The following is a 57,671-nucleotide window of genomic DNA, read 5'->3' on the forward strand; positions in this document are numbered from 1 at the left end:
ACAGGTTCCCCGCCGCGGGTGTGACGCTGCAGGTCGACCGGCTGGGGAAGTGACCCCGCTCACCTGCGATTTGGGCACCTACATCGGAGCAAACGGCGCTCCCTAGAATTGACGGGTGACCGCCAGCCGCAGCCCCGCCACCGACCTGCCCAAGTCGTGGGATCCGGGTGCCGCCGAAAGCGCGATCTACCAGAAATGGCTCGACGCGGGCTACTTCGAGGCGGACCCGACGAGCGCCAAGCCCGGGTACTCGATCGTGTTGCCGCCGCCGAACGTGACCGGCAGCCTGCACATGGGCCACGCGCTGGAACACACCATGATGGACGCCCTGACCCGTCGCAAACGGATGCAGGGATATGAGGTGTTGTGGCAGCCGGGCATGGACCACGCGGGTATCGCGACCCAGAGCGTGGTGGAAAAGCAGCTCGCTGTGGACGGCAAGACCAAAGAGGACTTCGGCCGTGAGCTGTTCGTCGAAAAGGTCTGGGACTGGAAGCGGCAGTCCGGCGGTGCCATCGGCGGTCAGATGCGCCGGCTCGGCGACGGGGTCGCGTGGAGCCGCGACCGGTTCACCATGGACGAGGGCCTGTCGCGGGCGGTCCGCACGATCTTCAAGCGGCTCTACGACGCGGGGCTGATTTATCAGGCCGAGCGGCTGGTCAACTGGTCCCCGGTGCTGCAGACGGCCATCTCCGACATCGAGGTCGTCTACGACGAGGTCGAGGGCGAGCTGGTCTCCTTCCGGTACGGCTCGCTCAACGACGACGAGCCGCACATCGTGGTGGCGACCACCCGGGTCGAGACGATGCTGGGCGACACCGCCATCGCCGTGCATCCGGACGACACGCGCTACACGCGTCTGGTCGGGACGACGCTGCCGCACCCGTTCCTCGATCGCGAGGTCGTGGTCGTCGCCGACGAGCACGTCGATCCCGAGTTCGGCACCGGAGCGGTCAAAGTCACGCCCGCGCATGATCCCAACGACTTCGAGATCGGGCTGCGGCATAACCTGCCGATGCCCAGCATCATGGACGCCAGGGCCGTTATCGCCGGCACGGGAACCGAATTCGACGGCATGGACCGGTTCGAGGCCCGCGTGGCGGTGCGCGAAGCGCTGGCGGCTCAGGGCCGCATCGTGGAGGAGAAGCGGCCCTATCTGCACAGCGTCGGGCATTCGGAGCGAAGCGGCGAGGTCATCGAGCCCCGCCTGTCGCTGCAGTGGTGGGTGAAGGTCGAGTCGCTCGCCAAGGCTGCGGGCGACGCGGTTCGCAACGGGGACACCGTGATTCATCCGGCCAGCATGGAGCCGCGGTGGTTCGGCTGGGTCGACGACATGCGCGACTGGTGCATCTCGCGGCAGCTGTGGTGGGGCCACCGGATCCCGATCTGGTACGGGCCGGGCGGCGAGCAGGTGTGCGTCGGCCCGGACGAGACGCCGCCGGAGGGCTGGGAGCAGGACCCCGACGTGCTGGACACCTGGTTCTCCTCGGCCCTTTGGCCGTTCTCCACGCTGGGCTGGCCGGACAAGACCCCGGAGCTGGAAAAGTTCTATCCAACAAGCGTTTTGGTCACCGGATACGACATCTTGTTCTTCTGGGTGGCCCGCATGATGATGTTCGGCACGTTCGTCGGCGGCGACCAGGCCATCACCCTCGACGGCCGCCGTGGACCGCAGGTGCCGTTCACCGACGTGTTCCTGCACGGCCTGATCCGCGACGAGTTCGGCCGCAAGATGAGCAAGTCCAGGGGCAATGTCGTCGACCCGCTGGACTGGATGGACAGCTTCGGGGCTGACGCCCTGCGGTTCACGCTGGCCCGCGGCGCCAACCCCGGAGGTGACCTGGCCGTCGGCGAGGACGCCGTGCGGGCATCCCGCAATTTCTGTACGAAGCTGTTCAACGCGACCCGGTACGCGTTGCTGAACGGCGCCCGCGTCGCGCCGCTGCCGGCGCAGGACGAACTCACCGACGCCGACCGGTGGATCCTGGGACGGCTGGAAGAGGTTCGCGCCGAAGTCGATTCGGCCCTCGACGACTACGAGTTCAGCCGCGCCTGCGAGGCGCTCTACCACTTCGCGTGGGACGAATTCTGCGACTGGTACGTCGAATTGGCCAAGACGCAGCTGGCCGAGGGCAATGCCCACACCACCGCGGTCCTCGCCGCGGTGCTGGACACCCTGCTGCGGTTGCTGCACCCCGTCATCCCGTTCCTCACCGAGGCGTTGTGGCAGGCCCTGACCGGCCAGGAGTCGCTGGTGATCGCAGCCTGGCCGGAGCCTTCCGGTATAGAGCTGGATCACGTTGCCGCGCAACGGATCAGCGATATGCAGCGGCTGGTAACCGAGGTCCGCCGGTTCCGCAGCGACCAGGGCCTGGCCGACCGGCAGAAGGTGCCGGCCCGGCTCGGCGGCGTGAATGCGGCGGATCTGGGCGCTCAGGTGTCCGCCGTGACGTCGCTGGCCTGGCTCACCGCGCCGGGCGACGACTTCCAGTCGTCGGTGTCGTTGGAAGTGCGACTGGGCCCCCACATGAACCACACCGTCGTCGTCGAGATCGACACCTCGGGCACCATCGACGTCGCCGCCGAACGCCGCCGCCTGGAGAAAGACCTCGCCGCGGCGCAAAAGGAACTGGCGTCGACCACCGCGAAACTGGCCAACGAGGACTTCCTGTCCAAGGCCCCGCAGAACGTCGTGGACAAGATCCGGGACCGTCAGCGCGTGGCCCAGGACGAGACCGACCGGATCACCGCGCGGCTGGTCGGGCTGCAATGAGTGCTCGATGACCGAGCCCTCCGACTGGCCCGAAAACGGCCGCGAAAGCGACGGCGCCACCGGCCTGGCTCCCACCCCGGACGAGATCGCCGCGCTGCTTCAGGTCGAGCATCTGCTCGACCAACGCTGGCCAGAGACCAAGATCGAGCCGAGCCTGACCCGGATCAGCGCCTTGATGGACCTGCTGGGCTCGCCGCAGCGGGCCTATCCCTCGATCCACATCGCCGGCACCAACGGCAAGACCTCGGTGGCGCGCATGGTCGACGCGCTGGTCACCGCCCTGCATCGGCGCACCGGGCGGACCACCAGCCCGCACCTGCAATCGGCGGTCGAGCGCATCGCGGTCGACGGCCGGCCGATCACCCCGGCCCAGTACGTGGCGACCTATCGGGAGATCGAGCCCTTCGTGCAGATGATCGACGCCCAGTCGCAGGCCGGCGGCGGGCCGGCGATGAGCAAGTTCGAGGTACTGACCGCCATGGCGTTCGCCGCGTTCGCCGACGCGCCCGTCGACGTCGCGGTCATCGAGGTCGGCATGGGCGGGCGGTGGGACGCGACCAACGTCGTCGACGCGCCGGTGGCGGTCATCACCCCGATCGGCATCGACCACGTGGAGTACCTCGGTGAGGACATCACCGCGATCGCCGGCGAAAAGGCCGGCATCATCACCAAGGCCCCTGACGGCGCGCCCGACACCGTCGCCGTGATCGCGCGGCAGGCGCCGGAGGCGATGGAGGTGCTGCTGGCCCAGGCCGTCCGCGCCGACGCCGCGGTGGCCCGCGAGGATTCGGAGTTCGCGGTGTTGGGCCGTCAGGTCGCGATCGGTGGTCAGGTGCTGCAACTGCAGGGCCTCGGCGGGGTGTATTCCGACGTCTATCTGCCGCTGCACGGGGAACACCAGGCCCATAACGCGGCGGTGGCGCTCGCGGCGGTGGAAGCCTTCTTCGGCGCCGGCGCGCAGCGGCAACTCGACGTCGAGGCGGTGCGGGCCGGATTCGCCGCCGTCACCAGCCCCGGCCGCCTGGAACGCATGCGCAGCGCGCCCACCGTGTTCATCGACGCCGCCCACAATCCGGCCGGTGCGGCCGCGCTGGCGCGGGCGCTGCGCGACGAATTCGACTTCCGATACCTGGTCGGTGTGCTCAGCGTGCTGGGCGACAAGGACGTCAACGGCATCCTCGCCGCACTCGAGCCGGTGTTCGACGCGGTCGTCGTGACCCACAACGGGTCGCCGCGGGCCCTGGACGTCGAGTCGCTGGCGCTGGCCGCGGGGGAGCGATTCGGGCCCGATCGGGTCACGACCGCCGAGAACCTGCGCGATGCGATCGACGTCGCGACCGCCCTGGTCGACGACGCGACCGTGGCCGGGGACGCCGAGGCCTTCTCCGGCACCGGGATCGTCATCACCGGCTCGGTCGTCACTGCCGGGGCGGCACGCACCCTGTTCGGTCGGGATCCGGAATGACCGACCAGAACCGGACGGACCCCTGGAAGAGCTTCGGCGCGGTGATGGCCGCGACGCTGCTCCTGGAAGCGATCGTGGTGCTGCTGGCGATTCCGGTGGTGAGCGCGGTCGGCGGTGGGCTGACGCCGGTGACGCTGGGTTACCTGATCGGCGTGGCGGCGCTGCTCATCCTGCTGGGCGGGGTGCAGCGCAAACCGTGGGCGATCTGGGTGAACCTGGGCGTGCAACTGCTCCTGCTGGCGGGCTTCGCGGTGTATCCGGGTGTCGGGTTCATCGGTGTCCTGTTCACCGGGTTGTGGGCCCTGATCGCGTACTTCCGGGCCGAGGTGCGGCGGCGCCAGGGGTAGCGCGGCCCCTGACCGCCGCTGCCCCGGCCGATTCCCGCCCGGTTCTGTACGCTGTCGGCCGTGACCGAACGGACCCTGGTACTGATCAAGCCGGACGGCGTCGAGCGGCAGCTGATAGGGGAAATCCTCAGCCGCATCGAGCGGAAAGGCCTGACCATCGCCGCGCTGGAGCTGCGGTGCGTCAGCGAGGACCTGGCCGCCCAGCATTACGCCGAGCACGAGGGCAAGCCGTTCTTCGGATCGCTGCTGGAATTCATCACGTCCGGGCCGGTGGTGGCGGCGATCGTCGAGGGACCGCGGGCGATTGCGGCGTTTCGGCAGCTCGCGGGCGGTACCGACCCGGTGGATAAGGCGACACCAGGCACGATCCGGGGCGATTTCGGGCTGGAGACCCAGTTCAACCTCGTGCACGGGTCCGATTCGACGGAGTCCGCCAAGCGTGAAATCGCACTCTGGTTTCCCGGCGCGTAGCGCCCAGCAAACGGGCCGCGCCACGCCGCTGACGGCGCGTTCGCTCGGGGGCGGCTTGGCTCGCGGAGTGATGTGGGATACTGATGGAGGGTGAACGTCGCCGGACCGGCGTCGGACACCCGAATGAAGACTTAGACAAGCGCGATCATCGCCACCCCGCGTTGGTGCGCGGCATGTCAGGCCGTCATTCAGCACGGCGCCGAGTGCGTTCTCCGCGAACCGCTCGGGGCGAGACCATCACAAGCTCGGGGAAAGTCACCCGGGCCCATAGCGAAGCCCTCGCGTGGCCGCGTCGCAAGGACGCGCCCGGGGGCTTGAGGAGAATACGTGGTAGACGGTGCACCATCCGCAGAGTCATCCGAAGAGCCGACCCGGCACGACGAACTGCCGGACCGCCTGAGAGTCCATTCGCTGGCCCGGACGCTGGGAACCACCAGTAAGCGGGTGCTGGACGCCTTGAGCGCGCTCGACGGCCGCATCCGCAGCGCGCACTCCACCGTGGACCGCGACGACGCGGTGCGGGTACGCGACCTGCTGGCCGCCCAGCCCGACCCGGGTGCCGAGGATGTGCCCGCCGCCGTCGTCGCCGGCAGCGCGGGCGACGAAGCCGCCGCCGAACCCGAATCCCGGCTGATGCTCGAGACCACGGTCGAGCGGCCGCACTACATGCCGCTCTTCGTCGCGCCGCAGCCGCTGAAGGCGGACGACGACGACCGGAATGCCGACGACGGCACCGACTCCGACGACTCCGATGATTCCGACGTCGACGACGAAGACGACGAGCAGACCGATCGGCCGGCCAACCGGCGGCGGCGTCGGGGCCGGCGCGGCCGCGGCCGCGGCCGCGGTGAGCAGGGCGGACCGGACAACCAGAACGACGACGACGACGAGCCGCAGCAGCGGCGCCAGAAGGCGGGCCGCGGCGACTCCTCCGACGCCGAGGACGGCGACGACGAAGAGGGCTCCGACTATTCGGACTCCGATGACTCCGACACCGGTGACGACGGTTCGGGGGAGGGCGCCACCCGTCGCCGCCGTAGGCGCCGGCGGCGCAAGTCGGGCTCCGGTGACGACGGCGATGAGAGCCCGTCGCCCGACGACCCGCCCAACACCGTGGTCCACGAGCGCGCGCCCCGCAGCGGCAAGAACGGCGGCGATGGCGGCAACGGCTCGTCGAACGCCGAGATCAAGGGCATCGACGGCTCCACCAGGCTGGAGGCCAAGCGGCAACGGCGCCGCGACGGGCGCGACGCCGGGCGGCGCCGGCCGCCGGTACTGACCGAGGCGGAGTTCCTGGCGCGCCGCGAGGCCGTCGAACGGATCATGGTCGTGCGCGACCGCGTCCGCACCGAGCCGCCGCACCAGGGGGCGCGGTACACCCAGATCGCGGTGCTCGAGGACGGCATCGTCGTCGAGCACTTCGTGACGTCGGCCGCATCCGCCTCGCTGGTCGGCAACATCTACCTCGGGATCGTGCAGAACGTCCTGCCCTCGATGGAGGCGGCGTTCGTCGACATCGGCCGCGGCCGCAACGGCGTGCTCTACGCCGGCGAGGTCAACTGGGAAGCCGCGGGGCTGGGCGGGTCCGACCGCAAGATCGAACAGGCGCTCAAACCGGGCGACTACGTCGTGGTCCAGGTCAGCAAGGACCCCGTCGGGCACAAGGGCGCCCGGCTGACCACCCAGGTGTCGCTGGCCGGCCGGTACCTGGTCTACGTGCCGGGCGCGTCGTCGACGGGGATCAGCCGCAAGCTGCCCGACACCGAACGGCAGCGGCTCAAGGAGATCCTGCGCGAGGTGGTTCCCTCCGATGCCGGGGTGATCATCCGCACGGCCTCCGAGGGCGTCAAAGAGGACGACATCCGCAACGACGTCACCCGGCTGCAGGAGCGCTGGAAGCAGATCGAGGCCAAGGCGACCGAGATCAGCGAGAAGGCCGCCGGTGCGGCGGTCGCGCTCTACGAAGAGCCCGACGTGCTGGTCAAGGTCATCCGCGACCTGTTCAACGAGGACTTCGCGGGCCTGATCGTCTCCGGTGACGAAGCGTGGACGACCATCACCGAATACGTGAATTCCGTTGCGCCCGATCTGGTTTCGAAGCTGAACAAGTATGAGCCGCCCAGCGGCCCGGACGGTCAGGCCGGCCCCGACGTCTTCGCGGTGCACCGCATCGACGAGCAACTGGCCAAGGCGATGGAGCGCAAGGTCTGGCTGCCGTCGGGCGGCACGCTGGTGATCGACCGGACCGAGGCCATGACCGTGGTCGACGTCAACACCGGCAAGTTCACCGGGTCCGGCGGCAACCTCGAACAGACCGTCACCAAGAACAACCTCGAGGCGGCCGAGGAGATCGTGCGCCAACTCCGGCTGCGCGACATCGGCGGCATCGTGGTCATCGACTTCATCGACATGGTCCTCGAATCCAACCGCGACCTGGTGTTGCGGCGGCTGACCGAGGCGCTGGCCCGCGACCGCACCCGCCATCAGGTGTCCGAGGTGACGTCGCTGGGCCTGGTCCAGCTGACCCGCAAGCGGCTGGGTACCGGGCTGATCGAGGCCTTCTCCACGTCGTGCACCCACTGCGGCGGCCGCGGAATCGTGCTGCACACCGACCCCGTCGACTCGGCCCCCTCGAACGGGCGCAAGGCGGAGTCCGGGGGTCGCCGTGGCAGACGCTCCAAGAAGAACCGCGCCGAGGAGCCGGTGGTGGCCAAAGTGCCCGCGCACGCTCCCGGCGAGCACCCGATGTTCAAGGCGATGGCCGCCGGCGGAACCGCGGGCCGCGACGACGACGAGGAATCCGACGAGGCCGCCGAGGAAGCGATCAGCGAGTTCGACGAGCAGAAGTCCGGGGACGCCGCCGACCTGGAGGGCGCCGACCAGGAGGACTTCGAAGAATCCGACGAGGACACCGACGACGACGCCGACGAGGACACCGACGACGACGCCGACGAGGACACCGACGACGAGTCCGACGACGATCTCGAGGACGACGACGACGAGGACCTCGACGACGAGGAAGACCTGGGCGACGACGACGAAGACCTCGAGATGGACGACGACGACGACCTGGACGTCGAGGATGACGACTCCGACGACGGGTCCGAGGCGTCCGGCGAGGCCGGGTCGGGGTTCGGGCGTCCCCGGCGCCGCCGCGCGGCGGGCCGGCCGGCGGGCCCGCCGATCCACGTGGACTGACGGGGCCCAGTTTGACCCTGTAGCCGCTGGTCAAGTACCCTAGGACAGTTGTCGCCAGGCCGTGTGGACTTTGGCCGGCGGCAGCGGGCCACCGGGCAATCGGCGTGGACCCGCAACCCAGACCCACTGAGCGCACCGCCGGTGGCTCGCGCGCGATAGAGCCGAAGAACCGGCTGAGCAGAGGAAAGAAGGCAGGAGCAACGATGGCGACCTACGCAATCGTCAAGACGGGCGGCAAGCAGTACAAGGTCGCCGTCGGGGACGTGGTCAAGGTCGAAAAGCTCGACTCCGACCCGGGCGCGAACGTGTCGCTGCCCGTCACCCTGGTCGTGGACGGCGCGAAGGTGACCACCGACGCCGCCGCGCTGGCCAAGGTGGCGGTGACGGGCGAGGTGCTCGAGCACACCAAGGGCCCCAAGATCCGTATCCACAAGTTCAGGAACAAGACCGGCTACCACAAGCGGCAGGGACACCGTCAGCAGCTGACGGTCCTGAAGGTCACCGGAATCAAGTAGCGGGAGGCGACAGAGATGGCACACAAGAAGGGCGCTTCCAGCTCGCGTAACGGCCGCGACTCCGCCGCTCAGCGGCTGGGCGTCAAGCGATTCGGCGGCCAGATCGTCAAGGCGGGCGAGATCATCGTTCGCCAGCGCGGCACCAAGTTCCACCCCGGCGTGAACGTCGGGCGTGGCGGCGACGACACGTTGTTCGCCAAGGCTGCCGGAGCCGTCGAGTTCGGCATCAAGCGCGGACGCAAAACCGTCAGCATCACGCCCCAGGTCTAGGCCTCGCGAGCCGGGGGCGCCGCGCCCCCGCGCGGGGAAACGCTGCGGCGGCTTCACGAGGTGTATGCGCCCTGGCGTGACTTTCGAAGGGCTGGTATCCGATGCCGCGATTCGTCGATCGGGTGGTCATTCACGCGCGCGCGGGTTCCGGCGGTAACGGCTGCGCGTCGGTCCACCGGGAGAAGTTCAAGCCGCTGGGTGGTCCTGACGGCGGCAACGGTGGCCGCGGCGGCAGCATCGTGTTCGTCGTCGATCCGCAGGTGCACACCCTGCTGGACTTTCACTTTCACCCGCACGTCACCGCCCCGTCGGGCAAACAGGGCATGGGCAACAACCGGGACGGGGCGGCCGGCACGGATTTAGAGGTCAAAGTCCCCGACGGCACCGTCGTATTGGACGAAAACGGCCGGCTGCTGGCCGACCTGGTGGGCGCGGGCACCCGCTTCGAAGCAGCGGCCGGCGGCCGTGGCGGCCTGGGCAATGCGGCGCTGGCGTCGCGCGCCCGCAAGGCCCCCGGCTTCGCCCTGCTCGGCGAACCGGGCGAGGCGCGAGACCTGACGCTGGAGCTCAAGACCGTCGCCGACGCCGGTCTCATCGGGTTTCCCTCGGCCGGTAAATCGTCACTGGTATCGGCGATCTCGGCGGCCAAACCGAAGATCGCGGACTACCCGTTCACCACGCTGGTGCCCAATCTCGGAGTGGTGTCGGCCGGCGAGCAGACGTTCACCGTCGCCGACGTGCCGGGCCTCATTCCCGGCGCATCGCAGGGCCGCGGGCTGGGCCTGGACTTCCTGCGGCACATCGAGCGCTGCGCCGTGCTGGTGCACGTCGTCGACTGTGCCACCGCGGAGCCTGGCCGCGACCCGATCTCCGACATCGACGCGCTGGAAGCCGAACTCGCCGCCTATACCCCCACCCTGCAGGGCGACACGACACTGGGCGATTTGGCCGAGCGGCCACGCGCGGTGGTGTTGAACAAGATCGACGTGCCCGAGGCGCGTGAGCTCGCCGAATTCGTCCGCGACGAGATCGCCGAGCGCGGCTGGCCGGTGTTCCTCGTGTCGACGGTGTCACGGGAAGGATTGCAGCCGTTGGTCTTCGGGCTCTGGCGGATGATCTCGGAATACAATGCCGCCCGGCCGCAGGCCGCGCCGCGGCGGCCGGTGATCCGCCCGGTTCCCGTCGACGACAGCGGCTTCACCGTTGAGCCGGACGGCGAGGGCGGCTTCGAGGTCAGCGGCGCCCGGCCGCAGCGGTGGGTTCGGCAGACCAACTTCGACAACGACGAAGCCGTGGGCTATCTCGCCGACCGGTTGGCCCGGCTGGGCGTCGAGGAGGAACTGCTGCGGCTGGGCGCGCAACCCGGCTGCGCCGTGACCATCGGTGACATGACATTCGACTGGGAGCCGCAAACGCCTGCGGGACAACACGTTGCGATGTCCGGCCGCGGGAGCGACGTGCGGCTGGAACGCAGCGAGCGAACCGGCGCCGCGGAGCGCAAGGCGGCCCGTCGTCAGCGCCGCGAACGCGGGGACGCGACGTGACCGTCCACCGGGAGGCCATCCGGACCGCGCGCAGCCTGGTGGTCAAGATCGGCACCAACGCGCTGACCACACCATCGGGGGTATTCGACGCCGGCCGGTTGGCCGGGCTGGCCGACGCCATCGAGTCACGCATGAAGGCGGGCACCGATGTCGTCATCGTCTCGTCGGGCGCCATCGCCGCCGGCATCGAACCGCTGGGCTTGGCCCGTCGTCCCAAGGATCTGGCGACCAAGCAGGCCGCCGCCAGCGTCGGGCAGGTCGCGCTGGTGAACGCGTGGAGCGCGGCGTTCGCGCGGTACGGCCGCACGGTCGGCCAGGTGCTGCTGACCGCGCACGACATCTCCATGCGGGCCCAGCACACGAACGCGCAGCGCACCCTGGACCGGCTGCGCGCGCTGCACGCGGTGGCGATCGTCAATGAGAACGACACGGTGGCCACCAACGAGATCCGGTTCGGCGACAACGACCGCCTGTCGGCGCTGGTGGCTCACCTGGTCGGTGCCGAAGCCCTGGTGTTGCTCTCCGACATCGACGGCCTGTACGACGCCGATCCGCGAAAGACGAAGGGCGCCAAGTTCATTGCCGAGGTATCCGGCGCGGCCGACCTGGCCGGTGTGGTCGCCGGCCCCGGCAGCGACCTGGGGACCGGTGGAATGGTGTCGAAGATGTCCTCGGCGTTACTGGCCGCCGACGCCGGGGTGCCGGTCCTGCTCGCCGCCGCGGGCGACGCCGGGACCGCGCTGAGCGACGCCTCGGTCGGCACGGTGTTCGCCGCACGGCCGCAACGGATGTCGGCGCGGCGGTTCTGGGTGCGCTATGCCGCCGAGGCGGCCGGCGCGCTGTCCCTGGACGAGGGCGCGGTGCGCGCGGTGCTGGGCCAGCGGCGCTCGCTGCTGCCCGCCGGTATCACCGGGGTGTCGGGCCGGTTCTATGCCGGAGACGTCGTCGAATTGCACGGCCCGGACGCGGCCATGGTGGCCCGCGGCGTGGTGGCCTACGACGCCACCGAACTGGCGAAGATGATCGGGCGGTCGACTTCCGAGCTGCCCGGTGAGTTGCGCCGGCCCGCGGTGCATGCCGACGACCTGGTGGCGGTCTGAGCCGGCTAGCTGAACGGGTTGCTGTTGTCCTGCCACGCCGCCGATTCCGGGCGCGGCCCGAAACGGCGGGCGTAGTCCTCGTGCATCTTCGCCTGCTTCTTGTTCTTGATCACGTCGACCAGGTTCGGGTCCAGGCCGTGCTGCGCCAGCCGGTGTCGACGCCAAACCTTGTTCAACGCCAGCGAGATCAGCAGGGCCCAGATGTAGAGCGGCACCGTCATCTCGGTATGCACGTACAACGACGCGGGCAGCAGCCAGAAGGGCGCGAGAACGAACAGCGGTGGTATGGCCCACCGGATCATGTGCCGGCGCACGGCTCCCTTGCCCGCCAGGTCGTTGGCGACCCATTCGCGCATCGAGCTGGGCAGGCATCGACCGTAGGAGTAGGCGATGTGTTGCCAAATGTTGGGTTTGGTCCTGGTGGTGGTCATGGCGGCTCCTAGGAGGGGGTTCCGGACTGCAATGCGCCCGCTGCCAAGGCGGCCGCGTTGACGCGGGTCAGCACCTCGTGCAGGTGCTGAAGTTCATCGATATCGACGCCCAGACGCGCGACCACGGCCGGCGGAATCTTGGTCGCACGCCGGCGTAAGGCGGTGCCGCTGTCGGTGAGTTTCACCTCGATGGAGCGTTCATCGACGGCACTTCGCGCGCGGGTGATCAGGCCGAGGCCCTCCAGGCGCTTGAGCATGGGCGACAGGGTGGCGGAATCCAGCTGCAACGTGGTCGCGATCTCCTTGACCGACAGCGGTTTCCGTTGTCCCGAGGCTGATTTCTGATGGTCCCAGAGCGTCAGCATCACCAGATACTGGGGGTGGGTCAGCCCCAACGGCTCCAAGAGTGGCCGGTAGACCGCCAACACGGCGCGGTTGGTCAGGCTCAACGCGAAACAGACCTGCTGTTCCAGGGAAAGCGGGTCGACCTCGGGCGCGGCAGGTGATGCCATATTCGCATAGTACGCTAATAGATAGCACCCTAACTATGTCGTTCTGGTCACAGCGGCAGTGAAGCCTCCGGGCGACCGTCGCATCAGCGGGCCGAAGCGGGTTTGAGATAGAGGGCTCCCCAGACGATTTCCGCCAGTGTGGCGGCCAGTTCCGGGTCGTAGGCGGGCGGATTGCCCGGGAGGTTCTGCTGGCACGCGCGCTCAACCATCCACGTCAGCGCGCTGGCCGTGGTGGCCGCCGCCAGGCCGGGGCGGATGGACCCGTCGGCCTGGCCTTCTTCGATGACCCGGGTCAGCCGCCCGCTGATCGCCGTCAGCAGGTTGTGGTAGGTCGCGGTCACCAGCGGGTCGTAGCCGGCCATCTCGTTGAGCGCGACCAGCACCGGTTGATGGCGCCGATAGCTGGCGATGATCCCCTCCATCGCGGCGCGGACGTCGTCGGGATCGTGCCGCGACGACACGCTCCACCAGCGATCCGCGCTGTCGGCGAGGTCGGCGAACACCTGATTGGCCAGGCGGCGCAGCAGGTGGCCCTTGTCCTCGAAGTAGATGTAGAAGCTCGCGCGGGAAATGCCGGCCTCGGTCGACAGCCGGTCGACACTGAGCTCGGTGAAACTGGTGCCCCCGCGCATCAACCGCTCGGTGGCGTCGAGTAGCCGCCGCTCGATCTGCTCTCGCCGCTGCTGACGCCCCTGCTCGCGGTTGGCCTGCGGCTTCCGGGTGACCGATGGCATTCACCCAGCATAGAACCATTTTTGACAGCTTGACTAGACACTCTGTCTAGGAATAGTGTCGCTGACGTCCTGTGACCGAGGTCATACACACTGGAGGTGGGTCCCATGACCCTGACGACCAAGACGTCCGGCGCCCAGCAGCCCGGCCGGGCCTACGACCCGATCGACCTGTCCTCGCGTGCGTTTTGGTCCACGACCGCGGCCGATCGGGAACGTTCGTTCGCGGTGCTGCGGGCCGAGCGGCCGGTGAGCTGGCACCCGCCGGTGGAGGACGCCCTGATGTCCGACCCCGACGATCCGGGCTACTGGGCGATCACGCGTCGCGCCGACATCGTCTCGGTCAGCCGCAACAACGAGGCGTTCCTGTCCGGCCAGGGCGTGATGTTCGAGAACATCCCGGTCGAGTTGCTCGAAGCGTCCCAGTCGTTCCTGGCGATGGACCCGCCGCGACACACCAAGCTGCGCAAGCTCGTCAGCGCCGCGTTCACCCCCAGGCAGATCCGCCGCATCGAGGACTCGATCAGGGCGAACGCCAAGGCCATCGTCGAAGAGCTGCGCGCGGCCGGAAGTGGGGCCGACTTCGTCGACCACTGCGCCAAGCAACTGCCGATCCGCACCCTGTCGGACATGGTGGGGATCCCGGAGTCGGAGCGTGAGCGCGTGGCGCGCGCCGCCGACGCGCTGGTGTCCTGGGCCGACCCCGTCTACCTCGACGGTCGCAACGCGCTGGAGGTCCTGGTCGAAAACCAGGTGTATCTGCACCAGATCGCCGGCACGCTGGCCGCCGAGCGTCGCGAGCGTCCCGGCGACGACCTGTTCAGCGGGCTGGTCAACGCCGAGGTCGACGGCGACCGGCTGACCGACGCGGAGGTGGCCGCCTTCTTCGTGCTGCTTTCCGTGGCCGCCAACGACACCACCCGTCAGACCACCAGCCACGCGATGAAGGCGCTCACCGACTTCGCAGACCAACGTGCCTGGCTGCTGGAGGATTTCGACACCCGGATCGGAACGGCCGTCGAGGAGTTCGTCCGCTGGGCCAGTCCGGTGATGAGCTTCCGCCGCACGGTGGCAACGGATTTCGAGCTCGGCGGCCAGACGATCCGGGCGGGCGAGAAGGTCGTCATGTTCTATCCGTCCGGCAACTGGGACACCGAGGCGTTCGACCACCCGGAGCGCTTCGACCTGAGCCGCAGCCCCAATCCGCACGTCGGCTTCGGCGGCGGCGGGGTGCACTTCTGCCTGGGCGCCCACGTGGCCCGGGCGCAGCTGCGCGCCATCTTCGGCGAGTTGTTGCGCCAGCTGCCCGACATCCAGGCCGGTGACCCGACATACGTGGCGGGCAACTTCATTCACGCCGTCCGCAGCATGCCGTGCACCTTCTAACGGGCGATAACGCCTGTCGCCCAAGGCTTGTCGGCAGCACGCCCCACCACCATCGGACTCAGCACATGAGGATGCAGAGGTGTCGGGCCCGCAATGGTCTCCCGTCGCGGCCGTCTGCCGGCGGCGCTACGACGCGCCATATCGCCGATGCTGTCACCCGACGTAGTCGGTCGATAGCGTGGTCTGCCTCCAAGCCTGCAAGTCGGTGTTGAGCAGATCGAACTTCTTTTCCAGCCGGGAGAAGCAGTCGGACCCGAGGGCCAGCCGCACGGGCGGGACGTCCAGGTGAGCGACGTCGACGATGACCGCCGCGGCTTTGATCGGGTCACCCACCTGCGCGTGGTTGGTCTGGATCGACCAGGTTCGGGTGTTGGCGACTGTTTCGTAATCCTCGATTACCGCCGACGCGGTGAGCAGGCTGCTGGAGTCGAGGAAGTCCGTCCGAAAGGTACCCGGCTCGACTGCAGTCGAATAGATCCCCAGCGGGCCAAGCTCGGCACGCAGTGATTCGTTGAGGGCTTCGACAGCGTGCTTTGTCGCGGCGTAGACACCCCATCCGGGACTTCCGGTCTGACCTGCCACCGAGCTCAGGTGAATTACCCGTCCCTCACGCTGCGCCCGCATGATCGGCAACACGGCCCGCGTTACCGCCATCAGCCCGAAGACATTGACATCGAATACACGTCGAGCGTCGGTGTCGCAGACCTCTTCGACGGCGCCGACGATGCCATGGCCGGCGTTGTTCAGCAGGACGTCGATATGGCCGAACCTGTCGGTGGCTGCCGCGACCGCGCGGGAGATACTCGTCTCGTCGGTCACATCCAGCGAGGTGACGAGCAGTCGATCATCCTCGGGCAGCTGATCGGCGATCGTTTCGGGTTTGCGACCGGTGGCGACCACCTGATCGCCTCGCCTGAGCGCCTCCCCGGCGACGTGCATGCCCAATCCGCGGGATGCGCCAGTGATCAACCAGGTCTTCATGAGTGCTCTCTCCTCTCGATTCGCTCTTGATTGCTACCCAGATCGTGCTGCCTTCCCGTTCCGCGGTCACCGTGTTGTGTGGTTCTGGTAGGCCCAGTCACTGCACTGACATGAGACCGTGCGGGCGACATACTGGGCTCATGGAGGCGAACAGGCAGCTTCACGATTTCCTGCGTGCCAGGAGAGAGGCGCTCACCCCGCCGGATGTCGGTTTGCCGTGGCAGGTTCAAGGCCGACGGGTCCAAGGCCTGCGCCGGGAAGAAGTGGCCCGGTTGGCCGGTGTCAGTGTCGACTACTACACCCGCCTGGAGCAGGGGCGCGCGCGCAACGCATCTCGTCAGGTCCTCGATGCGGTCGCGGATGCATTACGCCTTGAGCCCCTGGAGCGCAGCCATTTGCACATGGTGGCCCGTCATCGGGCCATCGGACAGGCGGCGCTGCCTAAGCGTCGCCGTGTACGCCCATCCGTGCAGATCGCGCTTGACGCCCTGGAATCCACGCCGGCCTGTGTTCGCGACATCCGGATGAATGTGTTGGGTTCGAACGCGATGTGGAGGAATCTCTATCCCGACCTGAATTCGAGCGGGCGGCCGCCGAACATCGCGCGCTGGACCGTCCTGGACCCCCATGCGCGCGAGGTGTATCCCGAATGGGAACACGTTGCGCGCGAGATCGTCGAAACATTGCAGGCCACCGCGGCGAAGTTCCCCGGCGATGCCGACCTCGAACAGCTCATCGGCGAACTCAACATCGGCTCGACGGACTTTGCGCGGTGGTGGTCCGATCGTCGCGTATTCCAACGGTCGACCGGTACAAAGCGTCTGCGCAACAACATCATCGGCGAGATCACGCTCAGCTACGATGCATTCGGCAGTGTCGCCGATCCCGAACAAGTCCTGGTCATCTATACCGCACCGACTGGCTCGCAGGCCGACGAAGCGCTGCGCCTCCTGGCAAGCTGGAATGCAGCCGTGCACGCGGCGGGCAACACGTCGGCAGCCGAGCGGCCTTAGATACGTCGTTTGCGCGCACCGGCCATCTCGCCACGCGTCACGCCCAGGCGAGTCGATGCCATTTGACTGGGAATCACTTCTGAGACAACACTTCTCGATGCTCGACAAGCGGCAGCGCCAGCTCGTCCGCAAGCAGCGCCAGCAGCTCGGAACAGCCGCCGTCGACCTTGACGGTCGCCAGGTCGTCCCCGCGGGTCCTTCCCCGGTTGATGATGGCGATCGGCATGCCCAGCGCGGCGGCGTGACGCACGAATCGGTAGCCGGAGAACACCGTCAGCGACGAGCCGGCCACCAGCAGCGCGTCGGCTTCGGACACCAGTGAATATGCCCGGTCGACAACATGTTTGGCGACGTTTTCGCCGAAGTAGACGATGTCCGGCTTGAGGATCCCACCGCAGCGCGGGCAGTCGAGATACCGGAACGACGTGGTATCGGCGACGACGGCGTCGGCGTCGGGCGCCACCGCGAGCCCGCCGACCGCTTCGGCGCGCTCGATGAATCCGGGGTTGAGCTCTTCAAGCCGTTCGGCCAGAGCGGCGCGGCTCATGGTGTACCCGCAGCTCAGGCAGACCACTTGGGCGTAGGTGCCGTGCAGATCGACGACGTTGCGGCTGCCGGCCTTGGTGTGCAGCAGGTCGACGTTTTGCGTGATCAGCCCCGTCACCACCGAGGCGTGTTCCAGCGCGGCCAGCGCCCGGTGGCCGGCGTTGGGCAGCGTGTCGTCCATGTGCCGCCAACCGACGTGGTTGCGCGCCCAGTAGCGCTGCCTGAAGACGGCGTCCGAGGTGAACTGGCGGATCGTCATGGGATTGCTGGGCGGTGAATCGGGTCCGCGGTAATCGGGGATGCCGGAGTCGGTGGACAGGCCCGCGCCCGTCAGCACCGCGATCCGGCGACCGGCCAGCAGCGCGACCAGCTCCGGCGATTCTGCGCAGTGGGCGGTCACCTCTTCGAGAGTACGGGCGCGAAGGCCCACCGAGGACGTGCTGCGTACCCGCGCGGCGATGTCGCTAACCGAGGCACTCAGCGGCCGTGGTGAGCTCGGCCGACATGTTCTGCTCCATCATCTTCAGCGCCGCCGCGCCGAGGTCGGGGTCGATGTGGGCGACGGCGTCGGTGGCGATCACGACGGGGAAGTGGCGCACATAGGCGTCGAGCGCGGTGTAGAGGATGCACTGCTCGGTGACCTGCCCGGTGATGATCAGCCGCTTGGTCTCGAGCCGGTTGAGCAGATACGCCAGCGCGGTCGCGTAGAAGGCGCTGTGTCGCACTTTGGTCATCACGCGGCAGTCCCCGGCCGGAACGATCGGTTTGACCAGATCGGGCCGCGCCCCGTCGAGCGCTGATCCGACGATGTCGGAGAACTGGGCGGCGAAGTCGCCGTAGTTGTCGTTGACGTACACCAGGTCGACGTCGGCGGATTCGCGTGCGCGCCCGACCAGATCGGTCAGCGGGTCGATGATCTTGGCGACATTGGGTATTAGTTCCTCAGCATCGGGATGCTGGTAGGTGTTCATCATGTCGACCACGACCACGGCGGTATCGCTCATGAGAAAGGGGATACCCGGCGGCCACGGGTTGACACCGGGCAGGCGACAATGGAAGGGCGATGGACTTTTACAACGCTTACAGCCAGGGGTTTGTCCGGGTCGCCGCGTGCACGCACCACACCGCGATCGCCGACCCGGCGGCCAACGCGGAGTCGGTCTTGCGGTTGGCGCGCGCCTGCCATGACGACGGCGTCGCGGTGGCCGTGTTTCCCGAGCTGACGTTGTCCGGATACTCCATCGAGGACATCGTCATGCAGGACCTGTTGCTCGACGACGTCAGCAGCGCCGTCGAGAGTATCGTCGCCGCCTCGACCGATCTGCTGCCGGTCCTGGTTGTCGGTGCGCCGCTGCGGTATCGGCAGCGCATCTACAACACCGCCGTCGTGATCCACCGCGGCGCGGTGCTCGGGGTGGCGCCGAAGTCGTACCTGCCCACGTACCGGGAGTTCTACGAACGCCGCCAGATCGCGGCCGGAGACGACGAGCGCGGCACCATCCGGATCTGTGACACCGACGTCCCGTTCGGTCCCGATCTGCTGTTCGCCGCGGCGGATATCCCCGACTTCGTGCTGCACGTCGAAATTTGCGAGGACATGTTCGTGCCGATCCCGCCCAGCGCGGAGGCCGCGCTGGCGGGCGCGACGGTGCTGGCCAACCTGTCCGGCAGCCCCATCACGATCGGCCGTGCCGAGGACCGCTGCCTGTTGGCGCGCTCGGCGTCGGCGCGGTGTCTGGCCGCCTACGTCTACGCCGCCGCCGGGGAGGGCGAGTCGACCACCGATCTGGCCTGGGACGGCCAGACGATGGTATGGGAGAACGGCGAACTGCTGGCCTCCTCGGAGCGCTTCCCGAAGGGGGAGCGGCGCAGCGTCGCCGACGTCGACATCGATCTGCTGCGCTCAGAACGGCTGCGGATGGGCACATTCGACGACAACCGGCGCCACCACCGCGGGTCGGCCGAGTCGTTCCGGCGTATCGGGTTCCGGCTGGACCCGCCGGGCGGCGACATCGGGTTGCGCCGCGACATCGAGCGATTCCCGTTCGTCCCCGCGAACCGCGAACGGTTGGAACAGGATTGCTACGAGGCCTACAACATCCAGGTGTCCGGGCTCGAGCAGCGGCTGCGCGCGCTGGACTACCCGAAGATCGTCATCGGCATCTCCGGTGGCCTGGACTCGACGCACGCGCTGATCGTTGCGGCACGGGCGATGGACCGCGAAGAGCGGCCGCGCAGCGACATTCTGGCGTTCACGCTGCCCGGCTTCGCGACCGGGGACCGCACCAAGCGCAATGCCATCGAGCTGTGCCGCGCATTGGGCGTCACCTTCTCCGAGATCGACATCACCGAGACCGCGATGGTGATGTTCAAGGGCATCGACCACCCGTTCGGGCGCGGGGAGAAGGTCTACGACGTCACCTTCGAGAACGTGCAGGCGGGGCTGCGCACCGACTACCTGTTCCGGCTGGCCAACCAGCGCGGCGGCATCGTGCTCGGCACCGGCGATCTATCCGAGATCGGGCTGGGCTGGTCGACGTACGGGGTCGGCGACCAGATGTCGCACTACAACGTCAACGGCGGTGTTCCGAAGACGCTGATCCAGCACCTGATCCGCTGGGTCATCTCGTCCGGGCAGTTCGAGTCCGACGTCACCGACGTGCTGCAGTCGGTGCTCGACACCGAGATCTCCCCGGAACTCGTCCCGAAGGGCGAAGAGGAAGAGCTGCAGAGCAGCGAGGACAAGGTCGGACCGTATGCGCTGCAAGACTTTTCGCTCTTCCACGTGCTGCGCTACGGATTCCGGCCGTCGAAGATCGCGTTTCTGGCCTGGCATGCGTGGAGCGACCCGGATCGGGGTAACTGGCCACCGGGATTCCCCGAGGACAAGCGACCGACATATTCGTTGAAGGAGATCCGGCACTGGCTGGGGGTGTTCGTGCAGCGGTTCTACTCGTTCAGTCAGTTCAAACGCTCGGCCTTGCCCAACGGGCCCAAGGTGTCGCACGGCGGCGCGCTGTCGCCGCGCGGTGATTGGCGGGCCCCGTCGGACATGTCGGCACGCATCTGGCTCGACGAGATCGAGCGGCAGATCCCCGAGGAGTAGCGCGGCGACGGACCCGCCCGGTGATCGCCGGGCGGGCCCGCGAGCGTCCGGTTCACGCCCTCGCGCGGCGCCAGCCCTGGTACTGCAGTTCGGCGAACACCAGCGTGTAGGCGCCGGCCGCCAGGTTCAACGCGACGCCGGCCGTGGTCAGCGGGAAGACGTCTTCGAGCACCAGCACCACGGCGGCCACCGTGTATGCCAGGTTGGCGATGATGACACCCATGCCCGCGCGCCGCACCGAGGGCAGGGCGGCGAGGCCGAACACGACCACGCCGTAGCCGATCAAGAGCGCGGCCATGGCGTACTCGAACGTTGTCGTGGTCCCCGAAAGCTCGGCGAGCCGGCCGGCCAGCGGGATACCCGCCAGCCCGACCACGCCGCTGATGACGGCGTCGGCGCGCATGGCCAGTCGCAGCAGGCCGTCCCGGGTGCCGGTGCGGTCGATCGTGGTCGCGGACATGATGTTCCTTTCGTCGATGGCTGATCGCCACCGACGGTGCCCGCGAACCACTGCCAGGTCGACGCCAGACGCTGCCACCTACTGCCAGCCGCAGGTCAGGCGCGTGATTCGAGCGCCGCGTCGATCGCTTCGGCGTCCGGGGCGCAGTTGCCGGCGCCTGGCGTCAGGGTCGCCAGCGCTCCCGCCGCGCAGGCGCGCCGCAACGCGCGCAGTCGCTGGGCGGGAGAACCGGGGTTGCGTGGCCAGCTTCCGGCCAGCACCCCGGCGAACACGTCCCCCGCCCCGGTGGTGTCCACCGCGGCCACCGTGGGAGCGGGCACCACGAAGTCCCCGTCGGCGCCCACGTACCGCGCGCCGCGCGCGCCCAATGTGGTCACCAGGTGGGTGGGGCGCCACGGCCACTGTTCGGCCTCGGCTTCGTTGGCGATCACGACGTCGGCCTGCGCCGCCAGCTCGGCCAGCGAGTCTTCGTCCCGCCCGGCCGGTGAGGCGTTGACAATGACGACCGCCCCGGCCGAACGGGCATGCCGTGCCGCCGCCACCGCTGCCCCCACTGGAATTTCCAGCTGCGTCAATAATACGTCGCAGCCGGCGATGACGCTTTTCGCGGCGGGGGTGTCCAGGGTCAGCCGCTCGTTGGCGCCCGGGGCGACCACAATGGTGTTCTCGGCGTCGGCATCGACGACCACGATCGCCGTGCCGCTCGGTCCGGGCGTTTCGGCGATCGCGTCCAACCCGACGCCGTTGGCCAGCAGGTGGGCGCGTAACTGTCCGGCGGCCGGGTCGTCGCCGACCGCGCCGACGAATTGCACCCGTGCCCCCGCCCGCGCCGCCGCCACCGCTTGATTGCCGCCCTTCCCACCTGGTCCGTGGGTGAACGACGAAGCCAGCACCGTATCGCCGGGGTGGGGAAGGGTATCGACGCGCAGCGACATGTCCATGTTCACGCTGCCGACCACACATACTTGCGCCATACCCTGACGTTAGCCGGTTGCCGACCCCCGCGTACAGCGCCGTCAAGCATCATGAAAAGCCTTGCTCCTTAGGGATTTTCGCGTCTGAATTCAGCATCCGCACTCGTGGCCGCGCGACGCGGCGAAGCCCTCTCGCACGGCAACCGCGGCGATGGCCTGCCCGACTGTCGTGTCCGCCCATCAGCCTTGCGGTCACCCGGCGCTCGGGAGGTCTCCGACAGCGTGCGTGCATTCTTCACCGCCAACGCTTTGCGGCAATCGCCCATATCTCGAGACGCGCGCGCTAGTGTGCTGCGTGAGCGATGCTGCGTGTCCGAGGAAGGGCGTAGTCGAGTGACATCGAGCGAGCTACGAGACGCTGAGCCGGCTTCCCAGACGGCACCGGCAGCCGCCCCGGCGGAAACGGCTGCGGCGCACCGAGCTGAGTTCCGCAAGGGCCATAAGTCTCGTCGTCGTCGGTTTTTCCGGATCGGCCTGCAATCGAAGCTGCTGCTGACGCTGCTGCTCTGCAGCATCCTGTCGATCGGGGTGATCGGGTTCATCGGGGCGTCGTCGGGCCGCAACGCCCTGCGCCAGGTCGAATCCGAGCGGCTCATCGAACTGCGCGAGTCGCAGGCGCAGCAGGTGCGGTCCCTTTTCAAAGAGGTGACGAATTCGCTGCTCGTGTACAGCGGCGGCTTCAGCATCGTCGAGGCGACGACGGCGTTCACCGACGGCTTCGCACAGTTATCCAACGCGACCATCACGCCGCCCCAGCAGCAGGCGCTCGTCAATTACTACAACGACAACATGATCAAGCCGATCAAGCGGATCACCGGTGAGGAGCTCGATCTCAACGCGATCTTCCCGAGTTCCAACGCGCAGAAGTACCTTCAGGCCAATTACACGGCGCCGTACCCGTCGATCTCCGACGCGCGGAAGGTTCAGGATGCCGGCGACGGCAGCGCGTGGTCGGCGGCCAGCGCCCGCTACGGTTTCTACTTGCACGACATCGTCACCCGTTTCGAATACCCTGACGCGCTGTTGCTGGACATGCAGGGCAATGTCGTCTTTTCGGTGAACAAAGGCCCGGACCTGGGCACCAACATCCTCACCGGCCCTTACCGGGAATCCAATCTGCGGGACGCATACCAGAAAGCCTTGCGCTCCAACGACATCAACTTTCTCTGGATCACCGACTTCCAGCCGTACCAGCCGCAGCTCGATACCCCCACGGCGTGGGCGGTGTCGCCGGTGGGCATCAACGGCAAATTCGACGGCGTCATGGCGCTGCCGCTGCCGATCTCGAAGATCAACCGGATCATGACCGCCGACAAACACTGGGAGGCCGCCGGGATGGGGCCGGCGACCGAGACCTATCTGGCCGGGCCCGACAACCTGATGCGTTCTGATTCAAGACTTTTCCTGCAGGATCCGGCTGAGTACAAGCGCGAGGCCGTGGCCTCGGGTACCCCACCGGACGTGGTGGAGGAAGCGATCAGGCTCGGCGGCACGACCCTGGTGCAGCCGGTCCCGACCGCGGGTCTTCGCGCCGCCCAGCGCGGACAGTCCGGAGTCATCAGCGCCACCGACTACCTGGGCAACAAGGAGCTCGAGGCCTTCGCCCCGCTGTCGTTGCCCAACTCCGATCTGCACTGGTCGATCCTGGCGACGCGGGACAACTCCGACGCCTTCGCGCGCCTGGGCCGATTCAGCAGGACTGTCGTGCTGACGGTGTCGATCATGATCTTCGCCATCTGCGTGGCGTCGATGGTGCTGGCTCAGCTGATGTTGCGACCGATTCGTCGGCTGCAGACGGGCACGCAGAAGATCAGCTCGGGCGATTACCAGGTCAACATCCCGGTAACCACGCGCGACGAAATCGGCGACCTGACCGCGGCTTTCAACGAGATGAGCCGAAGCCTCGCGATCAAGGAGGAGTTGCTCAACGAACAGCGCCGGGAGAACGACCGGCTCTTGCTGGCGCTGATGCCCGAGTCGGTGGTCCAGCGGTACCGCGAGGGACAGGAGACCATCGCGCTGGAACACCAGGGCGTGGCCGTGGTCTTCGCCGAAATCGTCGGACTCGACGAGGTTTCGGTGGACGTCAGCGGCGACGAGCTGGTGGGGATCGTCGACGAGCTGTTCCGGCAGTTCGATTCGGCGGCCGAGTCTTTGGGCGTCGAGCGGATCCGCACCTTCCACAACGGCTATCTCGCCAGCTGCGGGGTGGTCACACCGCGGCTGGACAGCATCCACCGCAGTGTCGACTTCGCGGTGGAAATGCGCCACATCATCGATCGGTTCAACGGCCAAGCGGGTCACGAGTTGCGGCTGCGGGTGGGCATCAGCACCGGCGACGTCATCAGCGGACTGGTCGGCCGCTCCGGACTGGTCTACGACATGTGGGGCGCGGCGGTGAGTCTGGCTTACCGGATGCAAGGCGGCGCAGATGAATCGGGCATCTACGTCACCTCGCAGGTGTACGAGGCGATGCGTGACGTGCGGCATTTCACGCCGGCCGGCACCATCTCGGTCGGCGGGACCGACCAGGCGATCTACCGGTTGTCGGAGCGATCATGAACTTGTTCCAATCATCCTGGTTCTACTGGGCGATCGGTGTCGCGGTCGGATTCCCGGTCACTTTGATCCTGCTCACCGAACTGCACCGCATGCTGGTCCGCCGAAACAGCCAGCTCGCCAGGCAGGTAAGCCTGCTGCGCAACTACCTGCTGCCGCTGGGCGCGCTGTTGCTGTTGCTCGTCAAGGCTTCGCAGGTGCCGGCCGGGGACGAGCCGGTGCGGATCCTCACGACGGTGTTCGGCCTGCTGGTGCTGGTGCTGGTGTTGTCCGCCCTGAACGCCACGGTGTTCGAGGGCGCGCCCGACGACAGCTGGCGCAAACGACTGCCCACCATCTTCGTCGACGTCGCCCGCTTTGGCGTCATCGGCGTCGGCCTGGCGGTGATGCTGTCGATGATCTGGGGTGTCCGGATCGGCGGTTTGTTCACCGCGCTGGGCATCACATCGGTGGTCATCGGCCTGATGCTGCAGAACTCCGTCGGCCAGGTGGTGTCGGGCTTGTTCATGCTGTTCGAGCAGCCCTTCCGGATCGACGAGTGGCTGGACACCGGGACCGCGCGGGGCCGCGTCGTCGAAGTGAACTGGCGATCCGTGCACATCGACACCGGCAGCGGAATCCGGATCATGCCGAACTCGATGCTGGCCAGCACCTCCTTCACGAATCTCAGTCGCCCGTCCCGCGCATACGACTGTGCGATCACAACGAAATTCGCGGCGGGCGACTCGCCCGACAAGGTGTGCGCGATGTTGACGCGGGTGGCCGGGGCGCTGCCGGCCCGAAGGCCCGAAATCCCGCCCACCACCGTCGCCCTGGGCGGCGCCCAGTACCGCACGACCGTCCGGTTGTTGTCGCCCGCCGACGCCGAGGCCACGGAAGCGACGTTCCTGCGCTGGGTTTGGTACGCCGCGCGGCGGGCGCGCCTGCGGCTCGACGGCGCTGACGACAACTACTCGACCAAACAACGCGTGGAGAAGGCGTTGCGCACGGTGGTCGCCCCGGCGTTGCGGCTGAGCCACACCGACCAGCAATCGCTGGTGCCGTACGCCAAGATCGTCCGCTACGGTGCCGACGAAATCCTCGAGTCCGCCGGTGAGGTGTCTCGCGGGGTGACCTTCCTGGTCGCCGGCCGGGTGCGCTTGACCGCGACGACCGACGAGGGGTCCATGGTCCCCGTCACCACCCTGGACGAGGGATCGTTCCTCGGCCTGACCGCGCTCACCCGCCAACCCAACCTCGCCGGTGCATACGCACTGGACGAGGTGACCGCGCTACAGATCGACCGTGAGCACCTCGAGGATCTGGTGATGCGGAAGCCCTTGCTGCTCCAAGACCTGGGCCGGTTGATCGACGAGCGGCAAACCAAGGTGCGGCAGGCAACTCACCATGAGCGGACGGGTCCCGCCCGCCGCGAGGCGCCGACGCCGGCGCAGCGGCTCCGCTGACCCACCCGCGAACGGAATCCTGGTTGCCGGCGCGTCACGCGGTGGCTCGTGCCGCAATAGCCGGGCCGCCTCACCCGGCCGGTGAAGGCCCGCTACCCTGGTTCAATGAGTCTGCAAGCACCTTCGCTGCCTGACTTGCGCCGAGAGGTCCACAACGCCGCTCGCCGCGCCCGGGTCGCCTCCCGCGTCCTGGCGCTTCTGCCGACCGTCGCCAAGGATCAGGCGCTGCGGTCCGCGGCCGACGCGATAGCGGCCCACACCGAGTTGATCCTGTCGGCCAACGCCGAAGATCTCAGCGCCGCCGAAGCCGTCGGCACACCGCCCGCGATGCTCGACCGATTGGCGCTGGACGCCAAACGGGTCGAGGGAATCGCCGCCGGGCTGCGCCAGGTGGCCGGGCTGCCCGACCCGGTCGGGGAGGTGCTGCGCGGCTACACGTTGCCCAACGGGCTGCACTTGCGGCAGCAGCGCGTGCCGCTCGGCGTCGTCGGCATGATCTACGAAGGCCGGCCCAACGTCACCGTCGACGCCTTCGGTCTGGCGCTCAAGTCGGGCAACGCCGTGTTGTTGCGCGGGAGTTCCTCGGCGGCGCGGTCCAACCAGGCCCTGGTGCAGGTGCTGCGCGCTTCGCTGGTCAGCGAGGACCTGCCCGCCGATGCCGTGCAACTGCTTTCGGCCGCCGATCGGGCCACGGTGACGCACCTGATCCAGGCCCGCGGCCTGGTCGACGTGGTGATACCGCGCGGGGGAGCGAGCCTGATCAACGCGGTGGTCCGCGACGCGCAGGTGCCCACCATCGAGACCGGTGTCGGCAACTGCCACGTCTACGTGCACGAAGGGGCCGACCTCGATGTCGCGGAACGGATCCTGTTGAACTCCAAGACGCGCCGGCCGAGTGTCTGCAACGCCGCCGAGACGCTATTGGTCGACGCCGCGATCGCCGACAAGGCCCTGCCCCGGTTGGTGGCCGCCCTCGAGAATGCCGGTGTGACGGTGCACGGCGGGCTTTCGGCGGACGCGGGGGAGGACGACCTGCGCCGCGAATACCTGTCGATGGACATCGCAGTCGCGGTGGTCGACGGCATCGACGCCGCGATCGCGCACATCAACGAGTACGGCACCGGCCACACCGAGGCCATCGTCACCAGCAATATGGCTGCGGCGCAACGGTTTAGTGACGGTGTCGACGCCGCAGCGGTGATGATCAACGCGTCGACGGCGTTCACCGACGGTGAGCAGTTCGGTTTCGGCGCCGAAATCGGCATCTCCACGCAGAAGTTGCATGCCCGCGGTCCGATGGGGCTGCCGGAGCTGACCTCGACCAAATGGATTGCCTGGGGCGACGGGCAAGTCCGTCCCGCCTGAGACCCGCGACGAAAAGTGTTTGAGGAGAACTGAGATAGTGAGCCTGCCCGCCCGGCCCAAGCCGTTGTTCGCCGACATCGATGACGTCTCCCGACGGTTGGCCGAGACCGGTTATCTTCCCGACACCGCGACCGCGACCGCGGTGTTCCTGGCCGACCGGCTGGGCAAGCCGCTGCTGGTGGAGGGCCCCGCCGGCGTCGGTAAGACCGAGCTCGCGCGCGCCGTCGCCGAGGCGACGGGCTCGGGACTGGTCCGGCTGCAGTGCTACGAAGGGGTGGACGAGGCCCGCGCGCTCTACGAGTGGAATCACGCCAAGCAGATCCTGCGCATCCAGGCCGGCTCCGGGGACTGGGATCAAACCAAAGACGACGTGTTCAGCGAGGAATTCCTGCTGCAACGCCCGCTGCTGACCGCCATCCGGCGCACCGAGCCCACGGTGCTGCTGATCGACGAGACCGACAAGGCCGACATCGAAATCGAGGGACTGCTGCTCGAGGTGCTGTCCGACTTCGCGGTGACCGTCCCGGAACTGGGCACGATCACCGCCGAGCGGACACCGTTCGTGGTCTTGACCTCCAACGCCACCCGGGAACTGTCCGAGGCCCTCAAACGTCGATGCCTGTTCTTACACATCGACTTTCCCAGTCCCGAGCTGGAGCGCCGCATCCTGTTGTCGCGGGTGCCCGAATTGCCCCAGCACCTCGCCGAGGAGCTGGTACGCATCATCGGCGTGCTGCGCGGCATGCAGCTCAAGAAGGTGCCGTCCATCGCCGAGACCATCGACTGGGGCCGCACGCTGCTCGCGCTGGGCCTCGACACCATCGACGACTCCGTCGTCGCCGCCACGCTGGGTGTGGTGCTCAAGCACCAATCCGACCAGCAGCGCGCGAGCGGCGAGCTCCGGTTGAACTAGGAATCACCGATGGCCCCACGTCGCATCCGGCCCGCCCGGCCGCTCGCCCGGCACGGACTGCCCGGTCACCTGGTCGGCTTCGTGGAAGCGCTTCGCGGAGTGGGTATTTCGGTGGGTCCGTCGGAGACCGTGGACGCCGGCCGGGTGATGGCCACCCTGGGTCTGGGCGACCGCGATGTGCTGCGGGAGGGCATCGCGTGCGCCGTGCTGCGCAGTCCGGAACACCGCGAGACCTACGACGCCATGTTCGACCTGTGGTTCCCCGCCGCGTTGGGCGCTCGCGCCGTCGTCACCGACGAGGACGCCGACGGGGCGCGAGATGACTCGCTGCCGCCCGACGACGTCGAGGCGATGCGCCAGATGCTGGTCGACCTGCTCACCGAGAATCCCGACCTCGCCGACATGGATGAGCGGCTCGTCGCGATGATCGCACGCATCGTGGAGGCCTACGGCAAGTACAGCTCCAGCCGCGGGCCGTCCTTCTCCTCGTACCAGGCGCTCAAGGCGATGGCGCTGGACGAACTGGAGGGGAAGTTGCTGGCGGGGCTCCTCGCCCCCTACGGTGACGAGCCGACACCCACCCAGGAGCAGATCGCCAAAGCGCTTGCCGCGCAGCGCATCACCCAGTTGCGCAAGATGGTCGACGCCGAGACCAAGCGGCGCACCGCCGAACAACTCGGGCGTGACCACGTCCAGATGTACGGCATCCCCCAGCTTTCCGAGAACGTCGAGTTCCTGCGCGCCTCCGGGGACCAGCTGCGCCAGATGCAGCGGGTGGTGGCCCCGCTGGCCCGGACGCTGGCCACCCGGTTGGCGGCCCGGCGGCGACGCAGCCGCGCCGGGGTGATCGACCTTCGCAAGACACTGCGCAAGTCGATGTCCACCGGCGGCGTGCCGATCGACGTGGTGCTGGCCAAACCCCGCCCGGCACGCCCGGAACTGGTGGTGCTGTGCGACGTGTCCGGTTCGGTCGCCGGGTTCAGCCATTTCACCCTGCTGTTGGTACACGCTCTGCGCCAACAGTTCTCGCGGGTCAGGGTGTTCGCTTTCATCGACACCACCGACGAGGTGACCCACATGTTCGGCCCGGAAGCCGATCTGGCCGTGGCGATCCAGCGGATCACCCGGGAGGCCGGGGTGTACAGCCGCGACGGGCATTCCGACTACGGCAACGCCTTCGCGTCCTTCGTGCAGGCGTTCCCCAACGTGCTGTCACCGCGCAGCTCGCTGCTGGTGCTCGGCGACGGCCGCACCAACTACCGCAATCCCGAGACCGGTCTGCTGGCCCACATGGTGACCGCCAGCCGGCACGCGCACTGGCTGAACCCCGAGCCCAGGCATCTGTGGGGCAGCGGCGACTCGGCGGTGCCGCGCTATCAGGAGATCATCACGATGCACGAATGCCGGTCGGCCAAGCAGCTCGCCACGGTGATCGACCAGCTGTTGCCCGTCTGAATTCTGCCCAGCCTGCGTGGGCTGGGGAATCGGGCGACAACGCCGCCTCAAGTAAGCTGGCAAATCGTGCAAAAGCAGCTGCGCAGGCTGGGCGTGATGGGTGGGACGTTCGATCCCATCCATTACGGGCACCTGGTTGCCGCCAGTGAGGTCGCCGACCTGTTCGACCTCGACGAAGTGGTGTTCGTGCCCAGCGGTCAGCCCTGGCAGAAGGACCGGCACGTGTCCGCCGCCGAGGACCGGTACCTGATGACGGTGATCGCGACCGCGTCCAACCCGCGCTTTTCGGTGAGCCGCGTCGACATCGACCGCGGCGGGCCCACCTATACCAAGGACACCCTGCGGGATCTGCACGCCGTCAACCCCGATTCGCAGCTGTACTTCATCACCGGCGCCGACGCGCTGGCCTCCATCCTGTCGTGGCAGGGCTGGGAGGAGATGTTTCAGCTCGCGCGGTTCGTCGGCGTCAGCCGGCCCGGATACGAGCTGCGGCGTGAACACATCACCGGCGTCCTGGGCGAGCTGGACGACGATGTGCTGACGCTCGTCGAGATCCCGGCGCTGGCGATCTCGTCGACCGATTGCCGTCTGCGCGCCCAGCAGCGCCGGCCCCTGTGGTACCTGATGCCCGACGGCGTGGTGCAGTACGTCTCCAAGCGCCGGCTGTATCGCGGCGGCGAAAAACCGAAGGACACCGTGAGCCGTTCAACCCTGCCCGCCGGGAACAACACGTGACCGCCACCCAGGAGGCCATCGACATGGCGACCGTGGCGGCCGGCGCGGCCGCCTCCAAACTGGCCGACGACGTCGTCGTGATCGACGTCTCAGGCCAGCTGGTCATCACGGACTGCTTCGTCATCGCGTCGGCGTCCAACGAGCGGCAGGTCAACGCTATCGTCGACGAGGTCGAGGAGAAGATGCGCCGGGCCGGCTACAAGCCCGCGCGCCGGGAGGGCACCCGGGAGGGCCGCTGGACGCTGCTGGACTACCGCGACATCGTCGTGCACATCCAGCACCAGGACGACCGCGACTTCTATGCCCTGGACCGGTTGTGGGGTGACTGCCCGGTGGTGCCGGTGGACCTGGCGGACCTCCCCGAAGATCCAGCGGGCACGCAATGACCATTCGCCGCCTGATCATGTTGCGGCACGGGCAAACCGAGTTCAACGCCGGTAGCCGGATGCAGGGCCAGCTGGATTCCCAACTCAGTGAACTCGGGCGGGCACAAGCCGTCGCCGCCGCCGAGGTGCTGGGCAAGCTGCAGCCGTTGCTGATCGTCTCGTCGGACCTGCATCGCGCCTACGACACGGCGATCCGACTGGGGGAGCGCACCGGCCTGCCCATCCGGGTGGACCCGCGGTTGCGGGAAACCCATCTCGGCGAGTGGCAGGGGCTGACGCACACCGAGGTCGACGCGCAGGCCCCCGGCGCCCGGCTGGCCTGGCGCGAAGACGCCACCTGGGCACCGCACGGCGGAGAGAGCCGGGTCGACGTCGCCGCCCGCAGCGTGCCGTTGGTCGCCGAACTGGTGTCCGGCGAGCCGGAGTGGGGCGGCCTCCAGCATGCCGATCGCCCGGTGGTGCTGGTGGCCCACGGCGGCCTGATCGCCGCGCTGTCGGCCGCGCTGCTGAAGCTTCCGGTGGCCAACTGGCCGATGTTGGGCGGCATGGGCAATGCCAGCTGGGTGCAGCTTTCGGGCCATTCGGACGAGGACGCGGGCGTGGCCGCCATCCGCTGGCGCCTCGACGTCTGGAACGCTTCGGCGCAGGTGTCCAACGATGTCCTGTGAGGCCCGGCCCACGCTGCTGATATTCGCCGACTCGCTGGCCTATTACGGGCCGACCGGCGGCCTGCCCGCCGACGATCCCCGCATCTGGCCCAACATCGTTGCCGCCCAATTGGGTTGGGATGTCGAGCTGATCGGCCGCATCGGTTGGACTTGCCGCGACATCTGGTGGGCCGCGACCCAGGACCCGCGCGCCTGGGCGGCGCTGCCGAGGGCGGGCGCGGTCATCTTCGCCACCGGCGGCATGGATTCGCTGCCGTCGGTGCTGCCGACGGCGCTGCGCGAGCTGATCCGCTACGTGCGGCCGCCCCGCCTGCGGCGTTGGGTGCGCGACGGCTACGGCTGGCTGCAGCCCAGGCTGTCGCCGGTGGCGCGCTCCGCGTTGCCTGCGCACCTGAGCGTCGATTACCTCGAACAGACCCGCGGCGCAATCGATTTCAACCGCCCCGGCATCCCCATCGTGGCGTCGCTGCCGTCGGTGCACATCGCCGAAACCTACGGCAGGGCGCATCACGGCCGCCCCGCCACCGCGGCGGCCATCACCGAGTGGGCGCAAAGCCACGATGTTCCCCTGGTGGATCTCAAAGCGGCCGTTGCCGAACACGTCATGAGCGGACGGGGGAATCCCGACGGGATCCACTGGAACTTCGAAGCCCACCAGGCGGTAGCCGAGCTGATGCTCAAGGCGCTGGCCGAGGCCGTGGAGAAGGCTCAAGCGCCGACCGACGAGCCGCGCGGATAGCGTCATGCCTGTCGTGGTGGTGACCGACGCGTCGGCGCGCTTGCCGGCGGAGCTGCTGGACAAGTGGGCGATCCGCGTTGTGCCGCTGCACATCCTGCTCGACGGTGTCGATCTGCGCGACGGCGTGGACGAGATCCCCGAGGACGTCTACCAGCGCCACGCCACCACCGCGGCGGCCACCCCGGCCGAACTGGCCGACGCCTACCAGCAGGCGCTGGCCGACAGCGGCGGGGACGGCGTGGTGGCGGTGCATCTCTCGTCGGCGCTGTCGGGAACCTGCGGCGCGGCCGAACGGACCGCCGCGGACCTGGACCCCCATGTCCGGGTCGTCGACTCGAGGTCGACCGCGATGGGCACGGGCTTCATCGCGCTGGCCGCCGCGCGGGCCGCGGCCGCCGGGGGCGACCTCGACGCCGTTGCCGACGCGGCGAAACTGGCTGTGCGGCACAGCCATGCGTTCATGGTCGTGCACCGACTGGACAACCTGCGCCGCAGTGGACGGATCGGCGGAGCCAAGGCCTGGCTGGGGACCGCGCTGGCGCTCAAGCCGCTGCTGCGCATCGACGACGGCAAACTCGTTCTGGCGCAACGGGTGCGCACCGTCACCCACGCGACCGAGACGATGGTCGACCGGGTCTGCGAGGTGGTGGGCGAGGGTCCGGCCGCGCTCGCGGTCCACCACGTCGCCAATCCGGACGGCGCCAAGGAGGTGGCGGCGACGCTGGCGCGGCGGTTACCCGCGTGCGAGCCGGCGATCATCACCCCGTTGGGGCCGGTGCTGGCGTTACACGTCGGCGCCGGCGCGGTCGCCGTCTGCGTGCAGCTGCCGACCTAGGCCGGCGCCGCGCGCAGGGCGTTGTCGCCGCGCGGATGCACCACCTGCGGCCACCAGAACCACCGCCCCAGCAGCGTCGCGATCGACGGCATCAACAGGGTGCGCACGATCAGGGTGTCGAGCAGCAGACCGATGCAGACCGTCGACCCGAACTGGCCGAGCACCCGTAGGTCGCTGCCGAGCATCGATGCCATGGTGAAGGCGAACACCAGGCCCGCCGCGGTCACCACGCCACCGGTACCGGCCATCGACCGGATGATCCCCGTCTTGAGCCCGGCATGGATCTCCTCTTTGAACCGGGAGACCAGCAGCAGGTTGTAGTCGGACCCGACGGCCAACAGGATGATGACCGAGAGCGCCATCACGATCCAGTGGATCCTGATGCCGAACAAATCCTGCCAAATGAGCACGGACAACCCGAACGACGCCGCGATCGAGCTGGCGGCGGTGCCGACGATCACCAACGCGGCCACCACACTCCTGGTGAGCAGCAGCATGATCATGAAGATCAGCGTCAGCGCCGACACCACGGCGATCATCAGGTCGTACTTCTCGCCGTCGGCCATGTCCCGGAACGTCGGGGCGGTCCCCCCGAGGTAGATCCGCGCATCCGACAGCGACGACTGCTTCAGCGCCTCCTGGGCGGCGGTGCGTTCGGCGTCGACTCGCGAAATGCCTTCCGGTGTCATCGGATCGCTCTGATGGGTGATGAAGAACCGCGCCGACTTGCCGTCCGGTGACAAGAACATGCGCAGCCCCGTCTGGAAGTCGGGGTTCTGGAACGCCTCCGGTGGCAGGTAGAAGAAGTCGTCGTTCTTCGACGCGTCGAAGCTCTGACCCATGACGATCGCGGTGTTGCTCATCGCCTCCATCTGGTCGATCATCGCCTTGAACGTCTGGTACAGCGTCAGCGTGATGCCCCTGGTGGTCTTCAGCGTCGTGATCAGCGTGGGAAACAGCGCGTTGAGGTCGTGGGTGGCTTTGGCGGTGTGCTGGATATCGGCCGTGAGGTAGTGGAACTGTTCGGCCAGCTGGTCGAAGCCGTCGAACGTGTCGAAGAGGGACCGCAACCCGATGCACACCGGGATGTCGTAGCAGTGCCTCTCCCAGTAGAAGTAGGAGCGGATCGGCCGGAAGGTGTCGTCGAAATCGGCGATGTGGTCGCGCAGGGTGTCGGTGATCTGCGACGTCACCGCCGTGGTCTTCGCGCTGTCGTCCGCGGCGTTGGCCAGGTCCAGCGACACCTCGTATTGCCGTTGCGTGGTGTCGATCTGGGTCTGCAGGTCGTCGGCCATCCTGAGGATGTCGGCGATGCGCTCCTTGAGGAAGCCCATGTTCTGCATCGTGGTCTGACTTTGGATGCTGTTCTGGAACGGTATCGAGCTGTGCTGAATCGGAATGCCCAGCGGCCTGGTGATGTCCTGCACCATCGCGATCCCGAGCGTGCGCATCTCGTTCTTGGCCACTCGGTCCAACACCAGCATGTCGGCGGGGTTTCGCATGTCATGGTCGGACTCCACCATCAACATGTCGGGGTTCATCCGGGCCTGCGAGAAATGGCGGTCGGCGGCCGCTTGCCCGAGATTGGACGGGGCGGAGGCCGGTAGGTAGTACCGGTCGTTGTAGCTCGTCTTGTAGCTCGGCAGGGCGATCATGCCGACCAGGACGACCGCGGCGCTGACGGCCAGAACCGGTGCCGGCCAGCGCACGACCGCGGTGCCGACCCGCCGCCAGAGCCGTCCGCCCTTGGCCGCCCGCTTGGACTCGAAGAAGTGAAAACGGCTGCCCACGAAGACAACAGCGGGACCCAGCGTGAGTCCGGCCAGAACCACCACCAGCATGCCGATCGCGACGGGTGCGCCCATGGTGTTGAACCAGGGCAGCCGCGTGAAGCTCAGGCAGTAGGTGGCGCCGGCGATGGTCAGGCCCGACCCCAGCACAACGGGCGCGACCCCTTTGAAGGTGGTGTAGTAGGCGGTTTCTCGGTCCTCGCCGGCGCGCAGCGCTTCCTGGTAGCGGCCAACGAGAAAGATGCCGTAGTCGGTTCCGGCCGCGATCGCCAGCATGGTGAGGATGTTGGCGGCGAAGGTGGTGAGCCCGAAGGCGTTGTGGTACGCCAGGACCGCGACGACGCCCCGCGAACAGGCCAGTGCCACAAAGGTCATGAACAGCTGCACCAGGGTGGTGACGACGGACCGGTAGACCAGCAGCAACATGATCGCGATGGCGCCCAAGGTGAACAGCGTGATCTTGGCCAGGCTGGCGTTACCGATGATGTGCATGTCGTCGGACAGCGCCGCCGGACCGGTGACGTAGGCCTTCACGCCCGGCGGCGCCTTGTTCTCGTCGATGACCTTGCGCACGGCGTCCACGGATTCGTTGGCCAGCGTGGTGCCCTGATTGCCGGCCAGGTTGATCATCACGTAGGCGCCCTTGGAGTCGGCGCTCTGCGCGCCCGCGGCGGTGAGCCGGTCACCCCAGAAGTCCTGGATGTGCTGGATGTGCTGGGGATCCTTGCGGAGGTCCCGAATCAGCTTGTCGTAGTACTGGTGCGCGTCCTGACCGAGGGGCTGCTGGCCCTCGAGGACGATCATGACCGTGCTGTTGGAGTCGAATTCGCGGAAGTTGTGGCCCAGGCGCATCATCGCCTTCATCGACGGCGCGTCCAGCGGTGTCATCGGCGCCGAGTGGGCCTCGCCGACTTTTTCCAGCGTGGGGACGATGACGTTCACCAGCACGGTGACGAACAGCCAGCCCAGGATGATCGGGACCGCGAAAATGCGGATCGCGTGGGGAAGGTAGGGCCGGTGACCGCGCTCGGCCTTGGCTTGAGCCGGTGTCTTGATCGGACCGGTGTCCTCGGTGTCCGCGGTGTCGACCTGGCCCCTGTTGTCGGCGTCGCTCATGCGGACTTCACCAAGCAGAAGGTCTGGGCATTGTGGCCGCTGGAGTGCTGCTGTTCGCGGACGACGCCGTCCACGGTGATCTTGCAGCTGATCTCACTGCTGTCGCTCTGCGCCATGATGTTGGCGCTCACCGACGGCAGGGTCGTAGAGATGGTGGCCGACCACGGCAATGGCGCCGCGTTGACCTGGTGGGTGTTGGCGTTCTCGTCCCAGTAGTTGATGTTGGCCGTGGCCCCGGGCGGCCCGGTGATGTCGTAGACCACGACCTTCGGGTTGAACTGCACGATTTCGATCCCCTTGCCCGCGTTCGCGTTGAGATCCTGTGAGCCGAAAATCTTGTGGAGCCGCGACACGATCAACGCCGAAACGGCCAGGACCACCACCAGAACGAGCGGTATCCACGCCCGTTTGAGCAAACGGGATACGGTGCCGGCTCGTGGACCCGAATCTGGACTAGCCACGCCTGAACCGCCTTCCGCTAACCGCCACCCCGGCGCCGCCGCAAAGCTGACCTACCTCGCCGGCGACACCGGTGTCGCCCGACGCTTTGCTCAGCTAAGCACTCTAAACCTTAGTGCACGCAAGCGTTCCTCCGGGGGCCTCGGTGTGCTGAACGGCACATGGCTGCGGCCGCCTAACGGGCCACCCGGCCGGTCACCGGCGGCAGTTCGGCCAGCGTCACGATCCCGGGTTCGGCGGCGACGACGGCCGGGACGGCATTGGTGACCGGCATCGCGGTGTAGATCATTCCCAGGCCCATGAATCCGGGCTCGGTCCAGTCCTTCGGCGGCAGGCAGTGCAGGACGGTGCGCATGTTGGGCAGCCCGAACACCTGGATGACGTGGCCGTGCTCCAGCGGTTTGGGCGGCACCACGTGATTGCCCATGGTCCAGTTGAAGCCCACGCTGACCACGTTGCGGTCGCCCTCCCAGCCGCGGTGGTAGCCATAGACGCCGCCCACCGTTCCCGCGGGGATCCGCATGAACCCCAGATCGGAATCGCCGGTGGCGGCGGTGAACGTCACGTCGAAGGTCATCCGGTCCAGCTTCGCCCCGATCGCGTCGGCCATCATGGCGGCGGATTCGGCGAAGACCTCGCTTTCGCGCCGCACGCTTTCGGCCAGCCCCGGCGTATCGGGATCCTGCGAGAAGCCCATCGCCGTCTGGGTTTCCGCCGATTCGTAGGTCGAGCAGTCCACCGACTCGGTGATGCGGATCTCGTCGACGCGTTCGCAGGCGCCGGACAGCACCATGCCGACCATGTTGGTCATGCCGGGGTGCGCGCCGCTGCCGAAGATCGTGGAACCGCCTCGTTTGCACGCGTCGGCGATGCGTTCGCGGTCCTCCGGCGTCTGCTTGCCCCCGGTGATCCAGGCCGCGCTGGAGCAGACGTTGACGCCCGCTTCCAGTAACCGCACCAATTCATCGACGTTCGGCCACAACGGGTTATAGCAACACGCGTCGGCGCCCAGGGCGAGCAGCGCGTCGATGTCGTTCGTCGCGCGCACTCCGGTCGGTTCGGACCAGCCGGCCAGTTCGGCGGCGTCCACGCCCACCTTGTCCGCCCCGTGCGCATACACCCCGACCAGGTCCATGTCCGGTCTGCCGATGATGGCGTGCAGCGAACGGCGCCCGATGTTTCCGGTCGTCCACTGGATCACCCGCAGCGGGCGTTCGGCCGCAGTTCTGCTCATCGCGTCTCCTTTGACGTGGCGAATGTGAGCCATTATCGCCGACGCTGTCGCGGCGTACCGGGGCCCGCCTCTTCGGTCAGCGGTTGCCCTGACCGAACGCGGCCATGGAGCTGGACAATATCTGCGAAAACGGGTCGGCACCGCCACCGAAGGTGGCCTGACTGGCCGGTGCGATCACGGCCGCCGGGTCGAAGCCCCGCACCGGATCGACTTGGATCGGAGCGGTCAGTGGGTCGTCGTTTCGCGAATATCCCGCGTTCACCATGGGCGTCAGCTCGGCGTCGAGCTGATTGAGCAGGTCTTCCGGCACCCCGAGGTAGCCCAGGGGCAGCACCAGCGGGAGGTGCTTCTCGGGAATCAGATACGTCGTTGTGGTCGCTCCCCGGGAGTTCACGGTGGTTCTGATGTTCTGCGGCGGCACCATGCTCGGGTCGGTGAACGCGACCGCCGTATGCCCGGTCGCCTCGCCCACCAGGGTGTTGGCGAGGGCCAACAGGTTGTCCGGCCGGTCCGGGAAGTCGGCGATCATGTCGTACGCCGCGACGAACGCCTTGGTGTCGTACTGGCTTTCCACGGGGGGCGGTATGCGGTAGTCCATTGCGGGAACGACGGCGCCGACCGGGAAAACGGAGGTCAGGAAGCTCTGGCCGAAGGCGTGACGCCCAACCGGATTGCCAAAGGTGCTGAAGACCAATTGATTCGGCGGGGGAGCGGCCGGATCGTTCGCCAGCCGGGCCTGCTCGGCGTCAACCACGAGCGAACCCTCGGACAGGCCGATCGCGGCGCCGGGTCCACCCCGGCGGATGGCCGCGTCCAGGTTGTCCTCGCCGACGGCCACCGACTCGCCGATGCTGGGCCCGTCCACTCCCAGGCCCGGGAAGGCTTCGTTCAGCCGGCCGATGCCCGGAAAGAGCCGCTCGAGCACGTGGCCCTGCACCTGCCCCGCCGGGTAGTTGACGATTTCCCGCTGGAGCCCCGGAAACCATCCGGCCCCCAGGCGCCGGCCGTACTCGTCGTAGGGGATGCCCGGGACGTGCGCGCCGCCCAGGGCGTACGCCATTCCGCCGGTGGACGTCCCGTCGCCCGGCGCATCGTCGGCCGTGGCGATTCCGAGGCCGAAACATCCTGTGGCGCTTAGGGTTACCAGAGCGGTAACTCCTGCGAGTAGTTTCTGCATCGCCACTTCCCGCCTGCTCGATTCCGCCTCGTAGTGTCGCATACCCCGCCGGCCGGGCGGGCGTCTACGGCGCATTCCGGGCCGCCGATCCCGCGGGCGGCCGCCGCGATCCCACTCGTGAGGGCCACCAGCTCGCCCGCCCGACCAGCGTAGCCAGGGCGGGCACCGTTATGGTGCGCACCACGAAGGTGTCGAGCAGGATGCCGATCCCGATCACCACACCGCCCTGGACCACGGTGCTGATGCTGGAGAACACGAGACCCCACATGGAAGCCGCGAAGATCAAGCCCGCCGCGGTGATCACCCCTCCGGTCGAACCCAGCGTGCGGATGATGCCGTAACGCATGCTGTGCGGGGACTCGTCACGCATTCGCGAGATCAGCAGCATGTTGTAGTCAGCCCCGACCGCGACCAAGACCACGAACGCCAAGGGCGGCACGCTCCAATGCAATTGCTGGCCGAGGACGAATTGGAACGTCAGCACACCGATGCCGACCGCTGACAAGTACGAGATGACGACGGACGCCACCAGATACAGCGGTGCGACGACCGCTCGCAGCAGCGCGATCAAGGTCAACAGCACGACGATGAGGGTGACCGCGATGATGAATCTGATGTCGTGCTCGTAGTAGTCGCGCGTGTCACGCAGGGTGACGGGATAGCCCGCCATCGATATCGAGGCGTCCGCCAATACGGTATTCGGTTGGGCTGCCCGGGCGGTGTCGGCGATCGCATTTACCTGGTCCATCGCCTCGGCGCTGAACGGGTTCAGTTTGGTTTGAACCAGATAACGCACCGAATGGCCGTCCGGCGAGACGAACGCCTTCGCCGCCTTCTTGAACTCCTCCATGTGCAGGAGCTGCGCCGGGACGTTGAACCCCGCCATCGACGGCTCGGCGGCGTCGCGTTTCAGCGTCAGGAGAAACGCCGACGCCTCACCGAGCCCGGCGCCCATCTGTTTGATCTGGTCGACCAGTTGGTCTACTCCGTCGGCGACCTGCCGGCTTCCACCCGCGAACTCCGCGGCGCCCTGCTGGAGATGGTTCAGGTCCGCCTGTAGGCCACCCGGTTGGTCCAACCCCATGGCATGCAGCGCCTTGACGAAGCCGGCCAGCGCAGCACGCAGATGATCGACCGATGCGTTGAGGCTCTGCCGGTCTTGGAACGCCTGCAGTTGTGCGGCCAGGTCGTTGATCTGGTCGAGGCTTCCGTCACCGCGCGCGTTGACCACGCGCTCGAATTGGACCCGGGTGGCGCTGCAGGAGGGGTCGGCATCGCAGACCTGATTGCCTTCCAGTGCGGTCAGCACCGGGGCCACCCAGGCGAACAGATCCTTGACCGCCGCGAAGTTCACGCCGATGGTATGGCCGAGCGAGTTGATGCTGTTGACCAGTTTGGCCGCCACGACGACTTCTTTGACCAGCTTGTCGCCGCCGTATTGGCTCCTGATCGAGGTGAAGGCATCCGTCAGGCCCCGCATCCCGGCCACCATCTGGTTGACTTGCCCGCGCACCTCGCCGAGGTTGTCGGCCAGCGTGTTCGCCCCGGCGGCCAAGCGGTTCAGATCGTCGGTGTGGTCGCCGATCAGCGCGGAACCGGCGCCCAGGCGAGCGCCGATCGCGCCCGCCTGATACGTCGCTCGGAATTGTTCCGGCACGGCTCCGGCGGGGCGGGTCACGCCGCTGACCTGAGCGATGTTCGGCAGTTGGCTGACCCGGCTGGCCATCTGCTCCAGATCCGCCAGGGCCCGCGGTGTGCGCAGGTCGTGCGGTGACTGGACGAGGATGTATTCGGGGATGGACTGGTTGACCGGGAAGTGGCGATCCAGCGCGGCATACCCGAGCGAGCTCGGGGCCGAGGCCCGCAGCGCCTTGCGGTCGTCGTAGTTGTAGCGCACCAAGCCCGCGCAGCTGGCGAGCATGATCAACACCAGCACGCTGGCGACCAGATGACGTCTCGGCCGGCGCACGATGCGTATCCCGGACCGCCGCCAAAACCGGGCGGTCAGTTCGCGCGACGGTTTGACCCATCCGCGTGGCCCGGCCAGCACCAGTACGGCGGGCAGCAACGTCATTGCCGCGAGGAACGCGACACCGATGCCGATGGCCGAGGACACCCCCACCGTGGAGAACACGCCCATCCGGGCAAAACTCATGCCGAGGAAGGTGATCCCCACCGTGGCCGCGGACGCGGCGATCACTTTTCCGATCGAGAGCAACGCCCGCCGTACCGCTTCGTCGTTGTCGGCGCCGAGCCGCAGATAGTCGTGATACCGGCTGATCAGAAAGACCGCATAATCGGTTCCCGCGCCGGCGACCATTGCGCTCAAGAAGACGATGGACTGGTTCGACACGCCCAACCCGCTGGCCCGCGAGATGCCGGCCACGACGGCCTGCGCGATTACCATCGACGTCCCGATCGCGATCAGCGGCAGCAGCATGGTGAGCGGGTTGCGGTAAACGACGAGCAGGACGATGAGCACCAGCGCGGCGATTGCAAGTTCGATCGGAACGCGGTCCCGCTCGCCGGCGACGGTGAGGTCGCTGACGGTGGCCGCGGGTCCGGCGAGGTTCGCCGTCAGCGGAGTTCCGGCGACGCTGCGGTGGACGACGTCGGCGACCCGGGTGTAGGCGGCGTAGGCCTTCGGGGTGCCCAATTCGCCGGCGATGCCGACCGGCAGCACCCAGGACTTGTGGTCTTTGCTGGTCAAACCCGCGCGCAGCGCCGGCGTGCTGAGGAAATCCTGCAACATCAGCACGTCGCGGGTGTCGTCGTGCAGGGCGGTCACCACTTTGCGGTAGGCGGCCTCGTCGGCCGGCCCGAGCCCCTTCTCATCCGTGAGGACCACCAGCAGCAGGTCCTCGGCGCCCGATTCGTGAAACGCCTCGGTCATCTTCCGGGCGGCGACGCTCGACGGCGCGCCGCTGGGCAGTATCGCGAGCGGATGCTTCTGCGCCATCTCGTTCAGGGTCGGCAACGTCAGCGGCAGGGCGACCGCGACCACGGCCCAGAGCCCGATCACCACCCCGGGCCACCGCATCACAAAATTGGCTAGCCGTCGCACATCGAACTCCCGGCCGGCCGGAGATGGCTCATCCAGAGGAAAACAGCAGCCATCGCCTACTCCTTGCTATGCAACGCGCCCCCAGTGCCCGGTATCGGCGACCCGCATGCACACGGACTTCATCGCTGCGACATACCGGGAAACCGATTTCTGGGCAACCGCGTTCGCGGGGTACATGACCGCCATCGCGGTGCCCTCTTCGTACCGGAAGATATAGATCGTGAGTTGGTAGGAATACCTTCCGTCGGAATAGATTCCGATGTTGTTTGCGTAGCCCATTTCGGCTGCCGCCAGCACGGCGTTCATGGGGGCGGCGTCGCTGTGCAAGAAATTCGTCACGGGGAAGTTCGGACGGGGCCTGCTCAGCCACGGCGCCAATTCCAGCACGCGGTAATACGGCACCTTGGCCATGTCCAGGCTTGAATCAAAAGATGTCTGCGCCGCCCACGCGGCTTCGCTGAAGGACACCGCTGCAATCGGGATGGTGATCGGAACCAGCCCGGTGAACCAGCCCTGGGTCATGAAGTTGTCCGACGTCCTGCGGGTATCTCTGGGAGTGAGCCCGTAATACGTTGCCGCGCCGGTGAATTCGTGTTCCACCTGGGCGAGGCAGGCGAACAGCCCGCCGACGAAGCGAGCGCCCGCCGCCGAGCTGGCCGATTCGAACCTCGCGGTCTGCGCCGCGTCCATCAACGTGTCCGTGATCATGTCACTCTTGGTGGGCTCCAGTGGATTGCCCAATGGCAACGGGAACTCCGGCAGGCTGCCATTGTTGTTCTCCGCGAATTCGATCCACGCGCGTACCGGAGGCGAATCCACGGTCAAAGCCGACGTGTGCTGGCGCTCTTGGAGACAGAAATCGTCAAAGCTTCCGGCGGCGGGCAGGGCGAGGGGCCCGGCGCCGCTTGTCAACGCCGAATACCTGGCATGGGACTCCACCATCGTGATGCCGATCAGCGCGGCGTCGCCGTGGACGTGATCGATACTCGCGTAGAAGGTGAAGTGGTCGTCGTTTTGAACGATCCCGAAGCTGAAGCACTCCCAATGAAACGGGTCGGGTGTGGCGACTACATGATTGTGCAAGTCCTCGATGGCCAATTCGCCGTGGACCGTCGGCGTGAATTCGATATCGTCGGGATCATCGATGGTATGCCGGAGAATCTCTCCGGTTTCGGTGTATTCGAACCAACTGCGGTACGTGTCGTGGCGACGCAGGTACGCGTTGAGCGCCTCGTTCATGGCGGAGATGTCGCACTGGCCGGAAATTTGGCACGTCGCGATGATCTGCCGTGAATAGTCGAGGCCCGAGGTCGTTTGCCGGTGATAGCCCTGAAGATGTTGCCCCTGCATGTAGCTGACCGGGACGGGACTGACCGGCGCTTGCCGGGCCTTCTCCCGGGCGGCGGGCGTCGGGTGCCAGGAGACGACCACGCCTGGGCTCAGCGTCCACTCAGCGATTGAGCCGATCGTAATCTTCCCGATGCGCAAGATCTTCTCCTCGGTCTGCCGGGCGGCGGTTCCGGGCCCCGCTGGTGGCCAGATCAACATAACTTCTTCGGCGACTTCCGACCCCGACATGCCGGGCCACAGCTGTTCCCCGACGGGTGCGGGGGTGGTTAGGGTAAGACCGGCCCGACGTGGGGACGCGGTCCGGCATCCGGCGAACACTACTCGCCGCTGGGGGATCATTCTGCTGCGCCTAGGGTCGACATGTGGTGCAGTGAGCGGGGTCAAAAGCTGGGTCCGTAAAAAGTCACGGGCCTATCGCCGGAGGCTGGTCCCCGGGGGATCGCCTTCGTCGTCCGAGGTGAGAGGACAGATGCATGGCAACCGCCGAGGCTCGGACGGAGCGAGCATCCGGGTTCGCAATAGTCGGCTACGCAGTGCGTGTTCCGGGTGCCGCCGACGCTTCCGAATTCTGGGACGTGTTGCGGCAAGGGCGCGATGCGGTGTCGGAGGTGCCCCCAGACCGGTGGAATGTCGACGAATTCTTCGACCCAGACCCTGATGCGGCCGGGAAGATCGTCAGCCGCCGGGCGGGCTTCGTCGACGACGTAGTGGGCTTCGACGCGCCGTTCTTCGGGGTGTCGGCGCGTGAGGTCATGTTGATGGACCCGCAGCACCGGCTGTTGCTGGAGACGGCATGGCAGGCGGTCGAGCACTCCGGTACGGCGCCAACGGCTTTGGCGAACAGCAAGACCGGGGTGTTCGTCGGCCTGTCCACCCACGACTACCTGGCGATGGTCTCGGACGAGTTGAAGTACGACGCGATCGACGCGTACATGGCGATCGGGACGGCGGGCGCCGCGGCAGCGGGCCGGATCAGCTACCGGCTGGGGCTGCAGGGCCCGGCCGTCACCGTCGACACGGCCTGCAGCTCGTCGTTGGTGGCGGTCCATCAGGCGTGCCAGGCGCTGCGGCTGGGGGAGTGCGACCTCGCGCTGGCCGGCGGTGCCAACGTCCTGCTCAGCCCGGCGACCATGATGACCTTCTCGCGGGCGCACATGCTCGCGCCGGACGGGCGCTGCAAGACGTTCGACGCCTCCGCGGATGGCTACGTGCGCGGCGAGGGTTGCGGCGTCATCGTCGTCAAGCGGCTCGACGATGCGATCCGCGACGGTGACCGCATTCGCGCGGTGATCCGGGGCAGCGCGGTCAACCAGGACGGCGCGTCGGGCGGTTTGACGGTCCCCAACGGTGTCGCGCAGCAGCGGGTCGTCGCCGAAGCGCTGGAGCGCGCCGGGGTCTCTGCCCGCGACGTCGGATACCTGGAAGCGCACGGCACCGGGACGTCGCTGGGCGACCCGATCGAGGTCCAGGCCGCGGCGGCCGTACTCGGTGAGGGTCGCGACGCGGACCGGCCGCTGTTGATCGGGTCGGTGAAGACGAATATCGGGCATCTGGAAGCGGCGGCCGGAATCGCCGGGATCATCAAGGTGGTGCTGTCGCTCGAGCACCAGCTCTTGCCGAAACACCTCAACTTCTCCACCCCGTCGCCCCACATTCCGTGGGACCGGCTTCCGGTGCGCGTCGTGGACGAGGCGACCCGCTGGGAACGCAACGGGCGGGCCCGCGTCGCGGGTGTCAGTTCGTTCGGGTTCTCCGGGACCAACGCGCACGTCATCCTCGAGGAAGCACCCGCGGAAATCGGTCGGCACGCGGCGCCGGGTCCCGTCGAGCAGCCCGAGGACCGGCGGTTCAGCGTCCTGCCGCTTTCGGCGCGCACCCCGGCGGCCCTGGCGCAGCTCGCCGATCGCTACCGCGGTTGGTTGACCGCGCACCCGGAGACCGACCTGTCCGAGCTGTGCTTCACCGCCGGCGTGGGCCGGGCCCACTTCGAGCATCGGGCCGCGCTGGTGGTCAATTCGACGGAATCGGCCGCCGAGTTGCTCGGCGCCCTCGCCGACGACCGTCCCGCACCGGGTTTGCTGCGGGGGGAATGCGACGACAGGCCGAAGACGGCGTGGCTGTTCCCGGGTCAAGGCAGCCAGTTCGCCGGCATGGCCCGGGAGCTGTTCGAAACCGAGCCGGTGTTCGCCGAGACGATGACCCGGTGCGCCGCGGTGGTCGATGCCGTGCTCGAAAAGCCCATGCTGGACGTCATTTTCGATGTCGACAACCCCGACACCCTGCGGCAGACCAGCTACGCCCAGCCCGCCCTGTTCGCCGTCGAGATGGGGTTGGCCAGGCTCTGGCAGTCGTGGGGCCTCGAGCCCGACGTGGTGCTGGGCCACAGCGTGGGCCAGTACGCCGCCGCCTGTGTCGCCGGTGTGCTCAGCCTCGAGGATGGCGCGCTCCTGCTCGCCGAACGCGGCCGCCTTTTCGGCAATCTGCCCGCGGGCGGGCGGATGGTCGCGATCTTCGCCGCGGCGGAGCGCGTGGAAAGCTGTACCGACGAGTTCCCGCGGCTGTCGGTGGCCGCCTACAACGGTGCCAACACCGTGCTCGCGGGCCCCGCCGAGGATCTGGACCGGGTGGTGGGCGGCTTGACCGCCGACGGCGTTCGCTGCGACTGGCTGGACACCAGCCACGCATTCCATTCGGCGCTGCTGGACCCGGCACTCGATGAATTCGAGTCGTACGCAAGCCGGTTCGGTTTCAGCTCGCCACAACGGACCCTGGTGTGCAACCGCACCGGCGCCGCCCTGGGGCGCAGCGCAGAGCTGGACGCTTCCTACTGGCGCCGCCACGCGCGCCAGCCGATCGAGTTCGCCAAGAGCGTGGCCACGTTGGCCGATCTCAACTGCGCGGTGCTCCTCGAGGTCGGCGCCCAACCCGTGCTCACCGCCGCCGCTCTGCGGGCGTGGCCCGATCCGGCGACCGCGCCGCGGGCGATCGCGTCGCTGCGTCGAAACGGCGCCGACCACCGCCAGATCATCGAAGCCCTTGGCAGCGCATACGTCTGCGGCCACCTGCCCGCCTTCGCTGCTCTGCAACAGGGACCGACGCGCAAGCTCGACCTGCCCACCTATCCGTTCCAGCACCGCCACTACTGGTTTCGCGACAAGGACGTCGCGTCCACCCCTGCCGTCGCCGAAGCCGCCGTCGCGCGCAGCGAAGCGGTCCGGCTTCTCGAGGACGGCCGGATCGAGGAACTCGCCACCCTCCTCGACGGGCCGAACGCCGACCGGCGGACCACCGACGTGCTGGCCCGGCTTGCGGCGCAACACAACCAGGAACGTGGGAACCAGTCCATCGCGGACGCTCGTTACGAGATCCGCTGGGAGAAAAGCGCGGCCGCGCGCGCGGACGCCGGCGCGGGATCTGACTGGCTGCTGATCGCCGATGACACCCAGGCGGTCGCGCCGTTGGTCGACGCGCTGACCGCCCAGGGGCAGCCGTTCCGGATCGCCGGGCTGCCGGTGTCCGACGCCGACGAGGAATGGCTCGAAGCGGAGCTGCGCGCCGCGGCGGCGGGCGAATCGACGCTGCGTATCCTGCACTGCGCGGCCCTCGAAGGGGACGCGGCGCCATCGATGCGCTCGCTGCTGCGGATGCAACACCGCGTCCTGAGCGGAACGCGCCGGCTCTTCCGCGCCGCGGCCGCCGCCGAGCTACGCGCCCCCATCTGGCTGATAACCCGAGGCGCGCAACGCGTCACCGACGCCGACGGCGTGTCGCCGGCGCAATCCTGTCTATGGGGATTCGGGCGTGCCGCATCCCTGGAGCACCCGCAGCTGTGGGGCGGGCTGGCGGACCTGTCCGAAGGCAGCGCCGACGAGTGGGGCCTGCTGATCGGTCAGGTTGCGGCGGGCCCGCGGGGCGAAGACCAGATCGCGTTGCGGGACCACGGTGTCTATGTTCCGCGGCTGGCCCGAAGCGCGGGGCGGCCGATCGCGCCGCCACTCGTATTGCGCGGCGACGCAACCTATCTGGTGACCGGCGGCCTGGGCGGCGTCGGCTTGGAGATCGCCGGGTATCTGGCCGACCACGGTGCGCGCCACCTGGTGCTGACCAGCCGACGGGCGCCCAGTGCTGCGGCGCAGCAGCGCGTCGATGCCATCCGGGAAGGGTCGGATTGTGAAATCCGGGTCATCGCGGCCGATGTCGCCAATCCGCACGACGTCGCCCGACTGCTGGCCACGGTTGAGGCCCAACTGCCGCCGCTGGCGGGCATCGTCCACGCCGCGGGCGAGATCGGCACCACGCCGCTGCGGGCCTTGGATGACGCCGAAGTGGACCGGGTGTTCGCGGGAAAGGTCTGGGGCGCCTGGAATTTGAGCGAGGCGATCGCGGAGCTGCCACTGGACTTCTTCCTGAGCACCTCCTCGATCGCCTCGGTGTGGGGCAGCTTCGGCCAGACCGCCTACGGCGCGGCCAACGCCTTCCTGGACGGATTGTCCTGGCGGCTGCGTGAGCAGGGCGTGGCGGGGGTCAGCGTCAACTTCGGTCCATGGTCGGCGGGGATGGCCGACGAGGAGGCCCGGGCGCGCCTGGAGCAGCGCGGGGTCCGCACGCTGCCACCCGCCGACGCGCTGGCCGGAATGGCCGAACTCGTCGCGACTTCCGCGACCCACGGTGTGGTCGCCCGGATCGACTGGGCCCGCTTCCTGCCGCTCTATCAGCAGGCGGGCCGGCGGGCATTCCTGGACGAGCTGGGCCGAGAGCTGCCCGAGTCGGCGCCGGTGCCGACACCGTCGGGGAACACCCGACTGGTCGAACAGCTCACCCAGGCGCCGGTGCAGCAGCGCAAGAAGCTGCTGGTCGACTACCTGCGCGACGTCGTCGCCGAGGTGACGCGGATCGACGCGGCGGAGATCCGCGAGGAGGCCGGATTCTTCGACCTCGGCATGGATTCGCTGATGGCCGTCGAGTTGCGGCGCCGAGTCGAGCATGCGGTGGGCAGGGAACTGCCGGCCACCCTCGCAATGGACTACCCGCGCGTGGGCGACGTGGCGCTGTACCTGCTGAACGACGTTCTCGGTCTCAACTCACAGGCGGGCGCCAAGGCGGATGCCCGGCCGGTGCCGGTGCCGACCGGGCCCGCCGACGAGCCGATCGCCATCGTCGCGGTGGCCTGCCGCTTTCCGGCCTCGCCCGATCCCGAAACTTATTGGGACGTGCTGTCCGGCGGTGTGGACGCGATCCGGGAGATCCCGGATGACCGCTTCGAGATCGACGAGTACTACGACCCGGATCCGGCGACGCCGGGCAAGATCTACAGCCGCAGCGGCGGATTCCTGGACGGGATCGACGGATTCGACCCCGAGTTCTTCGGGATCTCCCCACGGGAGGCCGTGTGGATAGATCCGCAGCAGCGGCTGATGCTCGAGATCGCGTGGGAGGGCCTGGAACGCGCCGGATATTCCCCGGCCGCGTTGCGGGGCAGCCGAAGCGGCATCTTCGTGGGCGTGGCCGCCAACGAGTATTCGCACCTGTTGTCGCGAGACTCGGTGGAAAGCATCGAAGCGCACTTCATCACCGGCAATGCGCTGAATGCCATCGCGGGTCGGGTCGCGTTCGCGCTGGGGCTGGAAGGGCCGGCGGTGGCGGTCGACACCGCGTGCAGCTCGTCGCTGGTCGCCGTCCATCAGGCCTGCCAGGCGCTGCACTCCGGCGACTGCGATCTGGCGCTGGCGGGCGGGGTGAACGTGCTGCTGAGCCCGGCGTCCATCGTCGCCGCCTCGCGCGCGCGGATGCTGTCGCCCGACGGACGGTGCAAGACCTTCGACGCCGCCGCCGACGGCTATGTGCGCAGTGAAGGATGCGGGATTCTGGTGCTCAAGCGGCTGAGCGATGCGCAGCGCAGCGGCGACCGCATCTGCGCGGTCATCCGGGGTAGCGCCGTCAATCAGGACGGCGCCTCCAGCGGGCTGACCGTGCCCAATGGTGGTGCGCAGCAACGGCTTATCTCCGCGGCACTGGCCCGAGCCGGGGTAACCGGGGGAGAAGTCGACTACCTGGAGGCGCACGGCACCGGCACCTCACTCGGTGACCCGATCGAGGTGCAGGCCGCCGCGGCCGTCTACGGCGAAGACCGGGATCCGCACCGGCCCCTGCTGATCGGCTCGGCGAAGACCAATCTCGGCCACCTCGAGTCGGCCGCGGGAGTCGCGGGTTTGATCAAGGTCGTGCTGTCTTTGCAGCACGAGGTGCTGCCGCAGAACCTGCACTTCAAGAACCCATCGCCGCATATTCCGTGGGATTCCCTGCCGGTGCGGGTCGTCGACCGGGCGACGCCCTGGCAGGCCAACGGCCGGCCGCGCCGGGCCGGGGTGAGCTCGTTCGGGTTCACCGGAACGAACGCCCATGTGCTGATCGAGGAGGCGCCGCCGGAATCGGTGGCCGGCGACTCGGCGGACGGCCTTGCGCTGACACCGGCGTCGGACGCCGCGGACGAACGCATCAACGTGTTGCCCTTGTCGGCGCGCTCACCGCAGGCTCTGGTCGCGCTGGCGCAGCGATACGGGTCCTGGCTCGACTCGCACCCCGACGTCGACATCGCCGACGTCTGCTTCACGGCCGGGGTCGGCCGTTCGCACTTCGAGCACCGCGCCGCGCTGGTCGTGGATTCGGCGCAGGGTGCCCGCGAGATGCTGGCCGAATTGGCCGAGAACCGGCTGCGGCCGGGGGCGGTCCGCGGCGAGTGCGCCGACCCGCCGAAGACGGCGTGGTTGTTCACCGGGCAGGGCAGCCAGTATCCGGGGATGGCCCGCGAGTTGTTCGACTCCGAGCCGGTGTTCGCCGAGACGGTGACGCGGTGCGCGGAAGCGGTCGACGGCATGCTGCCGCGCCCGCTGCTGGAGGTGCTGTTCGACGCCGACAGGAACATCGGCGCCGGGGCCGCAGAAACGTTGCAGCACACGTCGTTTGCTCAACCGGCGCTCTTCGCCATCGAGATGGGCCTGGCCCGGTTGTGGCAGTCATGGGGCATCGAGCCCGACGTCGTCCTGGGCCACAGCGTCGGCCAGTACGCGGCGGCGTGCGTGGCCGAAGTGTTCAGCCTCGAGGACGGGGCACGGTTGATGGCCGAACGCGGCCGGCTGTTCGGCAGCCTGCCCGAGGGTGGCCGGATGGTGGCGGTGTTCGCCGACCCCGAGAACGTGGAGGACGCCGCCAAGCAGTTCTCCCGGGTTTCGGTCGCCGCCTATAACGGCCGCAACACGGTCTTGTCGGGCCCGGGCGCCGATCTGGAACGCATCGTCGCGGCCTTCAGCGATGACGGGATCCGCTGCACCTGGCTGGACACCAGCCACGCCTTCCACTCCGAGCTGCTGGAGCCCGTGCTCGACGAATTCGAGTCGTACGCGGCCAAGCTGGCGTTCGCCACCCCGACCCGGCCGCTGGTCTGCAACCGCACCGGCGCGGTGCTCACCGCGGAAACCCCGCTGGACGCGCAATATTGGCGGCGGCATTCCCGCCAGCCGGTGCAGTTCACCGAAAGCGTGCGCACGGTGGCCGCGCTGGGCTGCTCGGTGCTGATGGAGATCGGCCCGCAACCGATCTTGACCGCGGCCGCGGTGCCGGCCTGGCCGGAACACGCGGCGGCGCCCCGCGCCATCGCCTCCCTGCGCAAGGGCACCGGCGCGCGGCGTCAGATCGCCGAAGCGCTGGCGGCGGCCTACGCCGCAGGGCACCGGCCCGAGTTCGCCACGGTGTACCGGCGACCCGGCCGCAGGCTCGATCTGCCCACCTACCCGTTCCAGCGCCGCCACTTCTGGCCCAAGACGTCCGGTGTCGCAAGCGCCGACGGCCGGGGTGCCGCCGCGTCCGGAATCCTGGGCAGCGAAAAGGATCTGGCCTCCGGCGATATCGTCTACACCAGCCGGCTGTCCGTCAAATCGCAGCCGTGGCTGTCCCATCACGTCATCTACGGCACCGTTGTCGTTCCGGGGGCGACCTACGCGGCGATGGCCCTTGCCGCGGTCGGGACGCCGGCTCAGGTGCAGAACGTGTTCTTCTACGAACCGATCATCCTGCCGGACAAGAGTTCTCGCGAGGTGCAGCTGACCCTGCATCCGGCCGAGGACCGGGGTGGCTGGACCTTCCAGGTGCACAGCCGCCCATACGGCGTCCGCGACGCGCAATGGTCGTTGAACGCCGACGGCACCGTCATCACCGGAAGCGCCGACGCAAAAGACGAGCCGGCGGATTCCGTTGACGCCGCGGTCGAACGGTTGAACCGCACCCGTCCCCAGCAGCTGTTCGACACGTTCGCCGACATGGAGCTGGCCTGGGGCCCCACCTGGTCCACCTCCCTGAAATCACTGTGGGTGGGCGAAGGCGAGGCGGTCGGCGACGTCGTCGTCGGTGAAGAACTCGCCGAGCAGTTGGGCAACGAGCCGGTCCACCCGGTACTGCTCGACCTGTGCACCGGCGTCGCGTTCCCGGCCTTTCCGGCGCTTCTCGCGGCGACCGAGCAGGGAGCAATCCCCGACCTGTTTTTGCCGCTGCGCTACGGGCAGGTGATGATCCGTGAGCGGATGCCACGGCGGTTCTACTGCCGGGCCAAGTGGCGCGCCGGCGGTATGGAGAGCGAAACACAGGTCTTCGACCTCGATTTCGTGGATCGCGACGGCCACCACCTGGGGGGCATACGCGAGTTCACCGTCAAACGCGCGCCCCGGGAAGCGTTGCTGCGTGGGCTCGGGGGCGACGTTGGCCGGCTGCTGTACACCCTCGGCTGGCATGAGGTGCCGGCACCGGCCTCGAGCGCCGATACCGGGCAAGGCGAGAACACCCACGGCACTTGGTTGGTTGCCGGCTTCGACGCGCTCGCAGCCGAGGTGCCCGGTTGCGTCCCGTCCAGCGGGGCCATGGGGCCGCGGGACTGGCGACAGTTGTTCGCCCACGCGCGGGAGAGCGGCGCACCGATCACCGGCATCGTCTGGCGCGGCACCCGTCGACCGGGCGAGGAGGAGTCGAGCGACGAGTTCGCCGCCCGGCTCGAGACAGACATCGGCAACCTGCTGGGCGCCGTGCACACCATGCTGGCCGAAGAATCGCTGAAACTGCCAGGCGGACTGTGGATCATCACCGAACGGGCGGTGGCGACCGAATCCGGCGAGCGGGTCGACCCGGTGCAGGCGGCGCTGTGGGGGCTGGGACGAACCATCATCGCCGAGCAGCCGACGCTGCGCTGCAGGCTGACCGACCACGACGGGTCCGAAGAGGCCGTGCACTCGCTGGCCAGGCTGCTCGGCGCGGCCGACACGTCTGTCTTAGAGCCCGAACTCGCGCTGCGCCAAGGGAAGTTCCTGGCCTCCAGGCTACTGCCCTGGGCGCGCAGCGGTCAGCTCTCCGTACCGCGCACCGGCGACTACGTGCTGGCGCCGACCGAACGCGGCGCGATCGACAACCTGCGTCTCGCCGAGACCGAAGTCCCGCCGCCGGATGCCGGCCAGGTGCAGATCCGGGTGGAGGCCGCCGGTCTCAACTTCCGGGATGTGCTCAACGTGCTGGGCCTCTACCCGGGCGATCCGGGCCTGATCGGCGGCGACTTCTCCGGCATCGTCACCGAAATCGGAGCCGGCGTGACCGGATTCGAGATCGGCGAGCGCGTCTTCGGCTTCATGCAGGGAGCGTTTGCCAGCCAGATCAACGTGCCCGCCCAACTGCTGGCGCCGGTACCGCACGAGCTGGGTGCGGTGGCGGCGGCCACCATTCCGGCTGCCGCGCTCACGGCGCGGCTCGCGTTCGACTGGGCGCAACTCAAGCCCGGCGACCGCGTGCTCATCCACGCCGCAAGCGGTGGCGTGGGACTCGCCGCCATCCAGATGGCGCAGCAGCAGGGCGCGATCGTCTTCGCCACCGCCAGCACCTACAAACGGGCGACGCTGCGCAAACTGGGCGTGGAGCACGTCTACGATTCGCGCACAACCGATTTCGCCGACCAGATCCTCGCCGACACCGACGGGGCCGGCGTCGACGTGGTGCTCAACAGCCTGACCAACGAGGGCTTTGTGGAAGCGACCGTGCGGGCCACCGCCCGCAATGGCCGTTTCGCCGAGATCGCCAAGCGGGACATCTGGACGCGTGAGCAGATGGCGGCGGCCCGACCCGACATCGCCTACGAGGTCGTCGCGTTGGACGGGACGATCGTGCAAGACCCGGAGCGCATCCGGCGATTGCTGGCCGAGGTCTCCGACGGCCTGGGCGGCGGCGAGTGGGCACCACTGCCCGCCGAGATCTACCCGCTGACCGAGGCGAAGACCGCGTTTCGCCGCATGCAGCAGGCGCGGCACATCGGCAAGATCGTGCTGCAGATGCCGAATCCGCTGCAGCCGCAGGGTGATCGGAGCTACCTGATCACCGGCGGCCTCGGCGCGCTCGGCCTGCACACCGCGTCCTACCTGGCCCAACTCGGTGCCGGTGACATCGTGCTCACCAGCCGCCGCGCGCCCGATGCGGACGCGCAACAGGCGATCGCCACCATCACCGAGCGCTACCGGTGCCGGATCCACACCTTTGCGGCCGACATCGGCGACGAGTCCCAGGTCGAGGAGTTGCTGGAGCGGATCCGCGCGGAGATGCCGCCGCTGGCGGGCGTGGTGCACCTGGCGGGCGTACTCGACGACGCGCTGCTGCCCGAGCAGAGCGTCGAACGCTTCCGGACGACCCTGCTGCCGAAAGCGCTGGGGTCCTGGCACTTGCACCGACTGACCAGAAAAGACGAACTCGACTTCTTCATCGTCTACTCGTCGATCTCCAGCGTGCTCGGTTCACCCGGCCAGTCCAACTACGCGACGGCCAATGCGCTGCTCGACGGGCTGGTGGCCGAGCGCAGGGCGCAAGGCCTGCCCGCCACGAGTGTCAACTTCGGTCCCTGGGCGCAGGGCGGCATGGCCGCCTCGGAGGCGGCGCGCGCCAATCTCGGTGCGCAGGGACTGGTTTCGCTGGAGCCCTCCGCGGCCCTCAACGCCCTCGGTGAGATCGTCGCGCACGGCACGGGCCAGGCGACCGTCATCAAGGCCAACTGGCAGCGCACCGCGAAGATGCTCGGCGGTTCCCGCCCGCCGATTCTCGACCACGTGTTGCCGAGCGACGCCGCGACCGCGACCGGCGACAGCGAGTTGCTCAAGAAGCTGCACGAGGTGCCGGACGCGGAGCGAGTCGGTTTCCTGACCGAGTTCCTGCAGCAGGAAGTGCAGCAGTTCCTGCGGCTCGCGCAACCGCCCGCCGCGACGAGCCGGTTCCTGGACCTGGGTACCGACTCGCTGATGGCGGTCGAACTCCGTAACCGGTTGTACGGTCAGTTCGGGGGCGCGTTCACGATCAGCGCCACAGCGGTTTTCGACTATCCGACGATCAGCGCGCTCGCCGAGTACCTGGCCGGTCAGGTGCCGGAGGTGGTCCCGGCGTCGGACTAGGGGTCAGTCGCTGATATCGAATCCGGCGATGACCTTGGTCGGGCGCAGGCGCACCACCAGTTCGCCGGGGACGGAGTTGCGGCGGCCGAACTCCTCGGCGCGGTCGGCGCCCATGTACCGTGCGCCGGTGCGGGTGGCGATGTCGAGCACCTCGGCCGGGTCCTCGCTCACCGTCGCCACCCCCTGTACCTGAACGAACGAATACGGCGGATGAGGATCGTCGACGCACATCACCACTCGCGGATCGCGATGCAGGGCACGGCCTTTCGACGTGTCACGGCCGGTGTTGAACGCCAGCTCCCCCTCGTCCACGACGAACCACACCGGCGCGACCAGTGGTCGGCCGTCGGCGGCCACGTAACCGAGCATGCCGGTGCGGGTGCCGGCTGACAGGAACTCGACAACCCTTTCCGAGAGCGCGGCGGGCCCGGCCATGCGCTAGAGACGGGCCAGGTCGTAGTCGCCGATGTGGTCGATCAGGTTGTGCAGGTGGTCGCCCGAGGTGCCCAACATGTGCTCGATCGCGGTGAGCCGGGCCGCGTAGTGGGCGACCGGGTATTCCGCCGTCACCCCGATGCCGCCGTGCAGCTGGATCGACTCCTGGGCGATGTGCCGGCCCGAGCGGCCGATCTGCAGCTTGGCCCGCGAGGCGATCACCGGATCGAGGTTGCCGTCCGCGATGGACATCGACGCGTACAAGCTCATGCTGTGCGCCAGTTCGAGCGACACGTACATGTCGGCCGCCCGCTGGGTGAGTGCCTGGAACTTGTTGAGCGTGACGCCGAACTGCTTGCGGGTCTTGAGGTAGTCGGTGGTCAGCCGCAGCGCTTCCTCCATCGCCCCGACCGCCTCGGCGCACAGCGCCGCCTGGATGCGGATGACGGCGTCGCGGATGGTCTGCGACGCGTCCGCCGCTTCGCCCAGGGGCTCGGCGGGCGTGGCGTCCAGGTCGATCTGCGCGCCGCGCTGTCCATCGAAGGTCCGGTAGGGGTGACGCGTGACCGTGTTCGCGTCCACCAGGAACAGGCCCGTCCCGCCGTCCGGCAGGGCGGCGCTGACCACCAGCGTGTCGGCGCAGTCCCCGGCGAGCACCGGGTTCTTGCGCCCGCTCAATGCCCATGAATCGCCTTGCCGCGCGGCCTTGGTGCTCGCGTCCGCGGTCGGTGTGCGGTGCCCCGGTTCCAGGTGGGCGAAGGCCAGCAGCCGTTGGCCGGCCGCGACGTCGTCGAGCTGTTCCTTCTGCGCGTCGGTGCCCAGCTCGGCGATCAGCGCGCCCGGCGCGAGCGCGGCGTGCAGGATCGGTTCCGGGGCCAGCCGGCGGCCCGCCTCGGCGAGCACGACCATGATCTCGATCTGGCCCGCCTCCTCCGGGTCGAAGCCGAGGCCCAGGATCCCGGTGTCGGCGAGCTGGCTCCATACCTCGCGGCTCCAGCCCAGGTCCGAGCCGATGACCTTGTTGCGGCTCTCCGGGTCGTAGCTGCGCGACAGCAGGTCGCGGGTCGTGTCGCGGAGCAGTGTCTGCTCGTCGGTCAACTGAAAGTCCATGGCTGCCTCACAATCCCAGAATGGTGGACGCGATGATGTTGCGCTGCACCTCGTTGCTGCCGCCATAGATCGACGTCTTGCGGTAGTTGAGGTAGTGCGGCGCACTGTGTTGCGCCCAGTCCGGAGACGCGATGTCCTCCCCGTCGGCGGGCAACGCGTCGGGACCGGCCACCTCGACCAGCAGCTCGGTGGCCACCTGCTGCAGTTGGCTGCCGCGGAGTTTGAGCACGGACGATGCCGGATTGGGCTGTCCGTTCGCCGAGTCCGTGACCACCCGCGACTGCGTGAGTTCCAATGCCAGCAACTCGTTTTCGGCCTCGGCAAGCCGGGCCGCGAACAGCGGGTCCTTGAGCAGGCCGACCTCGGCGGCGTGCTTCTTCACCTCGGCCAGGCGCACCTTGGTCCGCCCGACGCCGGCGATGCCGGTCCGTTCGTTGCCCAGCAGGAATTTCGCGTACGTCCAGCCCTTGTTCTCTTCCCCCACAAGCTGATTCGCGGGTACGCGGACGTCTTCGAAAAAGATCTCGTTGACCTCGTGGCCGCCGTCGATCGTCTTGATGGGCCGCAGGGTGATCCCCGGGCTCTTCATGTCGAACAGCAGGAACGAGATGCCGGCCTGACGCTTGGGCGCCTGCGGGTCGGTGCGCACCAGGCAGAAGATCCAGTCCGCGTACTGGCCGAGCGTGGTCCAGGTCTTCTGGCCGTTGACGACGTAGCTGTCGCCGTCCCGGACCGCGGTGGTGCGCAGCGACGCCAGGTCCGAGCCGGCCTCGGGCTCGGAAAACCCCTGGCACCACCAGATGTCGAGGCTCGCGGTCGGCGGCAGGAAGCGTTGTTTGACCTCCTCCGAACCGAATTCGGCGATCACCGGACCCACCATCTTGGTGTTGAAGTTCAGCGGCTCCGGGACGCACGCCAGCTGCATTTCGTCGGCCCAGATCTGGTGTTGGGTGGCCGTCCAGTCCTTGCCGCCCCACTCGACCGGCCAGTTCGGCACCGCCAGGCCGTGCTCGTGCAGGATCTTGTGGCTGGTGACGATGTCCTCATGGTTCACTTCCGCCGAGCCCCGGCGCACCCGCTCGCGCAGCTCTTCCGGGATCTTGGTGGTGTAGATCGTGTGGAGTTCGTCGCGGAACGCGGCTTCCTCCGGTGTGAGCGCCAGTTGCACGGCGGCCTCCTGTCATCTGGGGGTGAACGTGGCCACCAGCGTCGGAGGGGCCCGGTTCTGGCGATGCGTTCTCGGTTCCATATTGACCCATGCCTCACAGCGGTTGTGCACAGCCTCGGTTTAGTCCACAGACGCCGGCCGGGCAGGCGCCGGTCGGGGCCGGGTCGGCGGTCGGCGCGCCTACGGTCGGCGCATGCGAACAGAACTTCCCGCCGAGCGCTTGCAGCGCCGACTCGGCGCCGAACCGGACGCAGAGCCCGACGCCGCGGAGCCGGCGGCAGCCGGGCCGGCGGCCGACGAGGACCAGAATTCGCTGCTGCCGCGATGGCTGCCCGCCGCGTCCCCGGAGCGCGGCTGGCTGGCCACCCTGCGCGCCGACCCGGGGC

Annotated in this window: 42 protein-coding genes (2 of these 42 cut by a window edge); 25 read left to right on the plus strand and 17 right to left on the minus strand. The window is 68.2% G+C overall.

The genetic code is table 11. From position 1 onward, the window contains the following. The 10 genes from U8D42_RS05205 to proB all read left to right on the plus strand — a co-directional run. On the plus strand, positions 1-53 hold the 3' portion of the coding sequence (locus U8D42_RS05205; RefSeq protein ID WP_322858996.1) for a saccharopine dehydrogenase family protein. The gene continues 1,207 nt to the left of window position 1, outside the view; only the last 53 of its 1,260 coding nucleotides appear in the window; its start codon lies off the left edge, out of view; the stop codon is at positions 51-53. Positions 54-115: 62 nt separating this feature from the next. Then, complete coding sequence (locus U8D42_RS05210; protein ID WP_085240234.1) at positions 116-2,773, plus strand: valine--tRNA ligase; 2,658 nt, start codon at positions 116-118, stop codon at positions 2,771-2,773. Between the two features lie 7 nt (positions 2,774-2,780). After that, positions 2,781-4,238 (plus strand): bifunctional tetrahydrofolate synthase/dihydrofolate synthase, encoded by a 1,458-nt coding sequence (folC, locus tag U8D42_RS05215; RefSeq protein WP_322858995.1) that lies wholly within the window; start codon positions 2,781-2,783, stop codon positions 4,236-4,238. Then, positions 4,235-4,585 carry a DUF4233 domain-containing protein gene (locus U8D42_RS05220; RefSeq protein ID WP_085240236.1) on the plus strand — a complete coding sequence of 117 codons (351 nt, stop codon included), beginning with the start codon at positions 4,235-4,237 and terminating at the stop codon, positions 4,583-4,585. Before folC ends, U8D42_RS05220 begins: the two co-directional genes overlap by 4 nt. Before the next feature lie 60 nt (positions 4,586-4,645). Next, a complete protein-coding gene (gene ndk, locus U8D42_RS05225; RefSeq protein WP_085240237.1) occupies positions 4,646-5,056 on the plus strand; it encodes a nucleoside-diphosphate kinase in 411 nt (136 codons plus the stop codon). Between the two features lie 327 nt (positions 5,057-5,383). Further along, complete coding sequence (locus tag U8D42_RS05230; RefSeq protein ID WP_322858994.1) at positions 5,384-8,254, plus strand: Rne/Rng family ribonuclease; 2,871 nt, start codon at positions 5,384-5,386, stop codon at positions 8,252-8,254. 203 nt (positions 8,255-8,457) lie between these two features. Then, positions 8,458-8,769, plus strand: a complete 312-nt coding sequence (gene rplU, locus U8D42_RS05235) for a 50S ribosomal protein L21 (protein ID WP_007169506.1) — start codon at positions 8,458-8,460, stop codon at positions 8,767-8,769. A 15-nt stretch (positions 8,770-8,784) separates the two neighbouring features. Next, positions 8,785-9,039 (plus strand): 50S ribosomal protein L27, encoded by a 255-nt coding sequence (gene rpmA, locus U8D42_RS05240; protein WP_085240239.1) that lies wholly within the window; start codon positions 8,785-8,787, stop codon positions 9,037-9,039. Positions 9,040-9,140: 101 nt separating this feature from the next. Then, positions 9,141-10,583, plus strand: coding sequence for a GTPase ObgE (gene obgE / locus U8D42_RS05245; RefSeq protein WP_322858993.1), 1,443 nt, complete (start codon positions 9,141-9,143; stop codon positions 10,581-10,583). Then, positions 10,580-11,683: a glutamate 5-kinase gene (proB, locus tag U8D42_RS05250; RefSeq protein ID WP_322858992.1), complete on the plus strand. Its 1,104-nt coding sequence runs from the start codon at positions 10,580-10,582 to the stop codon at positions 11,681-11,683. Before obgE ends, proB begins: the two co-directional genes overlap by 4 nt. A gap of 5 nt (positions 11,684-11,688) precedes the next feature. Here the strand turns inward: proB and U8D42_RS05255 are convergent, their stop codons facing one another. The 3 genes from U8D42_RS05255 to U8D42_RS05265 form a co-directional block, all read right to left on the minus strand. Then, complete coding sequence (locus U8D42_RS05255) at positions 11,689-12,114, minus strand: DUF5313 domain-containing protein (RefSeq protein WP_085240242.1); 426 nt, start codon at positions 12,112-12,114, stop codon at positions 11,689-11,691. A gap of 8 nt (positions 12,115-12,122) precedes the next feature. After that, on the minus strand, positions 12,123-12,626 hold the full coding sequence (locus tag U8D42_RS05260) for a MarR family winged helix-turn-helix transcriptional regulator (RefSeq protein ID WP_322858991.1): 504 nt from the start codon (positions 12,624-12,626) through the stop codon (positions 12,123-12,125). An 83-nt stretch (positions 12,627-12,709) separates the two neighbouring features. Beyond that, entirely contained in the window at positions 12,710-13,360 is a 651-nt protein-coding gene (locus U8D42_RS05265) for a TetR/AcrR family transcriptional regulator (protein ID WP_322858990.1), read from the minus strand. Between the two features lie 105 nt (positions 13,361-13,465). Between U8D42_RS05265 and U8D42_RS05270 the strand changes: the two genes are divergently transcribed. Beyond that, positions 13,466-14,743 (plus strand): cytochrome P450, encoded by a 1,278-nt coding sequence (locus U8D42_RS05270; protein ID WP_322858989.1) that lies wholly within the window; start codon positions 13,466-13,468, stop codon positions 14,741-14,743. Positions 14,744-14,896: 153 nt separating this feature from the next. Here U8D42_RS05270 and U8D42_RS05275 read toward each other — a convergent pair whose 3' ends face one another. Next, positions 14,897-15,724, minus strand: a complete 828-nt coding sequence (locus U8D42_RS05275; protein ID WP_322858988.1) for an oxidoreductase — start codon at positions 15,722-15,724, stop codon at positions 14,897-14,899. A gap of 140 nt (positions 15,725-15,864) precedes the next feature. Here U8D42_RS05275 and U8D42_RS05280 point away from each other — a divergent pair, with 140 nt between their 5' ends. Beyond that, on the plus strand, positions 15,865-16,737 hold the full coding sequence (locus U8D42_RS05280; protein WP_322858987.1) for a helix-turn-helix transcriptional regulator: 873 nt from the start codon (positions 15,865-15,867) through the stop codon (positions 16,735-16,737). A gap of 73 nt (positions 16,738-16,810) precedes the next feature. Here the strand turns inward: U8D42_RS05280 and U8D42_RS05285 are convergent, their stop codons facing one another. Next, positions 16,811-17,683 (minus strand): NAD-dependent protein deacetylase, encoded by an 873-nt coding sequence (locus tag U8D42_RS05285; protein ID WP_322858986.1) that lies wholly within the window; start codon positions 17,681-17,683, stop codon positions 16,811-16,813. A gap of 64 nt (positions 17,684-17,747) precedes the next feature. Beyond that, complete coding sequence (locus U8D42_RS05290; RefSeq protein ID WP_085240247.1) at positions 17,748-18,287, minus strand: cysteine hydrolase family protein; 540 nt, start codon at positions 18,285-18,287, stop codon at positions 17,748-17,750. A 59-nt stretch (positions 18,288-18,346) separates the two neighbouring features. Between U8D42_RS05290 and U8D42_RS05295 the strand changes: the two genes are divergently transcribed. Beyond that, complete coding sequence (locus U8D42_RS05295) at positions 18,347-20,389, plus strand: NAD(+) synthase (protein WP_322858985.1); 2,043 nt, start codon at positions 18,347-18,349, stop codon at positions 20,387-20,389. 52 nt (positions 20,390-20,441) lie between these two features. Here U8D42_RS05295 and U8D42_RS05300 read toward each other — a convergent pair whose 3' ends face one another. Both U8D42_RS05300 and U8D42_RS05305 read right to left on the minus strand, forming a co-directional pair. Continuing rightward, positions 20,442-20,849, minus strand: coding sequence for a hypothetical protein (locus U8D42_RS05300; protein WP_085240249.1), 408 nt, complete (start codon positions 20,847-20,849; stop codon positions 20,442-20,444). 95 nt (positions 20,850-20,944) lie between these two features. Then, positions 20,945-21,823 carry a ribokinase gene (locus U8D42_RS05305; RefSeq protein ID WP_322858984.1) on the minus strand — a complete coding sequence of 293 codons (879 nt, stop codon included), beginning with the start codon at positions 21,821-21,823 and terminating at the stop codon, positions 20,945-20,947. A gap of 333 nt (positions 21,824-22,156) precedes the next feature. Between U8D42_RS05305 and U8D42_RS05310 the strand changes: the two genes are divergently transcribed. The 10 genes from U8D42_RS05310 (at position 22,157) to U8D42_RS05355 (ending at position 32,923) form a co-directional block, all read left to right on the plus strand. Next, the gene (locus tag U8D42_RS05310; protein WP_322858983.1) at positions 22,157-24,385 is read left to right on the plus strand and encodes an adenylate/guanylate cyclase domain-containing protein; all 2,229 of its coding nucleotides are present in this window, start codon (positions 22,157-22,159) and stop codon (positions 24,383-24,385) included. Then, complete coding sequence (locus tag U8D42_RS05315) at positions 24,382-25,827, plus strand: mechanosensitive ion channel family protein (RefSeq protein ID WP_322858982.1); 1,446 nt, start codon at positions 24,382-24,384, stop codon at positions 25,825-25,827. The genes U8D42_RS05310 and U8D42_RS05315 overlap by 4 nt, the downstream gene beginning before the upstream one ends. Before the next feature lie 105 nt (positions 25,828-25,932). After that, positions 25,933-27,192 carry a glutamate-5-semialdehyde dehydrogenase gene (locus U8D42_RS05320; RefSeq protein WP_085240253.1) on the plus strand — a complete coding sequence of 420 codons (1,260 nt, stop codon included), beginning with the start codon at positions 25,933-25,935 and terminating at the stop codon, positions 27,190-27,192. A gap of 37 nt (positions 27,193-27,229) precedes the next feature. Then, positions 27,230-28,105: an AAA family ATPase gene (locus tag U8D42_RS05325; protein ID WP_085240254.1), complete on the plus strand. Its 876-nt coding sequence runs from the start codon at positions 27,230-27,232 to the stop codon at positions 28,103-28,105. 9 nt (positions 28,106-28,114) lie between these two features. Next, entirely contained in the window at positions 28,115-29,560 is a 1,446-nt protein-coding gene (locus U8D42_RS05330; RefSeq protein ID WP_322858981.1) for a vWA domain-containing protein, read from the plus strand. Between the two features lie 96 nt (positions 29,561-29,656). After that, positions 29,657-30,295 (plus strand): nicotinate-nucleotide adenylyltransferase, encoded by a 639-nt coding sequence (gene nadD / locus U8D42_RS05335; protein WP_244275262.1) that lies wholly within the window; start codon positions 29,657-29,659, stop codon positions 30,293-30,295. Continuing rightward, positions 30,292-30,681: a ribosome silencing factor gene (rsfS, locus tag U8D42_RS05340; protein WP_085240257.1), complete on the plus strand. Its 390-nt coding sequence runs from the start codon at positions 30,292-30,294 to the stop codon at positions 30,679-30,681. The genes nadD and rsfS overlap by 4 nt, the downstream gene beginning before the upstream one ends. Beyond that, entirely contained in the window at positions 30,678-31,349 is a 672-nt protein-coding gene (gpgP, locus tag U8D42_RS05345; protein WP_085240258.1) for a glucosyl-3-phosphoglycerate phosphatase, read from the plus strand. Before rsfS ends, gpgP begins: the two co-directional genes overlap by 4 nt. Beyond that, a complete protein-coding gene (gene octT / locus U8D42_RS05350) occupies positions 31,339-32,088 on the plus strand; it encodes a diglucosylglycerate octanoyltransferase (protein ID WP_322858980.1) in 750 nt (249 codons plus the stop codon). Before gpgP ends, octT begins: the two co-directional genes overlap by 11 nt. 4 nt (positions 32,089-32,092) lie before the next feature. Continuing rightward, a complete protein-coding gene (locus U8D42_RS05355) occupies positions 32,093-32,923 on the plus strand; it encodes a DegV family protein (protein WP_085240260.1) in 831 nt (276 codons plus the stop codon). Here U8D42_RS05355 and U8D42_RS05360 read toward each other — a convergent pair. From U8D42_RS05360 to U8D42_RS05385, 6 genes are all read right to left on the minus strand, one after another. Further along, positions 32,920-35,829 (minus strand): RND family transporter, encoded by a 2,910-nt coding sequence (locus tag U8D42_RS05360; RefSeq protein WP_090420697.1) that lies wholly within the window; start codon positions 35,827-35,829, stop codon positions 32,920-32,922. The two genes, U8D42_RS05355 and U8D42_RS05360, sit on opposite strands and share 4 nt — an antisense overlap. After that, entirely contained in the window at positions 35,826-36,245 is a 420-nt protein-coding gene (locus tag U8D42_RS05365) for an MmpS family transport accessory protein (protein ID WP_085240262.1), read from the minus strand. Before U8D42_RS05365 ends, U8D42_RS05360 begins: the two co-directional genes overlap by 4 nt. A gap of 218 nt (positions 36,246-36,463) precedes the next feature. Next, positions 36,464-37,522 (minus strand): NAD(P)H-dependent amine dehydrogenase family protein, encoded by a 1,059-nt coding sequence (locus tag U8D42_RS05370; RefSeq protein ID WP_322858979.1) that lies wholly within the window; start codon positions 37,520-37,522, stop codon positions 36,464-36,466. A 76-nt stretch (positions 37,523-37,598) separates the two neighbouring features. Then, a complete protein-coding gene (pe, locus tag U8D42_RS05375; protein ID WP_322859467.1) occupies positions 37,599-38,699 on the minus strand; it encodes an acyltransferase PE in 1,101 nt (366 codons plus the stop codon). Between the two features lie 64 nt (positions 38,700-38,763). Further along, positions 38,764-41,763 carry an RND family transporter gene (locus U8D42_RS05380; RefSeq protein WP_322858978.1) on the minus strand — a complete coding sequence of 1,000 codons (3,000 nt, stop codon included), beginning with the start codon at positions 41,761-41,763 and terminating at the stop codon, positions 38,764-38,766. Between the two features lie 66 nt (positions 41,764-41,829). Continuing rightward, positions 41,830-43,251: a condensation domain-containing protein gene (locus U8D42_RS05385; RefSeq protein WP_085240347.1), complete on the minus strand. Its 1,422-nt coding sequence runs from the start codon at positions 43,249-43,251 to the stop codon at positions 41,830-41,832. 335 nt (positions 43,252-43,586) lie between these two features. On the opposite strand from U8D42_RS05385, the gene U8D42_RS05390 reads away from it, so the two are divergent. Next, positions 43,587-54,572 carry a type I polyketide synthase gene (locus tag U8D42_RS05390; protein ID WP_322858977.1) on the plus strand — a complete coding sequence of 3,662 codons (10,986 nt, stop codon included), beginning with the start codon at positions 43,587-43,589 and terminating at the stop codon, positions 54,570-54,572. A gap of 3 nt (positions 54,573-54,575) precedes the next feature. On the opposite strand, the gene U8D42_RS05395 is transcribed toward U8D42_RS05390, so the two are convergent. Genes U8D42_RS05395 through U8D42_RS05405 form a run of 3 tightly spaced genes read right to left on the minus strand, consistent with a single transcriptional unit; the run spans position 54,576 to position 57,285 of the window. Continuing rightward, the gene (locus tag U8D42_RS05395; protein ID WP_322858976.1) at positions 54,576-55,007 is read right to left on the minus strand and encodes a PPOX class F420-dependent oxidoreductase; all 432 of its coding nucleotides are present in this window, start codon (positions 55,005-55,007) and stop codon (positions 54,576-54,578) included. A 3-nt stretch (positions 55,008-55,010) separates the two neighbouring features. Further along, entirely contained in the window at positions 55,011-56,117 is a 1,107-nt protein-coding gene (locus tag U8D42_RS05400; RefSeq protein ID WP_085240267.1) for an acyl-CoA dehydrogenase family protein, read from the minus strand. A 7-nt stretch (positions 56,118-56,124) separates the two neighbouring features. Continuing rightward, positions 56,125-57,285, minus strand: coding sequence for an acyl-CoA dehydrogenase family protein (locus U8D42_RS05405; protein ID WP_322858975.1), 1,161 nt, complete (start codon positions 57,283-57,285; stop codon positions 56,125-56,127). Between the two features lie 193 nt (positions 57,286-57,478). Between U8D42_RS05405 and U8D42_RS05410 the strand changes: the two genes are divergently transcribed. After that, positions 57,479-57,671 carry the beginning of a ComEA family DNA-binding protein gene (locus U8D42_RS05410; RefSeq protein ID WP_322858974.1) on the plus strand. It continues 653 nt past the right edge of the window, so only the first 193 of its 846 coding nucleotides appear in the window; its start codon is at positions 57,479-57,481; its stop codon lies off the right edge, out of view.

This window comes from Mycobacterium europaeum, from assembly GCF_034555895.2.
Lineage (GTDB): Bacteria > Actinomycetota > Actinomycetes > Mycobacteriales > Mycobacteriaceae > Mycobacterium > Mycobacterium europaeum.

Coding starts and splice junctions, on each gene's coding strand:
- U8D42_RS05390 (WP_322858977.1), top strand. CDS start 43,587: ATGGCAACCGCCGAGGCTCGGACGGAGCGAGCATCCGGGTTCGCAATA.
- U8D42_RS05295 (WP_322858985.1), top strand. CDS start 18,347: ATGGACTTTTACAACGCTTACAGCCAGGGGTTTGTCCGGGTCGCCGCG.
- folC (WP_322858995.1), top strand. CDS start 2,781: ATGACCGAGCCCTCCGACTGGCCCGAAAACGGCCGCGAAAGCGACGGC.
- U8D42_RS05400 (WP_085240267.1), bottom strand. CDS start 56,117: ATGGACTTTCAGTTGACCGACGAGCAGACACTGCTCCGCGACACGACC.
- U8D42_RS05290 (WP_085240247.1), bottom strand. CDS start 18,287: ATGAGCGATACCGCCGTGGTCGTGGTCGACATGATGAACACCTACCAG.
- U8D42_RS05355 (WP_085240260.1), top strand. CDS start 32,093: ATGCCTGTCGTGGTGGTGACCGACGCGTCGGCGCGCTTGCCGGCGGAG.
- U8D42_RS05360 (WP_090420697.1), bottom strand. CDS start 35,829: ATGAGCGACGCCGACAACAGGGGCCAGGTCGACACCGCGGACACCGAG.
- rplU (WP_007169506.1), top strand. CDS start 8,458: ATGGCGACCTACGCAATCGTCAAGACGGGCGGCAAGCAGTACAAGGTC.
- U8D42_RS05280 (WP_322858987.1), top strand. CDS start 15,865: ATGGAGGCGAACAGGCAGCTTCACGATTTCCTGCGTGCCAGGAGAGAG.
- U8D42_RS05320 (WP_085240253.1), top strand. CDS start 25,933: ATGAGTCTGCAAGCACCTTCGCTGCCTGACTTGCGCCGAGAGGTCCAC.
- obgE (WP_322858993.1), top strand. CDS start 9,141: ATGCCGCGATTCGTCGATCGGGTGGTCATTCACGCGCGCGCGGGTTCC.
- U8D42_RS05255 (WP_085240242.1), bottom strand. CDS start 12,114: ATGACCACCACCAGGACCAAACCCAACATTTGGCAACACATCGCCTAC.
- U8D42_RS05370 (WP_322858979.1), bottom strand. CDS start 37,522: ATGAGCAGAACTGCGGCCGAACGCCCGCTGCGGGTGATCCAGTGGACG.
- U8D42_RS05265 (WP_322858990.1), bottom strand. CDS start 13,360: ATGCCATCGGTCACCCGGAAGCCGCAGGCCAACCGCGAGCAGGGGCGT.
- U8D42_RS05305 (WP_322858984.1), bottom strand. CDS start 21,823: ATGGCGCAAGTATGTGTGGTCGGCAGCGTGAACATGGACATGTCGCTG.
- U8D42_RS05260 (WP_322858991.1), bottom strand. CDS start 12,626: ATGGCATCACCTGCCGCGCCCGAGGTCGACCCGCTTTCCCTGGAACAG.
- rpmA (WP_085240239.1), top strand. CDS start 8,785: ATGGCACACAAGAAGGGCGCTTCCAGCTCGCGTAACGGCCGCGACTCC.
- pe (WP_322859467.1), bottom strand. CDS start 38,699: ATGCAGAAACTACTCGCAGGAGTTACCGCTCTGGTAACCCTAAGCGCC.
- U8D42_RS05315 (WP_322858982.1), top strand. CDS start 24,382: ATGAACTTGTTCCAATCATCCTGGTTCTACTGGGCGATCGGTGTCGCG.
- U8D42_RS05395 (WP_322858976.1), bottom strand. CDS start 55,007: ATGGCCGGGCCCGCCGCGCTCTCGGAAAGGGTTGTCGAGTTCCTGTCA.
- U8D42_RS05330 (WP_322858981.1), top strand. CDS start 28,115: ATGGCCCCACGTCGCATCCGGCCCGCCCGGCCGCTCGCCCGGCACGGA.
- U8D42_RS05275 (WP_322858988.1), bottom strand. CDS start 15,724: ATGAAGACCTGGTTGATCACTGGCGCATCCCGCGGATTGGGCATGCAC.
- nadD (WP_244275262.1), top strand. CDS start 29,657: ATGGGTGGGACGTTCGATCCCATCCATTACGGGCACCTGGTTGCCGCC.
- octT (WP_322858980.1), top strand. CDS start 31,339: ATGTCCTGTGAGGCCCGGCCCACGCTGCTGATATTCGCCGACTCGCTG.
- U8D42_RS05300 (WP_085240249.1), bottom strand. CDS start 20,849: ATGTCCGCGACCACGATCGACCGCACCGGCACCCGGGACGGCCTGCTG.
- gpgP (WP_085240258.1), top strand. CDS start 30,678: ATGACCATTCGCCGCCTGATCATGTTGCGGCACGGGCAAACCGAGTTC.
- U8D42_RS05220 (WP_085240236.1), top strand. CDS start 4,235: ATGACCGACCAGAACCGGACGGACCCCTGGAAGAGCTTCGGCGCGGTG.
- U8D42_RS05270 (WP_322858989.1), top strand. CDS start 13,466: ATGACCCTGACGACCAAGACGTCCGGCGCCCAGCAGCCCGGCCGGGCC.